This window comes from Novosphingobium sp. BW1 (genome assembly GCF_008107685.1).
Classification (GTDB): domain Bacteria; phylum Pseudomonadota; class Alphaproteobacteria; order Sphingomonadales; family Sphingomonadaceae; genus Novosphingobium.
This window is the reverse complement of sequence record NZ_VIRF01000069.1, coordinates 1-57671: the sequence shown is the minus strand read 5'-3', so window position 1 is coordinate 57671 and position 57671 is coordinate 1. Positions and strand designations below refer to the sequence as shown.

Sequence of the window (57671 nt, the reverse complement as noted above, 5' to 3'; positions counted from 1 at the left end):
AGCCTCCCGCGCCATGGTCCTGCCCATCCCAACCCACGGCCTGAAAAGGATTATCCAAGATGTTCGCACCTGACCGCCGCCAGGCCCTGGCGCTTGCCGCCAGCCTTCCCCTTGCCGCTTCGCTCACGGGGTTTGGCGCCGCGCACGCAAACGAGGGGGGCACGGGATCGGGCGCCAGCTGGGACCTGACCGACCTGTTTCCCGACCTCGAAGCCTGGGACGCGGCGCGCAAGGCCGTGCTGGCCGCCCTGCCGCGCCTTGCCGCCTACAAGGGGACGCTGGGGACGAGTGCGCAGGCGCTGGCGCGCGCGCTGGACGATATCTCAGTGACCAAGCTCAAGGCGATGCGGGTCTACGTCTATTCCTCGCTTCAGGCCGACGAGGACGTGCGCGCGCCCGCCCCGCAGGAGCGCGAGGCACAGGCGCGCGACATGTTCAGCCAGATGGGACAGGCGACGGCCTGGGTGGACCCGGAGGTCCTGGACCTGGGCGAAGAGACGATCGAGCGCTTCATTGCCGAAGACGAAACGCTGAAGCGCCGCTTTGCCTTCCCCTTGCGCGATACGCTGCGCCGCGCCGAGCATATTCTCGACGATCAGGGCGAGGCGATTCTCGCCTCAGCCTCGGCGGCGCTCGCAGGGCCGGGCAGCGTGCGCGACCAGCTTGTCGCCTCGGACATTCCCTGGCCCACGGTCACGCTGTCGGACGGGCGCGAGGTGCGCCTTGATTCGCAGGGTTATTCGCATAACCGCGACGCGCCGAACCGGGCCGACCGCAAGCGCGTTTTCGACAGCTATTGGAGCGCATTCAAGGGCTACGAAGGCTCGCTTGGCGCCGCGCTTGCGGCCAAGCTCAGGGGCGATGTGTTTGAGGCCGAGAACCGGGGGTACGAGAGCTGCCTTGCCATGGCGCTTGCCGCCAACCGCATTCCCGAAGGGGTCTACCGCAGCCTCGTGTCGGAGGTGAACGCGGGGCTGCCGCAGCTTCACCGCTACTTCCAGCTGCGCCGCCGGATGCTCAATCTGCCCGACATCCACTACTACGACATCTATCCCCCGCTGGTGCAGATGGACCGGACCTTCACGCTGGGCGACATGCGCACTATTGCGCTGGAAGCCCTGAAGCCGCTGGGCCGTGATTACGTGCAGGTAATGGGCGAGGCGACCGCGAAGAAGTGGATGGATCCCTTCCCCCGGCCGGGCAAGCGCGCAGGCGCCTACATGAACGGGGCGGTCTATGACGTGCACCCCTATCTCCTCCTCAACCTGTCCGAGAACTTCGACGGAGTCTCGACCTTCGTACACGAGTGGGGTCACGCGATGCACACGCTGATCGCGGCCAAAGCCCAGTCTTACGAAACCGCACGCTATCCTACCTTCCTCGCCGAAATCGCCTCGACCGCGAACGAGGTTTTCCTGACAGAGTACATGCTGGAACGGGCGCAGACGAAGGAAGAGAAGCTCTATTTCCTGGGCATGCGTCTGGAAGGCCTGCGTGGCACGTTCTACCGCCAGACCATGTTCGCCGAGTTCGAACTCAAGATCCACGAGAGGACCGAGGCCGGCGAGGGGCTTTCGGGCGCGAGCATCAGCCGCGTCTATGGCGAGATCCTGAGGCGCTACCACGGGCCCGATTTCACCATTGATGCGCTCTACGAGATGGAATGGGCGATGATCGGCCACTTCTACCGCTTCTTCTACGTCTACCAGTACGCGACCTCGATCACGGCCGGGACCTGGTTCGCGCGCTCGGTGCTCGACGGTGGCAAGGCCGAGCGGGAGAATTTCCTCGGCGTGCTGCGCGCCGGGGGCTCGGACTATCCAACCGATATCCTGAAGCGCGCCGGGCTCGATATGGCTTCGCCCCCGCCCTACCGCGATCTCGTTGCCGGGTTCGGGCGCACTCTTGATGAAATCGAGGCACTTCTGGACGCCTGAGCGTATGGGGCGGGCGGCTGGTGGCGGGCGCGTGCAATCGCGCTGGCCGCAGGCTTCCGGCTCGGGTAACATAACGTCCATGACCCACCGCACGCTTATTTCCGCCGATGAACTCAAGGCCTTGCTCGATGCTGAGGCCGATATCCTGATCCTCGACTGCGCGTTCGACCTCGCCCATCCGAAGAACGGTCCGGCGGTGTTCGAGACCGGCCACGTGCCCGGCGCGCGCCACGCGCATCTGGAGCATGACCTCTCGGGAACGCCGTCCGGCAGCAACGGGCGCCATCCCTTGCCCACGCGCGAGGCGTTTGCGGCGTGGCTGCGCGGGCAGGGGCTCTCCAACGGCCAGCAGGTCGTGACCTATGGCGGCATGGGCAATGCCGGTGCGGCACGGGCCTGGTGGATGCTGCGCTGGATGGGGCACGCCGAAGTCGCGGTTCTCGACGGCGGGCGCGACGCCTGGATCGCGGCGGGCCACGAACTGGAAACGGGCAAGGCCGCCGAAGTGCGGGCCGAGGGCGATTTCACAGCGGGCGTACCGCTGGTGGCCGGTACCGTCGATGCGGACGATGTCCTTGCCAACATCGACACGCACGATGCCCAGATCCTCGACGCGCGCGACCCGGCGCGCTTTCGCGGCGAGCCCAGCCCCAACGATGTGGTATCCGGCCATATTCCGGGCGCGAAGAACCGCTTCTTCCAGAACAACCTCAACGACGACGGGACCTTCCGCGCGGCGTCCGAACTCAAGGCCGACTTCGAGGCGCTCCTGGGCGATGCCCCGGCGATCCTGCAGTGCGGTTCCGGCGTGACCGCGTGCCAGAATGCGCTCGCCATGGAGATCGCGGGAATTCCGGGCGCCTTCGTCTACATCGGCTCGTGGAGCGAGTGGACCAGCGATCCGGCGCGTCCCATCGCGACCGGCGCGTAAGATAGACCTAGTCCCAGACAGGGCGACATCACCTCTCTCGTCTGCCATGGCGCAAGCAAAGTGATGTCGACAGTTCGAGGAGTGCGAGGGCGATGGTCCTCGAATTCTTCTTTTCTTTGTCTCTATGTCCCGAACCACACCGGCTCATCACCCGGCTGCCAGGGCGTGTACTTGGTCATCACCGAGGTGAAGAGTTCGGACGCCAGGTGCCCATCGAGCCAGGCGCGCAGGGCGGGAAAGTCCTGCGCGTCGAACCAGGCGCGGTCGGTCGCGGCGAACTGGCGGATGAAGGGCATGATCGCCATGTCGGCCAGGCCGCGGCGGTCGCCGCACAGCTGGCCGTTCTGCGCAATGTGCGTGTCCAGATCGCGCAGGCTTTCCAGCGCGCTCTGCCGGTGGGTTTCCGGATCGCTGCCATGGCGCTCGGGGTACTTGTAGCGGTCGAGGTCGTGCTTGAAGGGGCCGTCGTTGCGCGCGATGAGCTGGGCATCGCCGCGCTGCAGCCAGCCTTCGGGGTCGCTGCGTTCGAGTGCCCAGTGCATCACCTCGAGACTTTCCTCGACCACTTTGCCATCGGGGAGGACCAGCACGGGCACGGTGCCCTTGGGTGAGGCCTTCAGCATCGCGTCGGGCTTGTTCGCCAGCTTCACCTCGCGCAGTTCGCAAGCGATGCCCGCCACGCGCAGCGCCAGCCTTGCGCGCATGGCATAGGGGCAGCGGCGAAAGCTGTAGAGGACAGGCGGCACGGGGCTGGTCATGCCGGGTCGGGAATGTCGGCGGGCGTATCGGCGGAGGTATCTGCTGGGTGGGCGCGGGCCTGCGCGGCGGCGCCTACATGCTCCTCCCCGCGCGCACGGGCGAGGAGTTGCTGGCGCTGGCGTTCGCGGTAGCGTTCGCGCTGCTCGTCGGTGCGTTCATCGTGGCAGTGCGGGCAGGCGACGCCTTCCTCGAACAGCGGCGAGGCACGGTCCTCGGCGCTCAGCGGCAGGCGGCAGGCGTGGCACAGCGTGTAGTCGCCCTGTAGCAGCCCGTGGCCGACCGAGACGCGGTTGTCGAAGACGAAGCATTCGCCTTCCCACAGGCTGTTCTCGGGCGCGACGGTCTCCAGGTATTTCAGGATGCCGCCCTTGAGGTGGTAGACCTCGTCGACGCCCTCCTGCTTGAGGAACGCGGTGGACTTTTCGCAGCGGATGCCGCCGGTGCAGAACATGGCGACCTTCGGCGGGGCCTTGCCTTCGCCCAGAAGCTTTTCGCGCTGTTCGCGAAACCAGACCGGAAATTCGCGGAAGGAGGCGGTTTCAGGATCGATCGCGCCCTTGAAGGTGCCAATCGCCACTTCGTAATCGTTGCGCGTGTCGATCAGGATTGTGCCGGGATCGGAAATAAGATCATTCCAATCCTCGGGCGCCACGTAGGTGCCGACGGTGGCGAGGGGATCGGTGCCCGGCTCGCCCATGGTCACGATCTCGTTCTTGAGGCGTACCTTCATGCGCAGGAACGGCATCTCGCGCGCGCCCGAGAACTTGACGTCGAGATCCGCGCAGCCGGGCAGCGCGCGGATATGCGCAATGACACGCTCGATCCCGGAGTGCGTGCCCGCGATGGTGCCGTTGATGCCTTCGTGTGCGAGAAGCAACGTGCCCCGGATGCCCTCCTCCTCGCACAGCGCGGCGAGTGGCGCGCGCAGGGTGGCATGGTCGTCAAAGGGCGCGAACTGGTAGAGCGCGGCGACGCAGATCGGCGCATTGTGCGCGGCGGTGGACAGCTCGGGCCGGGAAGGATCGGAAGGGCTCATCATGCGCGGCCCCATAGCGCAAAGCGGGCCCTGCGCGAAGAGGGCGCCCTGTCACGAATGGCAGATGCACGAAGTCCGGCGACCGCATGCGGTCGCCGGACCCTGTGTTCTGACGCGCGAAGGCAGCTGGTGTTAGGCCAGTGCGGCCTTCAGGTCGTCGATAAGGTCGGTGCGCTCCCAGGGAAACAGCTCGCCCTCGGGCTTGCGACCGAAGTGACCATAAGCCGCCGAGGTCGCGTAGATCGGCTTGTTGAGGCCGAGGCCAACGCGGATGCCGCGCGGGGTAAGGCCACCCAGCTTGTCGCCCGAAACCTTGGTGAGTGCCGCTTCCAGCGCCTCTTCGGAGACAGTGCCGGTGCCGTGCAGATCAACGTAGAGCGAGAGCGGTTTGGAGACGCCGATCGCGTAGGAAACCTGGATCGTGCAGCGCTTGGCGAGGCCCGCGGCCACGACGTTCTTGGCGAGGTAGCGGGTGACGTATGCAGCCGAGCGGTCGACCTTGGTCGGGTCCTTGCCCGAGAAGGCGCCGCCGCCGTGCGGGGCTGCCCCGCCGTAGGTGTCGACGATGATCTTGCGGCCGGTGAGGCCTGCGTCGCCGTCCGGACCGCCGATCTCGAACGTGCCGGTCGGGTTGATGTGGTAGACGGTTTCGTCCGAGATCAGGCCGTCGGGCAGGACGTCGGAAATGACCTTCTTCACGTAGGCCTTGAGCTCGGCTTCCTTTTCGCCCTCGTCATAACCCGGCTTGTGCTGGGTCGAGAGGACGACTGCGGTCGCGGCGACGGGCTTACCATCCTTGTAACGCAGCGTGACCTGGCTCTTGGCGTCCGGTTCAAGGAAGGGCGCGGCGCCCGAGTGGCGGTCGGCCGAGAGCTGTTGCAGGATCTTGTGGCTGTAGTCGAGCGTGGCGGGCATGAGATCGTCGGTCTCGTCGCAGGCGAAGCCGAACATGATGCCCTGGTCGCCCGCGCCTTCGTCCTTGTTGCCGCTCGAATCGACACCCTGCGCGATGTGCGCGGACTGGGCGTGGAGGTAATTCTCGAAGTCGAAGGTCTCCCAGTGGAAACCGTCCTGCTCGTACCCGATCTTCTTGACGGTCTCGCGCACGACCTTCTCGATTTCTTCGAGAGCGCCATCGGCCCAGGCGCCGTTCTCATAGACGCCCTTGCAGCGGATCTCGCCAGCGAGGACGACCTTCTGGGTCGTGGTCATGGTCTCGCAGGCGACGCGCGCCTCGGGATCCTTGGACAGGAAAAGGTCGACGATTGCGTCCGAAATCTGGTCCGAAACCTTGTCGGGATGGCCTTCCGAGACGCTCTCGGATGTGAAGACATAGTCGCTACGCATAGAGTCACCTGGGATATAAAGAAATCTTTAAGTGCGGTTCCTGCTCTACCTGCGACGGCTGCGAAGTGCAACCATGGAAAGGGAAAGAAGCGAAAGAATGCCTGCTAATGCGAGCGGAATGGCGTTGCCCAGGCGGGCAAAAAGCGTGGGTTCGTGGGCGGGCGGGATGAAGCCGTCGAGCCGTCCGGCGGTGTGGCGCGGCACGAATTTGCGCACGATGCCGTCCGCGTCGATCACCGCGCTGATGCCGGTGGTGGTCGCGCGCAGGATCGGCAGGCCCTCCTCGAGAGCACGCAGGCGTGCCTGTGCCAGATGCTGGGGCGGGCCCCAGGCGCCGAACCAGCCGTCATTGGACGGGTTGAAGATGTAGTCGGGCCGGTGCGCGGGGTCGACCACGGCGCCCGAGAATACGATCTCGTAGCAGATTTGGACGCCGGCGCGCCCGTACCGGCCCAGGTCGATAGTGCGCGCGCCGGGGCCCGGCCAGAAATCGAGCGTGCCGGGTACAAGGCGCGAGAGGCCGATCGGCTCGAGCAGGCTGCGCAAGGGGAGGTATTCGCCAAAGGGCACCAGGTGCGCTTTGGAATAGCTGGCGAGGATATCGCCGCCCCCGTCGAGCACGGTGACCGAATTGCGCGCGGCAAGGTTGTCATCGCCCTTCATCACCAGGTCGACGGCGCCGGTCATCAGCCGGCTGTAGGGGCCAATGATGCGCCCGATACGCTCGCGCGAGAGCTTCGGGTCTCCGGCATAGGTGAACATGCGGTAGACGTAGGGGGGGTAGCCGTCGCGAATGTAGTCGCCCAGGCCCGACTCGGGCCAGAATACCATGCGGCGACGGCCTGGAACCTGCGGCAGAGAGAGCCGGGCCAGCTTGATGAAGCTGGCCTCGAACTGGCGCGGGTCGTCGATGAATTCCTGCCGGATATCGGGCTGGACGAGGGTGTAGCGCACTGTGCCTTCGGCTTGGTGGGCCCAGCGATCGGGGAGGCTGAGCAGGATGGCGAGCGCCCCGAGGATCGCGCAGGGGGGGAGGGCGCAGGCAATGCGTCCCGGTTTCCCGCGCGGGGCTGCGAGCCGCACGAAGAACCCGGGTAGGGCGGCCAGGACGCACAGCAGGCCGGACAAGCCGTAGCTACCGATCCAGGGCGAGAGCAGCGCCAGTCCGCGGTTTTCGAACGATCCCAGCAGCGCAATGCCGAGCGGGTTCCAGGCAAAGCCGGTGAAGAGCCAGCCGCGCAGCCATTCCGAGATGATCCAGGTCGCAGCGAAGGCGAGCGCCAGCGGGAAGTATGGCAGCGAAGGGCACACCCCGTGGGCGGGCAAGGGAGCTGGAATGCGGCGCTGGACGAGCAGGCGTGCGGTCAGGCTGGCGAGAGCTGGGAACAGGGCGAGGTAGGTCGCGAGAATGACCACCGCCATGCCGCCGAGCCAGGCCGGCATATTGGCCTGGTAGGTGAAAGCCGTGGCGATCCAGTTGTTGCCAAGAGCGAAGTGCCCAAGGCCGAAGAACCAGCCCAGCGCGAAGGCTTCGCGGGGCCTGGGGCTGCGGGCCACCAGTTCCAGCAGTACCGCGATGCCCAATAGCGTCAGGGGCCAGAGCGCGAGCGGCTGGAAGCCGCAGGCGGCTGTGGCACCCGCGGCAAGTGCCGGAATGCGGGGGGAGCGCCAAAGCGCATGAAGGCGTCGTGGAAGGGACGCGTCGTGCCGAGGGGAAGCCATCGGCGAGGGGTTTTAGTGGGGCGCGCCCGGGACGCAAGCAAACTCGCGCGGCAAGGAGCGCGGGCAGGCACGGATTTTGCTGAAAAGGGGTTCGGCCGGGCACGGGGCCCGGCCGGGAAAGGATCAGGCCTCGGCTTCGGCAGCGCTGGAGGCCGCGTCATCGTTCGAGACAGTCTTGCGGGTAGTGCGGCGGCGGGTGCGGGGCTTGGCCTCGCCCGCGTCGTCACCGGCCACTTCGCCAGTGCTTTCCACGTCGGGCGCGCTCTTGGCGGCCGACTTGCGGGTGCGGGTGGTCTTGGGCTTGTCGCCAGCCGGAGCGGCCTTCTTGGCGCGGGTGCGCTTGGCGGGCTTGTCCTCCGCAGGTGCCTCGTTGTCCGCGTCGCTCTCCTCGCCACTTACGGGGATGGAGGGCGGAAGGACGCTCGAATCGAAGCCGGTGTCCGCGCTCGCCTCGTTGCTTTCCTCGTCCTTGCCACGGCGCGGCTTGCGGGTCTTGGTGCCCGAGCGGTTGTCGCGCACGAAGGGGTTGTCGGCGGGTTCGTAGAACGAGCGGGGCCGCTCCTCGCCGTCGTCGGATGCGTCCGATCCGTCCGTGCTGGGGCGGGTGTCGTTCGAGGAGGCGTCGCTACGGCGCGGGGTGTCGCGCGGGCGCTCACGGCCACTGTCGCGGCCATTGTCGCCATAGCTGTCCGAAGAGTCGCTGTCGTCCTGGCCGCGATCATCACGACGCGGCTGGCGGGCCTCTTCCTGTCGCTGCTTCTGGTCCGCGATCACCCGGAAGTAGTGGTCCGCGAACTGATGGTAGTACTCTTCCTGGACGCGATCGCCGTTGAGCATCGCGTCGTGGGCCAGCTTCTTGTACTTCTCGAGCAGCTGGGGCGCATTGCCGCGCGCCCGGCTGTCGATGCGGTTCATTTGCTGGCCGTTCTGCTGGCGATTGTTACCGCGGCCACGCCTGCGGTTATTACCACGATTGTTATTCAAGGATAATTTTCCTCAAAACCCCTGGCATCCACTCGATCACGAGCAGGATTGCCGAATGTCGCATGACACGGCGGGCCCCCCGGCTGCCGAGACTTATACATTTGCTTCAATGCTGTCCGATGAGAGGGACACTACCCGCAAATGCTGGGAGTGAACCGGGTTATGGGGAAAAATCATCCATCAACCGGTTCGCAGCAATCCATAGGCACTCCAAAGAGCGATTCCAAGTTAAATCTTGCCCGTATCAGTGGACAATGTGCGAAAATGCGATGACGCGCGGCCGATCTGCCAGATCTCGATAGAGTCGTGTCGAAAGATTTACCGCCTTCCCCAGGGCCATTACGGCCTCGGCCTGGGTGTAGCCGATCTCGACGAGCGCAAGGCCGCCCGGGGTAAGCAGGTCGGGCAACTGGGGCACGAGTATACGGTAGTCATCGAGCCCGTCTGGGCCGGAGAAGAGCGCTCCCGCGGGCTCGAAGGCATGAACCGAGGTGTCGAGTTCGGCGTCGTCCTCCACGTAGGGCGGGTTGGCAAGGATAAGATCGAAACGGCCCAGGTCTGTGCGCCAGTTATCCCGCGTCCAGTCGATCCGGCGAAACGCCGCGCGCTCTCCAGCGGCTTCGGGGTGGCGCGCGGCGTTTGCAGCCCCCACGGCCAGCGCATCGCCGGAACGATCGATGCCAAGGCCCTCGGCTTTGCGAAACAGCGAAAGCGTGGCGATGAGAAGCGCGCCCGATCCGGTGCCAAGGTCCAGAATGCGCTGCGGGGGATGGTCCCCGAGCGCCGTGCGTGCGGCCTCGATCACCGTCTCGCTGTCGCCGCGCGGGATCAGGACGGCCGGGGAGACGGCGAGCTCCAACCCGTAAAAATCGGTCGATCCCACAATGTAAGCGACTGGCTCATGGGCCTCCCGGCGTGCAACGAGTTGGGCGAAGCTTTGAGGCTCGGGATCGCGCATGTGGTGCAGGAGCAACTGCGAGCGCGTGGCCTTCAAGGCATGCGCCATGAGCACTTCGGCGTCGAGCCGGGCAGTGTCGCTGGTGGCGGCCAGGCGTTCGGTTGCCGCGCGCAGCGCGGCCGCGACATCAGCCATCCATCGCGGCGAGGCGCTTGGCTTCGTCCTCGGCGATGAGTGCGTTGATAAGCTCGCCAAGTCCTGTGCCCTCCAGCACTTCGGGCAGGCGGTGGAGCGTCAGGTTGATGCGGTGATCGGTCACGCGCCCCTGCGGGAAGTTGTAGGTGCGGATGCGTTCCGAACGGTCGCCCGAGCCGACCATGGCCTTGCGCGCCTCGGCCTCGGCCCCTTGCGCCTCGTCGCGCATCTTCTCGTAGAGACGCGCGCGCAGGACCTGCATGGCCTTGGCCTTGTTCTTGTGCTGCGAGCGCTCGTCCTGGCAGGTGACGACGATGTCGGTCGGAAGGTGGGTGATGCGCACGGCCGAATCGGTGGTGTTGACGTGCTGCCCGCCCGCCCCGCTTGCCCGGTAGATGTCGATCTTGAGGTCCTTGTCCTCGATCTGGACGTCGACCTCGGTGGGTTCGGGAAGGACCGCGACGGTGGCCGCCGACGTGTGGATGCGCCCACCCGATTCGGTGACGGGCACGCGCTGCACGCGGTGTACCCCGCTCTCGAACTTGAGCTTGGCAAAGACGCCCGTGCCCGTGACATTGGCGACGACTTCCTTGAAGCCGCCGACATCGCTGGCGTTCGCGCTCACCATTTCGACCCGCCAGCCCTGTTCGGCGGCGTACTTCTCGTACATGCGGTAGAGGTCGGCGGCGAAGAGCGCGGCCTCGTCGCCGCCCGTGCCCGCGCGGATTTCCAGCATCGCGGGGCGTTGGTCAGCCGAATCGCGCGGCAGCATGGCAATGGCGAGCTGGCGCTCACGCTCGGGCAGTTCGCCCTTGAGACGCGCCACTTCCTCGGCGGCCAGCGCGCGCATCTCGGGGTCGCTCTCTTCCATGGACTGGATATCGGCGAGCTCGCCGCGCATGGCCGCGACTTCGGCCGCGACGCGCGCGACCGGCTCGAGTTCGGCGTAGTCGCGGCTGGCCGCAACGAAGGCGTCGCCCTCCAGCGTGCCCGAAGCCAGGCGCGCTTCGAGCTCGCCGAAGCGATGCGCGATCTGGCGCAGGCGGTCGTCGGACAGGATCATGCGTCGCGGCTCACGGATGGATCTGCTGGAGAACCTGCTCGACCGCAAGCGATTCCGCGCTCGGCTCGGAGGTTTTGACGTTCGCGGTAGGCACGCCGTCCTTCACGATGAAGGAGACGATCACCTGGGCGCCCGCCTTCACGGCCTTGTCGTAGCGCTTGCGCGCCGAGCCGTTGGCGATCATCTCGGCATCGATACCCTGGAAGCGCAGCGCAGTAATCGCCTTCTGCGCGAAGGACAGGGCGGAGTCGTCTTCGACCGCGAGCACGCAGGTGAGCTGGCCGTGCGGCACGAGGCCGGCATCCGCGACCAGCATGGCGAGGCGCTCGATGCCCGCGGCCCAGCCCACAGCCGGCGTGGCAGGACCGCCCAGCGCTTCGAGCAGGCCGTCGTAGCGTCCACCGCCCAGTACGGTCCCCTGCGCGCCAAGGCGATCGGTGACGAACTCAAAGGCGGTGTGGCGGTAGTAGTCGAGCCCGCGCACCAGCGAAGGCGTGCGCACATAGCGCACCGAGGCCGCGTCGAGCCCCTGCTTGACCGCGCCGAAGAAGTCCTGCGCGGCGCTTGACAGGAAATCGTCGATCTTGGGCGCATCGGCGGTGAAGGGCTTGTCACGTGGGTCCTTGGAATCAAGAATGCGCAGCGGGTTGCGCTCGAGGCGTTCCTGCGAATCTTCGGACAGTTCGGCGAAGTGGTCGCGGAAGTATTCGATCAGCGCGGCGCGCCAGGCTTCCCGGCTTTCGCCGTCGCCCAGCGTGTTGAGCTGCAGCGTGATTTCGTCCGCGATCCTCAGTTCCTTGAGAAGTTGGTCGGCCATGACGAGGAGTTCAACGTCGAATGTGGGCTCGGCCGCGCCGATCATCTCGGCGTCGATCTGGTGGAACTGGCGGTAGCGGCCCTTCTGCGGGCGCTCATAGCGGAAGATGGGGCCGTGCGTCGCGATCTTGAGCGGGGCAAACTGCTTCCATCCATTGGTGAGGTAGGCCCGCGCCAGGCCAGCGGTAAACTCGGGGCGCAGGGTCAGCGATTCGCCGCCACGGTCGTCGAACGAGTACATTTCCTTGGAGACGACGTCCGTCGTCTCGCCCAGCGAGCGGGCGAACACCGGGGTCTTCTCGAAGACCGGCATTTCCACGCGGTGGAAGCGGTACAGGCGGCGCATGCGCTCGAAGGTTGCAACGACGTGGGCGAACGCTTCGGCGTCGGCGCCAAAGATGTCCTGGGTTCCGCGAATGGCCTGTGGTGTCTTGCTCATCGCGCGCGCTTAGCCCGAATGCGGAAAAGGATAAAGTGCGCGATTGAAACGCGCCATTTACAAGGTTGCCAATCGGCGCGCGGCGCGGGTAGGTGTACGCGTAATGAAGTATCATACCGCGCTCGTTTCGCTCTCCGCTCTCCTTTTCGCCTCTTCGGCCCTCAACGCCCAGGACGCGGCCCGCTCCACCCCGATGGCTCCGGACCTTCCGCCCGCGATGCCCGCGGCGCAGGATGTCGACTATGCTGGCACCGTCTCGCTCGACATCGACGCGACCGATGTGGCGCGCGGCGTCTATTCGGTCACGCAGGTCTTCCCGGTCGCGGCCGGAACGAAGAACCTGATCCTGATGCAGCCGGGCTGGCTGCCGGGCAACCACTCCGAGACCGGCCCCTACTCGCTGCTGGCGAACTTCCACTTCTACGCCGATGGCAAGGAAATTCCCTGGGTGCGCGACACGGTGGCGGTGAACGCCTTCCACCTCGCCCTGCCCGAAGGCACCAAGGCGGTGACCGCCAGCTTCGTGCACACCTCGCCCGTGCGTGGGAACGAGGGGCGCATCACCATGACGCGCGAGATGCTGAACCTGCAGTGGGAGAAGATGAGTCTCTACCCGGCAGGCTATTACACCCGCCGCATTCCCTACAAGGCGACCGTCAAGGTACCCGCGGGCTGGGATGTCTTCACCGCGCTCGACGGCAAGGTGCGCAGCGGTGATACGTTGACTTGGGACGTGACCGACTACCAGCGCCTCGTCGATTCGCCGATCTTTGCCGGCAAGTACGCGCAGAGCTGGAACCTGGGTCACGACGTCACCATGAACGCGGTGGCCGACAAGCCCGAACTGCTGGGCATTGCACCCGAGCACATGGAATACTACCGCCACCTCGTCGATGAGGCGCTGGCGACGTTCGGTGCGCGCCACTTCGATACCTACGATTTCCTCCTCGCGCTGACCGACCGCATGGGCGGCATCGGGCTTGAGCACCACCGTTCGAGCGAGAACCAGTACGAGCCCAAGGCATTCATCGACTGGGATGCGATGGACTGGGATCACAACGTGATCGCGCACGAGTTCGTGCACAGCTGGAACGGCAAGTACCGCCGCCCGGCCGATCTGTGGACGCCCGACTATCAGCAGCCCATGCAGAACACGCTGATGTGGGTCTACGAAGGCCAGACCCAGTTCTGGGGTTACATCCTGGCCGCGCGTTCGGGCGTGCAGTCCAAGCAGACCGTGATCGATCAGTTCGCGGTGGCCGCGGCCAAGTACCTTGAAGGAACTCCGGGCCGCAGCTGGCGCTCGGTCGAGGACACCACCAACGCGCCGCAGCTGGCGCGCCGCCGTCCCCTCCCGTTCGTCTCGCTCACCCGCAGCGAGGATTACTACGTCGAAGGTGCGCTGACCTGGCTGGAAGCCGACCAGATCATCCGCAGCGGCACCAAGGGCAAGAAGGGCCTCGACGACTTCGCCAAGGCCTTCTTCGGCATGCGCAATGGCGACTGGGGTGAACTGACTTACGACTTCGACGAAGTGGTCGAGACGCTGAACGGGGTCTACGCCTACGACTGGGCCGACTTCCTGAAGACGCGCCTCTACAAGACCAACCAGCCTGCACCGATGCGTGGCATCGAGATGGCCGGTTACAAGCTGGTCTGGAAGGAAGAGCCCAACTCCTACGAGAAGGGCCGTGCCGGTTACTCCAACTCGCTCAACCTGACCTATTCGCTGGGCGTCGGGCTGAGCGCCGACGGCACGGTCGGCAGCTCCTTGTGGGATTCGCCTGCTTTCGATGCCGGGCTCGTCAACGGAAGCCAGATTGTCGCCGTGAACGGTGAGGCCTACAGCGCCGACACCATCAAGAAGGCCATCACCGCAGCCAAGACCGGCAATGCGGGGGCCGATAAGCCGATCGAACTGCTGGTCAAGCGCGGCGATCACTACGAGACGGTGGCGATCGACTACCACGAGGGCCTGCGCTTCCCCTGGCTGGAAAGCACCACGCCGGGCAAGGAAAACGGCTTCGACCGTCTGCTTGACGCCCGCACGCGCTGAAGCGTGATGCTGGAGCCTAGACCAAGGTCGGGTTCCAAGAGATATAAGTCAATTGTTAAGAGCGGGGGCCTTCCAGGCTCCCGCTCTATCCATTCGTGTGGATACAAGGTTGTTGCGGCCTTCCCGGTGCGCCGCTAAGCCGCGTTCCACTGAGATTACTATCGATACTTTGTTAAGTGTCTAAGAAGAAGGACGACCATGCGCATCGACATGATTCCCGTTGGGGACAATCCGCCGGAAAGTCTCAACGTCGTCATTGAGGTTCCCGTCGGCGGTGAACCCGTGAAGTACGAGTTCGACAAGGAGTCGGGTGCTCTTTATGTCGACCGCATCCTGCACACGCCGATGCGCTACCCGGCGAACTACGGTTTTGTGCCGCACACGCTGTCGCCTGACGGCGATCCGCTTGACGCACTGGTCATCGCGCGCTCGCCCTTCATCCCGGGCTGCGTCGTGCGCGCGCGTCCGATCGCGGTGCTCAACCTTGAGGACGAGCATGGTGGCGACGAAAAGCTGCTGTGCGTACCGGTAGATTCAACTTTCCCTTACTATATCGACGTAAAGGAAAAGGCAGATCTTCCCGAGATCCTGCTGGCCCAGATCGAGCACTTCTTTACGCACTACAAGGACCTCGAAAAGGAAAAGTGGGTGCGCGTGGGCACCTGGGGCGGCGCAGCCGATGCGCGTCAGATCGTGCTCGAAGCGATTGAACGCTATGAAGAGTCGAAGGCGAAGGCCTGATTCGCTCTTTTACGAGGTCCACTCCCCCATGTGGAACGAGGGTCGGCGGCGCAAGTCGTCGACCCTTTGCATTTGGGGGAGAGGCGCGGAGAGGTGGCGGTAGGCGGCCGCGTACCGATCAGGCGGTGACGGTGAACACTTCCTCGTCGGTTTCGCGCGGCGGGGCCGGGTCGAAGTCGGGCAGGGGCTCAAACATCTCTTCGGTCACCAAGAGGTTGGAAAGCCCGTCAAGTTTGAAGTGCCCGAGGCGCCGCTCTTCCTCGCTGCGCCAGTTCTTGTTCGGGTTGAACGCGCTGAGAAACAGCTCGTCGTGGCGGCTGAACAGGCGGTGCGGGGCAAGCAGCATCTCGGTGCCGTTGTACTCGGCGCGGATGTGGCGCCTGAGGGCAATGGCCTCGATCAGCTTGCGTTCGTTCGTGGCGTCGGTCTGGGGTGCGGTCGGCATGGGGCGCCATAATGGGCAGGTATGGCCAGCGATACAAGCGGGAAAGGTGCTGCGAAGGCTGCAAGCGTGATGCCGTTTGCGGTATCCGTCGTGCGCGGTGTGCAGGTGATCGCCCGGGTTTGTGCAGGTGCGTAGTAAATGTATGCGGCCGCAAGTTATGCGATGTATTTACCGCAAATATAATCCGATTATAGAAGTAAATTCCTTCTAAAGCATGTGCTTAACGACTCCTTAGAGATTATTCCCGATACCGTGCCGCGACGCAGCGAGGAATCGGTGCGGGATGCACATGTCCAGGGATGTTTTCCCCGAGCGTGGCCGGACCTGGTCCGGCGGGCGGAGCCGCGGCGCGGTGGGCTGCCTGGTGATCTCCCGCATGTCCTTTACGTCATGTTTGAACCCGACATCGCTTTTGGACGGGACACCACATGGCAGGTGATCGCGAGCCGCCCCCGGCTCTCGCCTGCCCGTGCTGGACGGAGCCGGAAGCGGGAGAAGAATTGCCGTCCAGTCATGACCGAGATCCAAGACCATACCGAGCGCCGCTTGCAGATTCAGGTCTACCAGGAGTGGGCGCGCGTGGCCAAGGCCAAGCCGTTTCCCTCCATGGAGGACATGGAGGAGGTTGCGCTCGAGGGGTTCCACGAGGACAGCGTGGTCCTGCAGATGACCGAGGATGCGAGGGACCCCATCATCGCCTTCGTCGGGAGCAACCTGCGCCGGGATTGCGGGCAGGGCACGCGTATCGAGCGCCTGCCCGACGTGCCGGGACTGACGCTGCTTTCGCGCTTTACCGATACCTACCTGCAGTGCGTCGCGAACCGGGCGCCCGTCGGCTTCGAGGCCTCGTTCATCAATTGCCTGGAGGAGAACGTGCACTACCGGGGCATCCTGCTGCCGATCTCAAGCGATGGGCAGAACGTCGATACCGTCTGGGGCGTGACCAGCAGCAAGAGCGAGCCCCTGGCCGACTTCGCCGCCATGGCCGAGGAACTCGAACTCGTCGACGAAGTGCCCGCCGCGACGCCTTCGAATGACTACGCCGCTGCCCAGACGGCGGAGGCCAAGGCAACGGACGTGCCGAGTGCGGAGGCGCAGCGTCTGGCACAAGAGCTGACCGCGTGCCGCGACATCGACGGTCTGGTCGGCCTTGCTCTGGTCGATATCGCCGATGGCGCTGTTAGCGCGCAGCTGGCCTGCGTCGGTGATTTCGATCTGGCTGGCGTCGCCGCCAGCGGTGCCAAACTCATCCGCCTCAAGCGCGAGGTCATCGCCCAGTGCGGCCTGGCCGAGCGACTCGAGGAAGCGATCGTCACGACTCGGCGCCAGTTCTGGTTGCTGAAAGCTCTGGAAGGCGTGGAGGACCTGCTGGTGCTTACCGCGCTCGACAGGGATCGCGGCAACCTCGCCAACGCGCGGCGGCAACTGGGCGAGGCGCTCATGACAGGCTGATTCCGGGCTCCGCCTGACCTGCTGGCCGCGCGCACTAGCATAATGTTTTTAAGACTTTTCAGAAGGGTAGCTGGCGGCACGGGCTCCATGAGAGGGTCTCGCGTCCCGCCCTTCGTCACACGTGTTTCCCAGCCCACATCTCAATCCAGAAAGGGATATCCTATGTCACTTGAAGCCAAGCTCAACGAATGCCTCGAAATCGATGGCGCAAAGGCCGTTGCGCTGGTCGATCTCGCCACCGGTATGGCGGTCGCGACCGCGGGCGATTCGAACGGTCTCGATCTCAACGTCGCGGCGGCGGGCAACACCAACGTGATGAAGGCCAAGGTGGCCACCATGAAGGATCTGGGCCTCGACGACGAAGTCGAGGACGTGCTCATTTCGCTCTCGAGCCAGTACCACATGATCCGCCCGCTCACTGACGATTCGGGCAAGGGCCTGTTCCTCTACCTTGTGCTTGACAAGGCCAAGGCGAACCTGGGCATGGCCCGCTTCAAGGTTTCGCGCATCGAGGCCGACCTCAAAGTCTGAGCCTCCGCGCACGGCTGCGGAGCCCATGGTCCCGCTCTGCAAACCCCGGTCCACGGCAAGGTGGGCCGGGGTTTCGCATGTCTAGGGACATTGGAGTCCGCCTCTTGATCTTCGGATGATGAAAAAGCGGTAGATTTTACAGCACTTTAAGTTGTATTTAGTCATTCCGGCGATAGCGTCCCGAAAATTGATCGCCGTGCGTTGGCGCGCGGCGTCATGATGATGGGGAAGGTGGCGGTCCTTCGGGGCTGTGCGGTGGTATGGGGCGCAAGTCCGAATGACGAGTGAAGACCAGGACCTTGAGGAGCGCAGGCTCCAGATGCAGGTCTACCATGAGTGGGCTCGGCTTGCCCGGTCACGTCCCTATCCCGATTTTCAGGACATGGAGGATGGCGCTCTTGAGCCGTTCCGCGCAGACAGTGCGATCGTGCAGGTTTACGAGGACGGCGCGGCCCCCCAGCTGACCTTCGTGGGTGCGAACCTGCGCAGGGATTGCGGGGAAGGGGCCCGGCTGGAGCGCCGCGATGATGTCCCGGCTGGAACCCTGCTGGCGCATCTCACCGAAAACTGCGCGCAATGCGTTTCCAATCGCTCGCCGATCTGGTTCGAGGCCGAGTTCGACAACCGCCTTGGCGAAAAGGTGAAGGCGCGCGGCATCCTGCTGCCAGTATCGAGCGACGGGGGAACCGTGGACATGGTCTGGTGCGCGGCAAGCTGCAGCGTCGAGGCGCGCGAGGAGCCTGTCGCGCCCTTGCCGATCCCACAGGCGCTCGCGCAAGGGCAGGTTGCCCTCGAGGGCGAGACGCTCGCCGCGCTGCAGGATGACCTGGCCTTTCGCGCACTGGTCGTCGAACTGGGCAAGCGGCTGGTCGAGGCGGCCGGCCTGGAGGGGCTGGTCGGCCTGGCGCTGGTGGCGAGCGCAGGGGGCGAGGTGGTCTCGCAGCTGCGCCGTGGGCCCGGCTTCGACCTGCCGCGGGCCGCGCAGTTCATGGCCGGGCTGGCGCGGGCTGAAACGCAGGCGCTGGCCTCAGGGCCACATGCAGAGCGTGTCGAGCAGGTCGCGGTGACTACGGCCCGCCATGTCGGGTTCGCCCGTCCTCTGGGCGAGGTGCCGGGCCTCATGGTGCTCGTCGCGCTCGACCGGGGGATGCTGAACCTCGCCAACGCGCGCATCGCCATGGCCCGGCTTGCCCGCGATCTGGACGGTGCGGGCGTCCGATAGAAAAAGCCCCGGTAGAACCGCGAAGGTCCTGCCGGGGCCGTTCTTCATTCGCCGTGGGCGAAATCGTCAGGCGGGCTTCACGCCCATGCACAGGTACTTCAACTCCATGTAGTCATCGAGCCCGTAGTGCGAGCCTTCGCGGCCCAGACCCGACTGCTTGACGCCGCCAAAGGGGGCGACTTCGGTGGAGATGAGGCCGGTGTTGATGCCCACCATGCCCGCTTCGAGCGCTTCGGCGACGCGCCACACGCGGCTCATGTCCGAGGCGTAGAAGTAGCTTGCGAGACCGAACTCGGTGTCGTTGGCCATGGCGATCGCCTCGGCTTCCTCGGTGAAACGGATGACACCGGCAAGCGGCCCGAAAGTCTCTTCGCGCGCCAGCAGCATGTCGGGCTTTACGTTGGCGACCACGGTCGGGTTGAAGTAGCTGCCGCCGCGTTCGTTACGCGAACCACCTGCAAGGACGGTCGCGCCGCCGTCGACGGCGTCCTTGAGGTGTTCCTCGACCTTGGCGACGGCCTTTTCATCGACCAGCGGGCCCACTTCGGTGCCCTCGTCGAGGCCGTAGCCCACCTTCATCGCCTTCACGCGCGCGGCCAGTTTCTCGACGAATTCGTCGTAGACGCCGTCCTGCACGTAGAAGCGGTTGGTGCACACGCAGGTCTGGCCGCCGTTGCGGAACTTGGAAATCATCGCGCCTTCGATCGCGGCATCGACATCGGCGTCGTCGAAGACGAGGAAGGGTGCATTGCCGCCCAGCTCCATCGAGCACTTCTTGACCGTGTCGGCCGATTCCTTGAGGAGCTGGCGGCCGATCTCGGTCGAGCCGGTGAAGGTGATCTTGGCGACCTTGGGGCTGCCGGTGAGGGTCGAGCCGATCTGCCCGGCGCTGCCCGTCACCACGTTGACGACGCCTGCGGGAATGCCAGCCTTCTCACATAGCGCGGCGATGGCGAGCGCGGAATACGGGGTCGCCGAGGCGGGCTTGATGACCATGGTGCAGCCCGCCGCGAGCGCGGGGCCCAGCTTGCGGGTGATCATGGCGTTGGGGAAGTTCCAGGGCGTGATCGCGCCGACAACGCCGACCGGCTGCTTGATGACGACGATGCGGCGGTCGCTGGCGTGGCCGGGGATGGTGTCGCCATAAGCGCGCTTGGCCTCTTCACCGAACCATTCGATGAAGCTGGCGCCATAGGCGATCTCGCCCTTGCCTTCGGCGAGCGGCTTGCCCTGTTCACGGCTGAGCAGTTCGCCCAGGTCATCCTGCGCGTCCATCATCAGTTCGTAGAGCTTGCGCAGGATCTTCGAGCGCTCGCCTGCGGTCTTGGCGCGCCAGGCCGGAAGCGCGGCTTCGGCGGCATCGATGGCGCGCAAGGTCTCGTCCGAACACATCTTGGGGACCGTGCCCATGACTTCGCCGGTGCCCGGATTGGTCACCTCAAGCGTAGCGCCGGAGTCCGCATCGCACCACTTTCCATCGATATAGCACTGCTGTTTCAGGAAATCGGAATAAGCCATGTCGTGCGGGTCCTCTTGATCGTAATCGTCGTTTCAGGGCCTTGCGGCCCGTCCCGGCCTTGCGCGGGTGTCACGAGGGACAAGCGCGTGCGGCCTGCGTTTGTTTCACAGGTCCCGCCATGCGGGGGGCGGCGGGTCCTGCCTTGCGCAACCTTGCAGATGTTCGCTGCGCGGTAACGCGGCGTTGGCCCAGGGCGCCTTTACGCTTTTACATCATCCCATTCGGGATGGCGGGCGAAGGCCGCCACGACGTAGCTGCACACCGGCTGGATCCGGAAATGGTTTTCGCGCGCGTCGGCAACCATCGCCTCGACGAGGCGCCCGGCAATCCCGCGCCCGCCAATTTCGGGCGGGACCAGCGTGTGCTCGGCGTAGTGGATGCCGTCGCGCGCGGTCCAGGTCAGCTGGCCCAGCGCTTCGCTGTCGGCGGGGTGGGCGCGGTATTCGCCGCCCTCGTTCGTTTCGTGGCGGGTGATGGTAAGGCCGACCATGGGGTCTCCTGATTGCGCGGCGTGGGACGGGCGGGCTTGACGCCCGCAAGGCTTGCTGGTGAGGCATATGGTCATGCAGTTCCTCTCCGACAATGCCGCCGCTGTTCATCCCGCCGTCTGGAAAGCCATGCAGGCCGCCGACACAGCCGATGCGCCCTATGACGGCGACGCGCTCAGCCGCGCGCTCGACACCGCCTTTTCCGAACTCTTCGGGCGTGAATGCGCGGCGCTCTGGGTCGCGACCGGCACGGCGGCCAACTGCCTGGCGCTGTCCACCATGGTCCAGCCCCACGGCGCGGTGCTGTGCCACCGCGAGGCGCACATCGAGATGGACGAGGGCGGGGCGCCGGGCTTCTTCCTCCACGGCGCCAAGCTGATGACGTTGGAGGGCGAGCACGCCAAGATCGCGCCCGAGGCGCTGGAGGCCGCCGTCTCCGGCACCCGCGATGGGGTTCACCAGGTCCACCCGCACGCGGTCTCGATCACGCAGGCCAGCGAATACGGCTGCGTCTACCGCCCGGACGAGGTCGCCGCATTGGCGTCCTTTGCCCGTGGTCATGACCTTGGCCTGCATATGGACGGCGCGCGCTTTGCCAATGCGGCGGCCTTCCTCGATATCGCGCCTGGAGATATTGTCGCGGGTGTCGATGCCTTGAGCTTCGGCTTCATCAAGAACGGGGCGATGGGCGCCGAAGCCGTGGTGCTGTTCGACCCCGAGGCAGCCGAGGTCCTGCGTTTCCGCCGAAAGCGGGCCGGGCAGTTGCAGTCCAAGGGCCGGTTCCTTGCCGCGCAGATTCTCGCCATGCTGGAGGATGACCTGTGGCTCGCCAACGCGCGCAGCGCCAATGCGGCGGCTGCCGAACTGGCAACGGCGGCGGGGCAGCGCCTGCTCCACCCGGTCGAGGCGAACGAAGTCTTCCTCGCCTGCACGCAGGCGGAGCGCAGCGCGCTTCGCCAGCAGGGCTTCGGCTTTTACGACTGGGGCACCGAGGCCGCGCGCCTTGTCACGGCCTGGGATGCGAAGGCCGAGGACGTCGCCGCGCTTGCACGGGCCATCGCCGCGCTTTAGGCGCCAGGCACGATGGACACGCACCTTTCATGAACGAGGATTCGCTGCTGCGCCCGGCCGTGGCGCTGCCCTTCCTGCTCGTCAGCCTGATCTGGGGATCGACCTGGTGGGTGATCACCGGGCAGATCGATGCGGCCCCGGCGGGCTGGTCGGTCGCCTGGCGTTTTCTCCTGGCAACGCCGGCGATGTTCCTCGTGGCGGCCGCCATGAAGCGCCCTTTGCGCATCGGGCGCGCCGGGCACGTGCTGGCCATGCTGGTGGGCATCACCCAGTTCTGCGGCAACTACAACTTCGTCTACAGCGCCGAGATGTACCTGACGTCGGGGATCGTCGCGGTGATGATCGCGCTGATGCTTGTGCCCAATGCGCTTCTGGCGCGTGTCCTTCTGGGGCAGCCCATCACGACCCGGTTCCTGGTCGGCAGCGGGATCGCGATTGCCGGGATCGGCCTCCTGCTTCTCCATGAGGCGCGCGAGGCGCCGCTGGCGGGCTCGGTCTGGCTGGGCGTCGTGCTGGCGCTCGCGGCCATGCTCTGCGCCTCGATCTCCAACGTGATCCAGGCCAACGAGACGGGCCGCAAGCTGCCGATGGTGAGCCTGCTTGCCTGGGCCATGCTCTATGGCACGCTGGCCGATATCGTGGTGGCCTGGCTGCGCGACGGGCCGCCGGTGATCCCCACTGCGCCGCGCTACTGGCTGGGGACGGCCTACCTGGCCATCTTCGGCTCGGTCGTGACTTTCCCGCTCTATTACACGCTGATCCGCAAGCTGGGAGCCGGGCGCGCGGCTTATAACGGGGTGGCGGTCGTCGTCATCGCGATGCTGCTCTCGACCGTGTTCGAGGGTTACCGCTGGTCGCTGCTGGCGGGCTCCGGCGCGGCGCTGGCCACGCTCGGGCTCATCGTGGCGCTGAGCGCGCGCAAGCCCGCCACGTAAGTCGCATAGCGCGGGCGCCAGCCCAGCACGCGCTTGGCCTTGCCGTTCGCCACGCGCCGGTTCTCGGCATAGAAACCGCGTGCCATGGGCGAGAGCCCCGCTTCGTCAAGGGTCTGGAGCGGGGGCAGGGGCAGGTTCAGCAGCGCGCAGGCGTGCTCGACCAGCCAGTTCTGCGGGCAGGGCAGGTCATCGGCGAGGTTGTAGGCACCCGCGGGCTTTTCGATCCCGGCCAGCACGCCCGCCGCGATATCCTCCACGTGGACGCGGCTGAACACCTGGCCGGGGAGGTCGATGCGGTGCGCGCGGCCCTCCTGCATGCGCTCGAGGATCGAGCGGCCCGGACCATAGATGCCGGGCAGGCGATAGACCCGCGCGCCCAGTTTCTGCCATTCGCGGTCCGCTTCGGCGCGTGCGGTGCGCCGTCCGGTGCCAATGGGGCTTGCCTCGTCCACCCAGGCCCCGCCCGCATCGCCGTAGACTCCGGTCGAGGAAAGGTAGGACAGCGCCTTGCCCTTGAGCGCATCGCCGTAGGTCTCCAGCACCGGATCGAGCGGTTCGCCGCGTGCTTCCTTGCCCGGCGGAACCGAGGACAGCACATGGTCTGCATCGGCAAGAGCGGTGCGCACCGAGCCTTCATCGTCGAAGGAGAGCGTGCCCGAACGGCCGGTGGAAATGACTTCCCAGCCTCTGGCTTCCAGGGCGCGGGCGATGACAGAGGCGGTGTAGCCAAGGCCGAAGATGAAGAAACGAGGCATGGGGGAAGGCCTAGCAGCCTTGTGCCCATTCGACAAAGTGTGCGCCTTGCGCGCAAAACGTATCTCCCCTGTCTGGCAATCGCGCCGGGAAGGGCTAGATAAGGCGCATGGACATCGCCAGCAGACCCGCCGAGCCCGAACAGAACCCCCAGACTGCCGACGCTGCGCCCGCGCCGCAGGCCCCGCCGGTGATCCGGCGCGAGGACTACCTGCCCCCGGCCTGGCTGGTTCCCGAGATCGCGCTCGATTTCGATCTGGGCCTCGATGCGACGAAGGTCACGTCCACGCTGTCGGTAAAGCGCAACCCCGAAGGCAACGGGGCTTCGACGCTGCGCCTCAACGGAGACCAGATCTCGCCGGTCTCGATCCGTGTCGATGGCGAGACAGCCAGCGACTGGCGCATGGACGGGCCCGATCTCCTCGTCGAGCTTTCGGGCGATGCGCACGAGGTCACCATCGAGACCGCGCTTGTGCCCTCCGGCAACAGCCAGCTCATGGGGCTCTACGCGTCCAACGGGATGCTGTGCACGCAGTGCGAGGCCGAGGGCTTTCGCCGCATCACCTTCTTTCCCGACCGGCCCGATGTCCTCTCGACCTATTCGGTGCGCATGTCGGGCGACAAGGCGACCTTCCCGATCCTGCTCGCCAACGGCAACTGCACTGCCGAGGGCGACGGCGAAAACGGCACGCACTGGGCTGAGTGGCACGATCCCTGGCCCAAGCCCAGCTACCTCTTCGCACTCGTCGCGGGCGAACTGATCGCCAATCACGGCACCTTTACCACGAAGAGCGGCCGCAAGGTCGTTCTCAACGTCTGGGTGCGCCCTGGGGATGAAGGCCGCACGCAGCACGCGCTCGATTCTCTGATTGCCACAATGAAGTGGGACGAGGAGACCTTCGGTCGCGAGTACGACCTTGATCTCTTCAACATCGTCGCCGTATCCGATTTCAACATGGGGGCGATGGAGAACAAGGGGCTCAACGTCTTCAACACGCGCTATGTGCTGGCCGACCCCGACACGGCGACCGATGGCGACTACGACGCTATCGAGGGGGTTATCGGGCACGAGTACTTCCACAACTGGTCGGGGAATCGCGTGACCTGCCGCGACTGGTTCCAGCTTTCCTTGAAGGAAGGCTTCACGGTACTGCGCGACCAGCTCTTCAGCGCCGACATGGGCTCGGAGCCGGTCAAGCGCATTGAGGACGTGCGGATCCTGCGCATTGCTCAGTTCCCGGAGGATTCCGGTCCGCTCGCGCATCCGATTCGTCCAGATTCCTATCAGGAAATCAGTAATTTCTACACGGCGACGGTCTATAACAAGGGCGCCGAGGTCATCCGCATGATGCGGACCATGGCCGGAGAAGAGCGCTTCCGAAAGGGCACCGATCTCTACTTCGACCGGCACGACGGCACCGCAGCGACCTGCGAGGATTTCGTCAAGGCAATCGAGGATGGCGCGGGGCTCGACCTTACGCAATTCCGCCTGTGGTACTCGCAGGCCGGAACGCCGCAGGTCGCGGCAAGCCTTGCGCAGGAGGACGGCAAGGCGGTCCTTACCCTCCACCAGACCGTGCCGACCACGCCCGGCCAGCCCGAGAAGCAGGCCATGCCGATCCCGCTGCGGGTCGCCCTGTTCGACCGCGCGACGGGCACCCACTCGGGCGAGAGCCTGATCGTGCTCGACAAGGCCAAAGGGCGCTTCGAATTCGCCAATGCGCCTGCCGATCCGGTGCTCTCGATCAACCGCGGCTTCTCGGCCCCGGTTGCCATCGAGATGGCGCGGCCCGATTCCGACCTCGTCTTCCTCGCCGCCTGCGACGATGATCCCTTCGCCCGCTACGAGGCAATGCAGAGCCTTGTCGTCCAGCACCTTGTCGCGGCGGTCGGCGGCGGCCTCGATGACGGCCAGCGCAGGGCCGGACGCACCGCCATTGGCGAAGCGTTCCGCGCCATCGTGACCGACGCCGAACTCGATGATCTGATGCGAGGCGAACTGATGCTGCTCCCGGCGGAGAGTTATCTGGCCGAGCAGCTCCTCGTCTCCGATCCGGGCGCGATCCACGCCGAGCGCGAAGGACTCAAGGCCTGGCTCGGCGCGACCTTTGCAGGCGAACTCAAGGCCTTGCACGATCGCGTCTCGGCGGTGCCCTACAGCCGCGAGGCTGAGGCCCGCGGCGCGCGTAAGGTCAAGACGCAGGCGCTTGTCTACATCGCGGCGGGCGACAGTGCCGAAGGCGCATCGCGCGGCATCGCCCAGTACCGCGCGGCATCGTGCATGACCGACCGTCAGGGCGCGCTCATGGTGCTGGCAAGCCTCGATTGCGCCGAACGCGAAGAGGCCCTGGCCGACTTCCTCGCGCGCTACGAGGGCAATGCGCTCGTCATCGACAAGTGGTTCTCGCTTCAGGCCGGTTCGCTCCACCCGCGCGTGCTGGAACATGTGCGCACCTTGGCCAAGCACCCCGAATTTCGCATGTCGAACCCAAACCGCGTGCGCTCGGTCTTCATGGCTGCGGCCATGAACCCGGTTGCGTTCCACGACCCGAGCGGCGAGGGCTACCGCATGATCGGCGACATCATCCGCCGCCTCGACCCGATCAATCCACAGACCGCGGCGCGCTTCGTGCCCTCGCTCGGCCGCTGGCGCCGGGTGGAGCCAGCGCGCGCCAAGCTCATGCGCGCCGAGCTGGAGCGCATCGCGCAGGAGCCCGATCTGTCGCGCGATGTACGCGAGCAGGTGAGCAAGAGCCTTGGCTGACCTGGAGACGGCGGGCGTCGATGTCGCCCGTGCCCAAGCGCTCGAGGGGATCGCGCACGGTTTCCTTGGCCGCCGCGGCGGCGTCAGCGAAGGCGAAGTGGCCGGGCTCAACGTGGGCTACGGCTCGGGCGATGACCGCGACAAGATTGATGCGAATCGAGCGCTTGTCGTAGACGCCGTGCTCCCCGGAGCGCAGCTGACGACCGTCTACCAGGTCCATTCGCCCGACTGTGTGCCAGTTTCCGATCCCATCTGGAGCGATACCGTGCGGCCCCGCGCGGACGCGATGGCGACGAACCGTCCAGGCGTGCTCCTGGGCATCCTCACGGCCGATTGCGCGCCCGTGCTTCTGGCCGATCGCGAGGCAGGGGTCGTGGGCGCTGCGCACGCGGGTTGGAAGGGCGCCTTTGCCGGTGTGACCGACAGCACGGTTGCGGCGATGGAAGCGCTGGGGGCCGACCGGAGCCGTATCGTCGCGGCCGTGGGCCCGTGCATCGCGCGCCGCAGTTACGAGGTCGATGAGGCCTTTTTCCGCCGTTTCGTGGAAGCCGACGCGGTGAACGAGGGCTTCTTTGCCGCCGGGCGCGAAGGTCATCACCAGTTTGATCTGGAAGCCTATGTCGCCGCGCGCCTGGCCGCTTCGGGAGTGGGCCGAATCGAGACCCTAGGGCTCGACACCTATGCGGCGCCCGAGCGGTATTTCTCGTTCCGGCGGGCGGCCCATCAGGACGCGGCAAATTACGGACGCCAGATATCCGTAATTGGCTTGACCTAGGTCAAGACAGCCCCCGAACAGAGCCACTACAACGGCGCCTGGGGTGCTTTCTTGCGGCTTGCTTGACCAAAAACACGGTTGGCAGGGCTGGTTTTCGTGTATATCAGCCGTGCCAAGTCGGTAGTGAGGACGAGATATATCTTGTTCCGGTACCGTACGTTGGGGGGATCCAAGCGAACCGTAGGTAAGCAACCTGGCCCCTTGTCGGTTCCGGCGCACGTCGGTTTTGGCGGGGGGTTGTCTAAAGCAAGGCAAGGGCAAACATGGCAGAAGAAGATGGCGTGCGGAGGCGCGATTTCATCAATGTCGCGGCGGTAAGCGCGGCAGGAGTCGCCGGAATAGGGGTAGTCATTCCGCTGGTAAGCCAGATGTCGGCCTCGGCCGATGTCCTCGCGGCTTCCACCACCGAGGTCGATATCTCTTCTGTTCAGACGGGGCAGGCGATCAAGGCGATCTTCCGCAAGCAGCCGGTCTTCATCCGTAATCTCACCCAGCGCGAGATCGACGCGGCGAATGCGGTCGATGCCGCCAGCCTGCGCGATCCGCAGACGCTGGAAGAGCGTACCAAGGAAGGCAAGACCAACTGGCTGATCACCATGGGCGTTTGCACGCACCTGGGATGCGTGCCGCTGGGCGCCGGCGAGGGTGAGCCGCGCGGTGAGTTCGGCGGGTATTTCTGCCCCTGCCACGGTTCGCACTACGACACCGCCGCCCGTATCCGTAAGGGCCCCGCGCCCCTGAACCTGCAGGTTCCGGACTACGAATTCACGTCCGACACTGTCGTGACCATCGGTTAAGCCCAAGAGAGAGGATCAAGAACATGAGCTTTCCCTGGGCCAAGGAATACACTCCCAGCCATCCCTTTATGAAGTGGATGGACGAGCGCCTGCCGGTGCCGCGCCTTGTCTACAACGCCGTCGGCGGCGGCTACGAGGTTCCGCGTAATCTCAATTATTTCTGGAACTTCGGTTTCCTCGCGGGGCTGTGCCTCGTGCTGCAGATCGTCACGGGCATCGTCATGGCGATGCACTACGCGGCAAATACTGAGGTTGCCTTCGACACTATCGAGCACACTGTGCGCGACGTGAACTGGGGCTGGCTGATGCGTTACGCGCACGCCAATGGCGCCTCGGCCTTCTTCGTCGTTATCTACGTTCACATCTTCCGCGGGTTCTATTTCGGCTCCTACAAGGCGCCGCGCGAGATGGTGTGGCTGCTGGGCGTCGTGATCTTCCTTCTCATGATGGCGACCGCCTTCATGGGCTACGTGCTTCCCTGGGGCCAGATGAGCTTCTGGGGCGCCAAGGTGATCACCGGTCTGTTCAGCGCGATCCCGCTGGTCGGCGAACCGCTCCAGCAGTGGCTGCTCGGCGGCTTTGCGCCCGACAACGCCGCGCTCAACCGCTTCTTCTCACTGCACTACTTGCTGCCCTTCGTGATCGTGGGCGTGGTCATCCTGCATATCTGGGCGCTGCACATCCCGGGCTCGTCGAACCCGACCGGCGTGGAAGTGAAGAGCGAGAGCGACACCGTTCCGTTCTACCCCTACTACGTCGCCAAGGACGGCTGGGCGATCGGCGTCTTCGCGATCCTCTACTGCGCCATGGTGTTCTTCGCGCCGAACTACTTGGGCCACCCGGACAACTACATTCCGGCCAACCCGATGTCGACGCCCGCGCACATCGTGCCCGAATGGTACTTCTGGCCGTTCTACGCGATCCTGCGCGCCTTCACCCAGGACTTCTTCTTTATCCCGGCCAAGCTGATGGGTGTGCTGGCGATGTTCGGAGCCATCCTGGTGTGGTTCTTCCTGCCCTGGCTGGACAAGTCGCCGATCCGTTCGTCGTCCTATCGTCCGCTGTACAAGAAGTTCTTCTGGTTCGGTCTGATCCCGACCATGGCGGTGCTGTTCTACTGCGGCGGTGCCGCAGCCGAAGAGCCCTATGTCATGATCAGCCAGATTGCCGCGCTATATTATTTCGCGCACTTCCTGATCATCCTGCCGATCGTCTCGGCTATCGAGAAGCCCAAGCCGCTGCCCTTCTCCATCACCGAGGCTGTCCTCGGGAAGGACGAAGACGCGAAGCTTGAGCCTTCGGCCTGATCAACAGCAAGACAGAAAGAGACGAAAGACATGGCACGCATTCTCTCGATCCTCGTCGGGCTGTTCTTCACGGTAGCCCTGGCCTGGTCCCTCGGGCTCGGGTTCTATACCTGGGCCACCGAGCCGGCTCAGCCGACCGCCGAGCACGAATTCCACGAGCATCCCAAGCACGTGAGCTTTGCCAGCGATGGGCCCTTCGGCACGTTCGACAAACAGCAGCTGCAGCGTGGCTTCCAGGTCTACCAGCAGGTCTGCGCGGCCTGCCATGCCCTGAAGCACGTGGCTTTCCGTGACCTCGAAAAGATCGGCTACAACGAGCCGGAAGTGAAGGCCATCGCGGCTCAGTTCCAGATCCCCAAGTACGACGAGATGACTGGCATGGTGGAAACCGTCGAGGGCACGCCCACCGACTACTTCCCGCCCGTCATGTACGCCGGTCAGGGCTCGCCGCCCGATCTTTCGCTGATCACCAAGGCGCGACACGACGGCGGACCCTATGTCTACTCGCTGCTGACCGGGTACCAGGACCAGCCAGCCGAGCTGCTCAAGCACTTCCCGGAGGCCAAGACCCCGGACGGGCTGTACTACAACCCGTACTTCCCCAACCTCAACCTGGCGATGCCCGCACCGCTGATGGAGGACATGGTTACCTATTCGGACGGTACGCCGGCCACGGTCGACCAGATGGCGAAGGACGTCTCGGCCTTCCTGATCTGGACCGCCGAGCCGACCATGGACAAGCGCAAGCAGACCGGTTGGCCGATCCTGGGCTTCCTGCTCTTCGCGACGATCCTGGGTTACATGTCCTACCGCAACATCTGGGCGAACAAGAAGCACTGAGCTTTGGCGTCCCGGTAGATGCAAAGACCCTCTCCATCCTCGCGGTGGAGGGGGTCTTTCGCTATGGAGGCACCGCTGTGTTCCTCAACGAGTTCCCGGAGTAGCCCCACGTGACGCCTGAAGACCTGAAGCCACTTGTCCGCACGATCCCGGATTTTCCCAAGCCCGGTATCCTGTTTCGCGACGTCACCACGCTGATGGGCCATGGGGACGGCTTTGCCGCGGCGGTCGGAATGATGGCGGACAAGGTGCGGGCCTGTGAGGGGCAGGCGATTGCCGGGATCGAGGCGCGCGGCTTCATTTTCGGCGCGGCTATCGCTGCGAAACTGGCCATGCCCTTCATCCCCGTGCGCAAACCCGGCAAGCTGCCCGTTCCGGTCCTCGCCATCGACTATGCGCTGGAATATGGCACCGACACGCTGGAGGTCGATCCGGGCGCGGTGATGGATGGCAGCCGGATTGTCCTGATCGATGATCTCCTGGCAACCGGCGGCACGGCCCTGGCTGCATGCGAACTGCTACGCCGGGCAAGCGGAGTTGTCGCCGAGGCGCTGTTCCTCGTCGACCTTCCCGATCTTGGCGGCGCCGAGCGTCTGCGCAACGCCGGTGTCGCGGTCGAGGCGCTGCTCGATTATCCTGGACACTAAGGTCCTGGCACTGGGGTAGGGGGGCAGCCGTCAGGCTGCATCGGTCGATTTTCTGCGTTTGCCGCCACTCTCTTCATCGCTGCCATCGTCAAGGAGCGCGCGCACTTTCTTTGAGGTCGCGACGGTGCCCATTTCGGCCAGAGCGAAGCAGTTGGCCTCGATGTAGTCGAGGTCGTAGAGATAGTTGACCATGATGCCGCGCGATTGCCTGACCCCGTTGGGGGAGAGGTCCGCATTCGCATGGATCGCCTCAAGGCGGGCGCCGTTGCCCAGGTGAAAACGCGCGACCGGATCGCTGGGCTGGTTGCCCCGCCCTTTGGCCAGGACGAGATAGCGCGCGGCCTCGGCGCGCAAGGTATCGTCCGTCAGGGCCGGTGCTTTGCCGGGGTCTTCCCCGTCCAGCCACCGGGCAAGTCCGGGGACGGGTGACAGCGTCGCGAAGGTTTCGATATGGGGAAGTTCCTCGCGCAGCTGTCCGACCACGCGCTTGATGAGGTGGTTGCCGAAGGGAATGCCTTTGAGACCCTTCTGGCAATTGCTGATCGAATAGAAGATCGCGCAGTTCGCCTCGGCGACGGGCACGCTCTCGCGCTCTTCGGCAATGACTTCGTGGATGGCGCCGGGCACTTCGCGGGTCAGGGCGACCTCGACGAAGATCAGTGGGTCGAGCGGCATCTGCGGGTGGAAAAAGGCGTAGCAGCGCCGGTCGACTGGCTCGACCCGGCGTTGTAGGTCGTCCCAGCCGCGAATGGCGTGGACCGCCTCATAGCGGATGATGCGTTCGAGGAGGACCGCAGGCGAATCCCAGCCGATCCGGCGCAGTTCGAGGAAGCCTGCGTTGAACCAGGCGGTGAAGGCACCTTCGAGTTCGCGGTCGAAGGCAAGAAGGCCCGCCGAGCGGTCGTCGCGCGCGACCGAAAGCAGGTCCTCGCGCAGCCAAAGCAGTTTTTGCGTGCCGTCGGGGGCGGTGTTGAGAAGGTTGATGAGGCGGCGGCAGGGCGACTTGCTGGCCGCGTGAAGAGCAAGGCCCGAGGCCTCGTCGCGCTTGGCCTGCCACTGCGCGATGGCCTTGTCGATGGCGTGGGCATTGAGGGGATAGCGTTCGTGAATCGTTTCCAGAAAGCGGCGGCGCTGGGCTTGCGAGCGGCTTTCGTAAAGGCGGAAGAACGCGGCGGCGAGCGAGGGGCCCGAGGCGCGTCCTCGCACCGAGAGAATCGCATCGGCAAGGTCGAGGAGATTTTCGCCGGGCGCGCTTGGCTGTCCGATCCCGATGCTGCGAAGCAGTTTGCCGAGACCGGCTCCGAGCAACAGGTCGAGCGGCTTGCGCAGCCGGGCTGAGGCTGCATTGACTGCCGAAGCCGCTGGCGCTTGTGGGGGTGGGGCTGTGCGGTCGGGATGTGTCGTGGCCACGGCGATTCGCTCCTCCTCGTCTGGGACGCTGGCAGTCTACCAGTCGCGATAAGGGGCGGGAACCGGCGCGCGCTGAGCCGAGATCCGCAACGGGGCTGGGTGCGAGCGCCGGGCATGCGAAAAGATATGTTGACTAGACGCGCGCTGTCGTGGCAAGCGGCTCGCCTTGGCAGCGCCCGACGCGCTGTCAGGCCGGTGTCGCGGGTATAGCATAGTGGTAATGCTCTAGCCTTCCAAGCTAGCTAGAGGGGTTCGATTCCCCTTACCCGCTCCACGCCTTTTCTTCTCAGATTGATGTTCGCTTATGCCGTTTCAGGCTGCCTTGGCAGGTGGTTGTGGCATCGCACCGGCGTAAGCCGCCGATGCGGTGCGCGCCGTCGCGCCTAGCGCGAGGCAAGCGGGGTGACGTCGCCTGCCGGGGAGCCGAGCGGGGGCAGGGGTTGAGGAATGAGCGGGCGGACCGGGTCCTGGGCGATCTGCCGCTGGAGGAGGGCGACGGCGCTTTCAAGCTGCGCATCACGGCCCTCGAATGCGGCGTGCGGGCCGTTCTCTACCTCGATGTCGGGAGCGATGCCGTGCCCTTCCACGATCCAGCTGCCATCGGCGGCGTACTGAGCGTTCTCGGCGATGCGCACCGCGCCCTGGTCGGAGAGGCGGTTGCGGTCGGAGAGCCAGATGCCTGCGCCTGCCGTGCGCGTGCCCACCAGCGGCGCGATGCCCAGCGACTTGATCGCGGCGGCAAAGGTTTCGCCGTCAGAGTAGGTGCGCTCGTCGATCAGCACCGCGACGTGGCCGCGGTAGGCGTTCTGCATGTTGGTGGTGTGAACCCCGGTGCCGTCGGGTCTGGCCCAAAAGGCCCAAGGACGGCGCATCAGCATGCCGATGATGAGGCTGTCGATATTGCCGCCGCTGTTGCCGCGCACGTCGATGATGAGGCCGTCCTTGCCCAATTGGGCGAAGTAGTCGCGCGCGAAGCTGGCGATGTCGTCCGGGCCCATGGCGCGCAGGTGCAGATAGCCGACTTTGCCGGCTGACAATTCCTGCGTGGCATGCCGGCGTCCTTCGACGAAATCGCGGTAGCTGGCCATCACTTCGCCGTCCTGCGTCATCGGTTCGACAATGGCGCTCATCGAGGCGCCCGCGCGGGTGAGATCGAGGCGGACTTCCTGCCCGGCCTTGCCCGCAAGTTCGCGACGCAACGCGGCGAGCGAGGCGATGGGGCGTCCATCTACGCGGCGGATCACATCGCCCGCACGAACGTCGACACCCGGGCGCCGTAGCGGCGGGCGCAGCGCGACAAGGTCCGCCTCGGTGCGCCAGATCTCCTCGATGCGCAGCCCGTCCGCGACCGGCGCGTAGCTGGCGCCGAGGAAGGCCATGGCGCTGTTTTCCGTGTCGCTCGGCAGGTCGCCCGGGCGCACCTGGCTATGGAGGATGCCGAGCTGCGAGGCCATGAGGCCAAGTAGGGTGTTGAGTTCCGCGCGGTGGCCGATGCGCTCTAGGAACGGCTCGATACGGGTGCGAACTTCGTTCCAATCAACGCCGCGCAAGGCCGGATCGTAGGCGAAATCGCGGTGCATGCGCCAGGCATCGACGAACATCTGGCGCCACTCGGACACCGGGTCGATGGCGAGGCGCCAGTCGTCGAGCCGCACGGTGTCGGGCGCGACATCCTCGGGCATCTCGGCCTTGGCGGGAACGAGCGCGATCTCGAGTTTCTCACGCGATCCGCGCGCGACGAGCAGCGTCTTGCCATCGGCGGAGAGGTCGGCGCCCAGCGCCCCTTCGGCGAAGGTTTCGACCTTGGGATCGCGCTTGTCGATGGCAATGGAAACGAGGTCCTCGCCCTTCTGGGTATAGAGAAAGTCCTTCGAGGCGAGCAGAAGGCCGGACATGCCGGGCGCGGTCGGCAGCTTGTAGAGCCGTTCGGCAAGGCCATCCAGCACGATGCGGGCGGGCTTTGGAGCTGCGGTGTCCTTGTCCTCTTTCGGCGCCTTCGCGGTGTCCTTGGAACGTTGGGAGGGCGCAGGCTCGGCCTCGTCAGCGCTGCGAGTGAGTTCGTTGTCCTCGCGGAAGCGGAAGGGAGCGGACGGATCGAGCTGGAGTGCGTGGATCTCTCCCCGATCAGGGAAGGCAACGCCCATGTTGCGATCGCCCCACGGACTGCCCGGGGTTGGCGCGAAGTTGCGGTCGGACAGGAAGTAGAGCCAGGCGCCGTCGTGCGCGAAGGCCGGTGCATAGTCGTTGTACTTGCTGGACGTCGCCTGCACGCGCTGGCCAGTGGCAAGGTCCTGGACGAACAGATCGGTGGTGTTGGCGTTGTTCGCGCGCGACACTTCGGCATAGGCGATGTGCGTGGAGCCGGGCGCAAAGGCGAGCTGGTGGAATGGCTGGTCATCGCCGGTGCCGTTGGCGGCGAGCAGGGTGACCTTGCCGCTGGCGATGTCGACCTTTTGCAGGCGTGCCTGCTTGTCCCACAGTACAAGGGTCTTTCCATCCGGTGCGATGGCAAAGGACCAGATGTACGCGTCGTAGCCTTGGGTAATCGCCACAGGCTCGCCCGAACCATCGGCGGACATGGCGTAGATATCGCCCTGTTCGCCCTGGTCAAGGATCATGAACACGCGCTCGCCCTTGGGGCCGGCAACGGCCTGGCGCGCGCGCGGTGAGGGGAACAGCAAACTCGACCCGGCGCTGGGCTCCGGGAGCGGCCAGAGCAACCCGGCCTCGGGCGGTGACCGCAACGCTTTCACCCGAGGGGGAAATGTGCGCGCCCTCGATCTGCGACACCGGGTTGGCGATCGAACGCAGACGGGTCTGCGCGCGGTCGGTCACGATGTCGATGGCGAGGGTATGGAAGCTCTTGCTCGTGCGCGAGAAGACATGGATGTCCGCGCCGTTCTGGAGGTAGATGGCATCGCCGTCGAGGCTTGCCTGGAGCACGGGGAAGGGCAGTTCGGACGAGAGCTGGGCTGCCCCTGAACCATCCTCGTTGACTGACCAGACGGCATCGCCCCCGCTCTTGTCGGAAATGAAGTAGACCTTGCCGCCGTTAGCCATGGGGAAGCGGATTGGTGCGCCGAAATCGGGGAGGAGCTGGACCGCTTCGTCGTTTGTAGTGCCGGGCCAGCGCCAGAGTTGCGCCATGCCGCCGCCACGGTAGAGCACGGCGTGGTCGCGCGCGCGGGCGGTAAGGCCGCGGCGGCTGAAGAAGAGGGTGGTGCCATTTTTTCCGTAGGTCGCATCGTTGGCGCGCCACAGCGGGATTGGGGTGGCCTCGCCGCCAGTAGGGGCGATGGTATAGAGGATCTCGCCCTGGCCGCCGCCGGTCAGGCGCGAGGAATAGATGACGCGGCCATCGGGCGTCCAGCCAACCGTGCGCAGCTGGCCCCCCTCGAAGGTCAGACGGCGCGGGGTACCGCCAGCGACGGGCATGACATAGACGTCCTGATCGCTGTCGTAGCTGGCGGTAAAGGCCACCATTGTCCCGTCGGGCGAGATGTGGGCGTCGGTCTCCTCGGCGGGATGGTTGGTGAGGCGGATGGCGCTCCCCCCTTCGCGCCCGGTGCGCCACAGATCGCCTTCGCTGGCAAAGACCAGTACGTCGCCGCGCGCGCTGGGATACTGGTAAAAACCTTCCTCTGCATGTCCGGCAGTGGCCGCGATCGCGGCGCTCAGCGCAAGCAGGCTGGTGGCGAAAAAGCGCATGGTCTTCATGGGTCGGGGGCCCCTTCTGGCAATTCGCGGCAGACCATGCCGGTCGGCTGAGCCTTAGGCAATGATCGGCAAGGCCTGAGGCCACAGTCCTGTCGAGCGGTATGGGTGGTCTGTCGATCCGTGCAAAAAAGTTGGCCTTGCCCTGTCAGATTTGGGAGCGGCCAGCGTCTCCCTTTCGAAGGCGGCCTGTGCCGCGCGATTGACCGGGGGGTCAGACGTGATTTCTGCCACGAAAGTGCGTGCAGGAACGCTCTGCGTTCTTGCTGCCTGTAGTCTTGCCGCGCTGCCGCAGCTGGCGCCGACGACCTCGGCGGCTACGCCCTCCGCGAGGAGCGCCGAGCTTGCCCGGCGGCTGGCCGGCCCCGATGGGCACGTGATGGTCGTTGCGCATCGGGGCTGCTGGAAGGCCACCTCGGAAAACAGCCTGGATGCGATCATGCAGTGCCGCGCGATAGGCATCGACATGGTCGAGCTCGACGTGCGCACCAGCCGGGACGGGGTGCCGGTGTTGATGCACGACGCGGATGTTGCGCGCACCACGGACGGCAGGGGCAGGGTCGAGGATCTGACGCTGGCAGACCTGCGCGCGCTGCACTTGCGTGAAGGCATGGGCGGGACGAGTGCCCTCACCGAGCGGCGCATTCCCACGCTTGCCGAGGCGCTTGCGGCCACTGGCGGCGAGATCCTCGTCAACCTCGATGCCAAGGCGGTCGACCCGTTCGTTCTCCTGCGTATCGTTGACGAGGCGAGCATGCGCGGCCACGTCCTGTTCAAGGCTGAAGCTTCGGCCTCCGAGATCACGGCGCGCGCGCCTTTCGTCCGGGATGTCCACTTCCAGCCGATCCTGCGGGAGCCGCGCATGGCGGATGATCCCGTTGCAGCGCTTGCGTCCTACGACGCGCTTGCGCCTGTCAGTTTCGAGATCGATGTCAAGACGCAGGGGTTCCTGCCGCGCCTGACCGATACGCTGCGCGCAAGCTGTGCGCGCTACTGGGTCAACAGCCTGGCGGGGCGCATTTACGATGACCGCGCCGCTCTGGAGGACCCGGACGCCGTGTGGGGGCGCCTTGTCGCCTACGGTGTCGACGCAATCCAGACCGATCATCCCGGCATCCTCAAGGACTACCTTTCGCGAAGCGGCCTGCGCAGCTTCGCCTGCACGCCGAGCTAAGGCGCGCCCACTCCCTTTACCGCTGAATTTTCGAACCTGCTTTTTGCTTCACAGGACAGTTGTATCCATGAAACGCATCCATGTTCTTGGCCTGACCGCCGCTCTTCCCGCGCTTGCCACAATGCTGGCCGTGGCTCCGCTCCATGCCCAGACGGCCAATGCCAGCCCCACGGCGCAGGCCGGTGAGGAGGAGCCCGAGACCGCACGCCATCACCGCGCCAAGGAAGACACCGTCGAAGAGGCGATCCTCGTCACCGGCTACCGCTCGTCCAACGTCGCGGCCATCGAGGCCAAGCGCGATGCGGTCGGAATCCGCGATTCCATCGCACAGGATCAGGCCGGCCTTCTGCCCGATCTCACGATCGCACAGGTCGCCCAGCGCATTGTCGGTGTGGCCCTCGTGCCCGACTTTGCCACCTCGAACGACCGTTCGCCTGATCTTGCCGAAAGCGTCATGATCCGCGGTATCGGGTCAAGCTACAACATCGTCACCATCGACGGCATGCCGCTCGCGACGACCTCTTCGAGCAGCCGCGGTGCGCGCATCGAGCTGCTGCCGCCCTCGTTCGTCAGCCGTATCGATGCGGCCAAGACTATTACCGCGAACCTCGATCCTCATGCGCTGAGCGGCCAGCTCGACCTCATCACGGCGAGCGCCTTCGATACCGGAAAGACCACTGTCGTCGCGCGCGCCTCGGTCGGCGACAACAGCACCGCGGGCCAGTTCGCGCACAAGGACCAGGGCCAGAATTTCCGCGGCGACCTCACCTATTCGAGTGTGTTCGGCGCCAACCGCGATTTCGGCGTCGTCCTCTCGGGCTCCTACGCGCGCTACAATTCGAGCAACTATGACTACAAACCAGGCGCAGTCGATTCCAGCTACCTGCTCTATGACGACAATGGCGCGGAAATTAGCGACTACAACGACCTGTCGACCGCCAACGGCTGGTCGGCCGCCGCGCGCAACCAGATCTTCGCCTATACCGACAGCGTCGAGCGCGCTTCGGGCGTGATGAAGCTCGAATATGATCCGGGCACAGCGACCTATGCCTCGCTCTATACGGGCTACTTCTACCAGAAGGAAGACGAGGTCCGGAACGAGTACCTCGCCCAATCGCGCGACAGCGCGGGTCTGGTCGCGCAGGATGCGACCTCGGGAACCTGGGCGATGGGGCGCACCGCGCTGGGCTACTCGCACCAGCCCCAGAAGCGCGAGACCTTCGTCGTATCGGGCCTTGTCGAGCAAGACCTGGGCGGCGGTTTCGAGGCCAGCCTCAAGGCCACCCATTCGCGCGCGCGCCTCAACACGATCCGCGACCGCTCCAAGTTCCAGGGCGACTACAACGAAGAGGGCGCCTTCGCCTACGATCTGTCGAGCGCCAACCCGCAGCTGACCCTGCTTAACCCGGACTACGTCAACGATCCGGCGACCTACAACGAAAGCTACATCCAGCACATTACCCAGCGCGCCGCGCAGGACCTGACCTTCGTTGGTCTTGATGTGGGCCAGAACTTTGCCGCAGACGACTATGGCCTGGGCTTCAATCTTGGCGCCAGCTTCCAGACGACCGACCAGAGCTACGACCAGGATCGCTTCGCGGGCAACCTCTACGATGAAAACGGTGATCGCATCACGCTGGTCGGCTATGATCGTCCCGATCGCCTGACCACCACCGATCCGCGCATCGACTTCCTTCTCATCAACGACGAAGCGGTGCGCGCGGCCTGGGAGGCGGCGGGTTACACTGACGTCCAGGACGACAGCGACACCAACATCTCCTCGGACTACGACCTGAATGAGAAGGTCTACGCGGCCTACGCGCAGGCGCGCTACCGCACCGAGAACTTCAATGTCCTTGCCGGTCTGCGCCTCGATGCGACCGAGAACGACATCGACCTGTGGGTGCGCGATGCCAATCTGGTGGGCGGCGTCCAGGATGCGGACAGCTATAGCGAGGGGCATCGCCGGGCGACCTACCAGTACCTCCTGCCCTCGGTCATCGCCAGCTACCGTTTCGATAACGACGTGGTGCTGCGCGCGGGCTACTCCAAGACCATCGGGCGCCCGAACTTCAACTACTATGCGATCTCGGAATCGATCGGCCTTCCCGACGAGGTCGAGGGCGACAACATCATCTCGGTGACGCGCGGCAACGCCGACCTCAAGCCGCGCACCTCCAGCAACTTCGACCTTTCGCTCGAATGGTACCCGACCCGGGGCTCCATGCTGTCGGTTGCGGCCTTCTACAAGGACATCAAGAACCTCATCTTCACCCAGAACATCTCGGTTGACGGCTTCGAGTACCAGGGTGACCTCTATACCGCGCGCATCACCACCCCGATGAATGCGGAGAGTGCATCGCTGAAGGGCGTCGAGATCTCGGCCCGCCAGGACTTCCGCGACATCGCGCCGGGCTTCCTGGGCAACTTCGTGCTCAACGCCAATGCGACCTACATCAAGGGCAAGCAGACGGTGATCCAGGCCGACGAGACGACCCGCCACGTCAATGGCCTGGAAGGCCAGCCCGAATTCCTCGCCAACGCCTCGCTTTCTTATGAGGACAGCGTGTTCGGGGCCTCGCTCGCCTACAGCTACGTGGGGGACTACCTGAAGTCGATCAACGAGGACTCGCACCTCTTCGACATCCACTCCAGGCACCGCAGCGAGCTCTCTGCGCAGATCCGCCTCAAGGTCCTTGAGGGTGTGACCGTGATCGCCGAGGGGCAGAACCTGACCAAGACCGACATCGAGTACTTCCGCAAGATGCCCGATGGCCAGCTGCTTGCCGAGCGCGCGCAGAAAGGCCGTACTCTCTGGCTCGGCGTCAACGCGCGCTTCTGATCGCGCACGACCCTCGCCTCAGGAACCTGACAGCAGGGCTCCAGCGGGACATGCGTTGCGCTGGAGCCCTCGCCTTAGGCTTCTCATCCATCTAGACTGCCCCGGTCGGGGCAGGGGAACTTCGATCATGAAATTACTCCATCGCGCAGGCCTGGTGGTCGCACTGGCGCTGGCAGCGCCAGCTGCGTGGGCGGCCGAGCCCTTCTGTGGGACAAACCATCATATCGCGCGCCTTCAGGTCGAGCGCGCGGATCCGAACGGGCGCATTCTTATCGCCGCGCACCGGGGCGGGCATCTGGTCGCGCCCGAGAACTCACGCGCGGCGATCGCCGAGGCTATTGCCGAGAAAGCCGACATCATCGAGATCGACGTGCGCGTGACTGCCGATGGCGTGCCTTACGTGATGCACGACAGCACGCTGGATCGTACCACGAATGGCGCCGGTTCCAACGTGGATGTTACCTATGCGCAGCTGCGTGCGCTGCGCCTGAAAGGCAGCGCCGAGAGCCCGCCCACCTTGCAGGAACTGCTCGTGAAATCCTGCGGCAAGGCGCTGGTCGATCTTGACATGAAGACCGACGAGGTCGCTCCGGTGCTGGCCGTGGTCGAGGGGCTGGGGATGGCGGACCAGGTGATTTTGTTCGATTCCGAAAGCGAAACCCTGCGGGCCGGACGTCGCTTCGTGCCGGAGGTGTCTGTCATGACGCGCCTGCGTGCAGACGGCCCGACGCTGGAGGAGATCAACCGGGGGCTGGCTCCGGTTGCCATCGTGCACGGCGATCCCAGGTCGCTCACCCGTGAGGCAAGCGCGGCGATTGCGGCGCTCCCTGCCCGCATCTGGGCCAACGCGCTGGGTGATACGGATGCCGTGCTGGGACAGGGCGACGAGGCAGCCATCTGCCAGCGGCTCTTGGCGCTTCGCGCCAAGGGCGTGTCGGTGATCCAGACCGACTATCCCGCCGCGCTTCGCAAGGGGGTGCGCCAGTGCGGCATCGCGAGGCGCTGAGGTTGCAGCCTACCCTCCAAGCCCCCAATGCAGGCTGAGGCGCACGCTGCGCGGCACTGCGTAGCTGTCCTTGAGCCAGCCATGTGCGGGCCCCGTCAGGCTGGTCAGCCGGGCTTGTGTGAGGTTGGAGATGTCGAACACCACGCTCCAGCGCGGCGCAAAGTGGTAGCGGGCCTGGAGATCGACCTGGCGGCGCGGCGCCCAGTAGACGTCCTGCGAGGGCGCGTCGGGCGCTATGGCGCGAAGCGCGCGCGCCGTGGTATTGAGCGCGGCGCGCAGCTCCAGGCCGTCCTTGGCATAGAACAGGCTGACATTGGCGATCTGTGAGGGTTGGCCGACCAGCCGCTCGACCACACGCTGCGAGCCGGTCGTTTGCAGGACCGACATGGCCCCGTCGAGCCGGGTCCAGTTGGCGGTGAAGCCAAAGCGGGCAAGGTGGCGCGAGAGCGCGCCGAGCGAGCCTACGCTCGCGCTCAGCTCCACTCCCGATATGTGCGCCGCGCTGGCGTTCACAGGACGGATCACCTGGGCTGAGGCGTAGTGCACGCCCTCCCAGGTGTACCCTTGGGTCATGGCATCGAAGATCTCGTCGCGGATGCGCTTGTGGAAGAGGGCGGCCGAGACGAGACCGTCGAGCCGGGAGGGCAGCGTCCACTCCGTGCTCACATCGAAATTATCCGAGGTGCGCGGAGAAAGCTCCGGATTTCCGAGCCGGACGGTGACGTCCGGGCTTTGCGGGTTTCCGGCCAGGCTTGAGCCGCCGAAGTCAATGGAGGCGCGTGGGGCGTAGCTCTCGTAGCTGGGACGCCCGAGCGTGCGGCTGTACCCGGCGCGCAGGCGCAGGGACGGCGTGGTATCGAAATTGGCCAGAAAGGCCGGGAGCAGCCGGGTGTAGCCCGAAGCGGCGGTCATCGCGTTCCAGGTGTCTCCCGCTTCGATGTAGCCTTGCGTCGAGAGCGAGGTCCGGTCGAGGTGGAGCCCTCCCACCAGCTCCCAGGGGCCGCGCACCAGGCGCGCCATGGCGTAGGCTGAAAGCGTCGTCTCGTCATGGTCGAAGCGGTCGCGCAGCGCATCGCCGATGTCCGAGGTGCGCGCGATATCGTTCCGGTTGGCATAAAACAGCGCCCAGGCCCTGTCGGAATCAATCGCGATCAGCGGCAGCTCCGCGCGGTTGAAGGGGAGGGGGGCGGCGCGCACCTCTCCCGCCTCTGCCAGGGTCAGGTTCTGGTTGTCGGTGTTCCACGCGGTGTTGGCATAGCGGTAGCGATAGCGCGCGCGCTGCACGCCACCTCCTGCGGCAAGGCCAAGTCCGCTCCCGCCGGGCGCCATGTTGCGCCGCCAGTCAAGCCGCGCGGTGTCAAGGTCGGAGACCGCGCTGCGTGCCCGTTCGCGCCAATAGGCGGCAGGATAGAGCGAGAGGTCCGTGTAGCTGTCGCGGGGCACCGTGAAACTGTGGTGGAGCGTGCTCGTATCGTAGATGACCGGGAAGGCCCCCGATCCGGTGACTTCCCCGTTCGCGTCGCGGCCGGAGGTGAATTTCACCATGGTGTAGGCCTCGCCCATGGTGGCCCGGGTGCGCGCGGCGCGAAGAGAGAGGCGGTCCTGGTCCGATGGCGACCAGGTGGCGTCGAACAGCGCAAGCCGGGTGGTGGTGCGGGTCACGCCGTCGCGGTAGCCCACCTGCACCGCGCCGCGCGTGAAGTGGCCCGAGGTGTCGCTTCGCCGCGTGATCGCGCCGCGCGGCTCAACCACGACCTCGTTGCGGATGAAGCCATCGCGGAAGGTGAAGCTGCCCAGGAACGTGGAGATCGCAAGATCGGGCAGATCGGCCTCGAAGCGGGCCGAGAGACCATGGCGGCGGCGGTCCGAGCTGTTGATCCAGTACTTGTCCTGAACCGGCACCGGACGCCCCTGTGCACGCGGGTCAGCTTCGTCCACGCGCGTGTCATCCGCGGCGTAGAAGGCGAGGAAGCCGCTGTCGCTGGTGCCATGCATGTCGCTGTTGTTCTGGAGGCGGCGGGCGTTGGCCGAGAGCACGAGGCCGAAACGGCGCTCTGGGCCCAAGGTCGTGGCAAAGGTGCCGCTGGCGTGTAGCCCGGGGGTAGACTGGCGCTGGACTTCGCCATGGCGGCTGGGCCGGGTAAGCCCGGCTTCGAGCGAGGCGAAGGGGGCACCGCCGCGTGCAAAGGCGCTGCGCGTGCGGATGTCGATGGCGCCGCCGATGGCGTTGGGATCGCGCTCGGGCGTGTAGGTCTTGAGCACGACAAGCTCGCTCACCAGGGTGGTGGGCAGGATGTCGAGCCGCACGCCCCGGCTGGCGCTGTTTGAGCCCGCTTCGGGAATGCCGGTCGAGGCAATGGCAAGGCCGTTCACGGTGACGTTGTTGTAGGTCTGGGTGAGCCCGCGCACGACCGGGGCTATGGGCACGTCGCGCGGGTGTTCGTTGTCGGCAATGGGGGTCACAGAGATCCCGGGGATCCGGCGCATGGCATCGACCACGCTGGTGTCGGGAAGGCGGCGAACCTCATCGCTGGAAATGGCATCGGCAATGACGCGGGCCTCGCGCTTGGCCGCTCGTGCGCGTCGTTCGGATATGCGAAGACCAATAATGTGGATGGGGTCACCGGTAAGCGGGGGCGGTGCGTAGGCGGGCGCTGCCCTGGACGGGGTATGCGATGCAGGGCCGGCGCGGGCGGAGGCCTTTGCGCGCGCGCGGATGAGGACGGCTCCCGTCCGGCGCTGGGCGATGAGGCCCGTGCCCGCAAGGATGCGTTGGAGCGCGTCTGTCTCCGTCATCTCTCCGTGCGCGCCATGGCTGCGGCGGCCTTCCAGCGTTTCGGGCGAACTTAGGACCTGGATGCCGCTCTGCCCCGACCAAGCGTTGAGCGCGTCGCCCAGCGCGCCTGCCGGAATGGCAAAGTCGCGCGTGCGGCCATCCGCCGGGGAGGCCACAAGCGCCACCATTGCAGCAAGGCTGGCAGCGGTTGCGAGGCGCATCGCTAGCCTCCTACCCGGCAGCCGAAGGGGGCCGTGCTAGATGCGGTCGAGCACCAGGGCATGGCCGGTGTCCTTCACCGAGAAACCGTGGAGGAGGCCCAGGTTCTCCAGCACCGCGACCGGCTCGGCAAGGTGCAGGCGGCCTGCGACGCGCGTGCGCAGAAGAGCCGGATCCTCGACCAGGATCTGCCGGTCGGTCCAGCGCTCCAGCTGGGGGACGAGTTCGTCGAGCGGCATGTCGCGGACCCGCAACCAGCCGTTGCGCCAGCTTTCGGCCTCCTCGCCCTGGATGCGCGCGAGCGGGGCGATCACACCATGGGCGAGGCGCGTGCCGTGACCGGCGGGAACCCTGACAGGGACGATGCCCGGTGCATTGGCGGCAAAGCGCACGAGACCGCGCTCGACCTGCAAGTCCACGGCCTCGCCGTTGAGGGCAACGTCGAAGCGCGTGCCCAGCACGGTCACGGTGCTGTCCTGTGCGCTCACGGTAAAGGGGCGGGCCGGGTCGTGCGTTATGTCGAACAGCGCCTCGCCCGTCTCGAGACGGACCTCGCGCCGGTTGGCCCCAATGCGGGCGAAAAGGCGGCTGTTGCCATTGAGATGGACCTGCGATCCATCGGCCAGCGTGATCGCGCGCACTTCGCCGGGGCCGGTGCTCCAGCTGTTCTCGGGCGTGAGCTGAAAGCGCAGCTGCGGCAGGCCAAGGGCAAGCGCGCCAACGAGCAGTACGCCGCCCGCAGCCAGGCCAAGGGCGCGGCGCCGCGATGCACGCGGAACTGTTCCCGCGTTGTCGTTGCCTGCGGGCCGCGGGGCGGTTTCGGCATGAAGGCGCAGGCCCTCGGTGACCGCCTCGTCCATGCAGGTCACCCAGAGCGCCTCGAAGCGCGCACGTCGGCCTGGCGCGCCTCTAAGCCACGCCTCGAAGGCGGTGCTATCGACCGCATGGCTGAGATGGCGGGCCACCCAGAGCGCGGCGGCTTCATCCTCGCCGCCAGGTAGAGTGTCGTCGGGTGGCGTCATGCAGGCTCGTCCTGGCTGGCCATGGCGCGGTGGAGCGAAAGCACCGCGCGCGCGACGTGGGCATCGACCGCGCTCGGGCTGATGTCGAGCTGGGCGGCGACGTCCTTGGCGGAAAGCCCGTGGAGGCGGCGCAGGATGAAGACCTCGCGGCGTTGGCGGGGCATGGCGGCAATGATGACAGACACCGTGTTCATCCGTTCGCGTTGCAGCATGGCGTGCTCCTGGGAGGGTTGCTCGCTGGGAATCTCGATCTCGCTGGCGGGCACGTCCTCAGCGCGGCGCAGGCCCAGGCGCGCGTGGTCGACGATGAGGTTGCGCGCGATTTGGCGCAGCATGGCGCCCACGTTGCGCACGGTATCGGGGGCGTAATTGGCCAGGCGCACGAAGCTGTCCTGCACCACGTCCTCGCTCGCGGTATGATCGCCCAGCCGCTTATAGGCAAAGCCGTAGATGTCGGTGCGCAGTTTGCGGTACGCCGTTTCGTCGAAGTGCATCGTGACAGCCCCGTATCCCCTTGGGGACGCCGCCTATGGCCTTCGCGTGACAGCTTGAGGACGATGGGGACGTCTTGCCGGTGCGCGGCTCAGAAGGGGGCGGCGTGGGCTCCGGCAAGGAGGTCGCCCACGAGCCTTGGCACCTCTTTGCTTTCTGGCCCCTCGAGGACATGGAGGATGTCCGCGGCGCCGGTCGGAACCGGGTTGACCTCGACAGTGACGGCGCCGTTTGCTCGGGCAAGGCCGCTTTCGGCGGAAATTCCTGCGCCGGTCAGAATGACGAGATCTGTCATGGCGTGTGTGGTCCTGTGGTCCTGTGGTCCTGTGGTTCTGTACCATCCTAGCGATGCCGGGACGGGCGCAAAGGCCGTCCTGCAAAGAAAGACCGGGAAAATCAGGCGCGAAGGTGGGCTCTCCCGCGCAGGGCGCGCGCAGACGGCAGGAGTGGCGCGTCCATCCGGGGCAATCCGGCACAAAATCCCGGTTGGTTCGCGATAGGGCCTGTGCTGTAACCGGGCAATAGGGGACGCAAGGGTCTTGAGGCCCTCTGGAGGACACAATGGCAATCCGTTTTACCATCAATGGCGACGAGACGACGCTCGATGTCGATCCGGCCAAGCCGCTCTTGTGGACGCTGCGTGAGGATATCGGCCTGCCCGGCACCAAGTTCGGCTGCGGGGCGGGCCTGTGTGGAGCCTGCACCGTCCACGTCGATGGGGTGGCCACGCGTTCGTGCATCACGCCTGTAGGGCTCATCGAAGGCCAGAGCGTGACCACTATCGAGGCAGCGGGGGCCGATCCTGTGGGGCATCATGTGGTCGCGGCCTGGTGCGCGCTCGACGTGCCCCAGTGTGGCTATTGCCAGGCCGGGCAGATCATGAATGCGACTGCCTTGCTGCACGAAGTGCCCGAGCCCAGTGACGCCGATATCGACGCGGCCATGGCGGGCAACCTGTGCCGCTGTGCAAGCTATACCCGCATCCGCGCCGCCATCAAGGATGCGGCGCAAAAGGCGAAGAAGGCATGACCATGGCACGAACTTCTCTCAGCCGCCGGGGTTTCATCGCCGCCAGCCTGCTTGCCGGAGGTGGCGTCGCGTTCGAGTTCGCGCTGCCGCTGGGTCGTGCCTCTGCGCAAGGCATGGATGCCACGCCGATCACCGCTTTCGTGCGCATCCTGCCGGACAACCGCGTCGTAATCGGGGGTAAGAACGCCGAGATCGGGCAAGGCGCCAAGACCATGCTGCCCATGCTCATCGCCGAGGAGCTCGACGTTGCCTGGGACAACGTGACGGTCGAGCAGACTGACGCCGATGCCACGATTTACGGTGCCCAGTCGGCAGGCGGGAGCCGCACCACGGGGCGCGAGTGGTTGCCCATGCGCCAGGCAGGTGCGGCCGCGCGCGCGATGCTGCTGGCGGCGGCTGCGCAGGAGTGGGGTGTGCCTGTCTCCACACTGACGAGCACGCAAGGTCGGGTGCTCCACGAAGCGAGCGGACGCGCGGCGCCTTATGCGACTTTTGCCGCAGGTGCCGCGAGCCAGACAGCGCCCGATCCTGTAAGACTGACCTTGAAGGACCCATCCGCCTTCCGGATCGTGGGGACGCGGGTCATGGGGGTCGATACGCCTGCGATCACGCAGGGCAAGCCGCTGTTCGGGATCGACGTGGACCGGCCGGGTATGCTCCACGCCGTGCTGGAAACCTGTCCGGCGGTAGGAGGACGTTTCGTTTCCGCCAACCTCGACGAAATTCGCGCGATGCCCGGCATTGAACATGTCTTCGTAATCGAAGGGGACGGGCAGGCGGAATCGCTGCTCGACGGCGTCGCGATCCTCTCGAAAAGCTGGTGGAGCGCCGACCAGGCACGCCTTGCACTCCAGGTCGAATGGGACACCCGCGCGGTGGAGGGTTACTCCACGCAAGGTTATGCCAAGTGCGCGGGCGAAGCGCTGGACCGCGGACCTGAGAAGACCGTGCTGGACAAAGGCGATGTTGCCACTGCGCTGGAAGGCGCCCGCCAGCGGGTCACCGCGCGCTATGCCGTGCCGATCCTGGCGCACGGCACGCTCGAGCCGCAGAACACGACCGCGCTTTTCACCGGCGATGCCATCGAGATCTGGTCGCCCACACAGAACCCGGAAAGCGGACGCGCGCTTGTCGCCGCAGCCCTGGGGCTGGAAAAGGAGGCGATCCGCATCCACTTCACCCGTATCGGCGGAGGCTTCGGGCGGCGCCTTATGGGCGACTACATGGTCCAGGCCGCCGCCATCGCGGCCAAGGTTCCGGGCGTTCCTGTCAAGCTCCTCTACAGCCGTCAGGACGAGTTTCGCCGCGACTTCTTTCGAGCCGGCGCCTGGCATGAACTGGAGGCGGGGATCGACGCGGCGGGACGGCTGACGGCCTTTCGCGACCACTACGTTACCTTCGGGGTGGACGCAGAGCCCTCGCGCGGGGCCGAGGTTGCCGCGGGGATCGTTCCGGCCAACCTCCTGGCCCACGCGCGGATAGAGCAGAGCCTGATCGCCACCAACCTGCCCACCGGCTGGCTGCGCGCGCCACGCTCGAACAGCCTGGGATTCGTGCTGCTCTCTTTCCTCGACGAGGTCGCGCAGGCGGGCGGACGGGATCTCCCGGCGCTTCTTCTGGAATTGCTCGGCGAAGAGGCCCGCACGATCCCGGGCAGTGGCCCGCGCGAAGCCGATTTCCAGACCGGCCGCGCGCGGGGCGTGATCGAGAAGGTTCTCGCCATGGCCGACTGGGCCGGTCGCGATGGCCTCGAAAGCGGGCGCGGCAAGGGCTTTGGCTTCTATTTCAGCCACGCAGGGTATTTCGCGGTAGTGGTCGAGGCGCAAGTGACCGGAGGTGAGGTGCAGGTGCCGCGCGTCTGGGCGGCAGGCGATGTCGGTAGCCAGATCGTCAATCCGCTGAATGCCGAGCAGCAGGTGCGCGGCGCGGTGATCGAGGGGCTGGGCCAGGCGCTCGCAGGCCAGGAGATCACCCAGGCCGACGGCGCGGTCGAGCAGGCGAACTTTGACACGCACCCCTTCATGCGCATGGACGCGGTGCCCGAGATCGAGGTGGCCTTCGTGCCCAGCGACAACGGCCCCACCGGCCTTGGCGAACCTGCGCTGCCGCCAGTGGTGGGGGCGCTCGTCAACGCGGTGTTCGCGGCGACGGGGAGGCGTATCCGAAAGCTCCCCTTGCGCGAAGAGGATCTCGTCTGAGCGGGACTTGGCTGCGCGGCAGATAGTACCGATTGGGGCGGGGTCGCGCGCTTCGGATCACCTCGTGTCGTCCACGCCCTTGCGTGAAACACGCGTGGTAAGGGCTAAAAAGGTGAGGGTTTCTGCGGGATTTTCGGTATCGTCGCTCGTGCGCGTGTGTGAAGCAGATTCGCCTGTGCGTCCGGCCAAAAACGACAGAAGACGCGGCAGCCCCCTCGGCAATCGGGAGCAAAGACACCTCCGTCCCACTACAACGGAAGGCCGAGCCGCAAGGGACACAATATGATCGCCAATTCACTGCTGGAAAACGACAAGGCGCACTGGATCCACCCGGTGGCCTCGTGGCGCGACCACGAGGCGCGCGGGGCCACGATCCTGCGTTCGGGCAAGGGCACCTATCTCACCGACATCGACGGGCACGAGCTGCTTGATGGATTCGCCGGGCTGTGGTGCGTCAACGTGGGTTATGGCCAGGACAGCATCGTCGCGGCCGCGACCGAGCAGATGTCGCGCCTGCCCTATGCCACCGGCTACTTCCACTTCGGTTCCGAGCCTGCGATCGAGCTTGCCACCAAGCTCGCCCAGCGCGCGCCGGGGGATCTCGACCACGTGTTCTTCTCGCTCGGTGGGTCGGACGCGGTCGACAGTGTCGTGCGCTTCATCCGCTACTATTACAACGTCACGGGCCGCCCGCAGAAGAAGCACATGATCGCGCTGGAACGCGGCTACCATGGCTCCAGCAGCACCGGCTCGGGCCTGACCGGCCTGCCCGCCTTCCACGCTGGCTTCGATGTGCCCACACCCGTCCAGCACCATATCTCGTGCCCTTATCCCTACCGCTTCGAGGGCGAGGATGCCGCGCTGATCGCGTCGTCTGTCGCCGAACTGAAGGCGAAGGTGGAGGAACTGGGCGCGGAGAACGTCGCGGCCTTCTTCTGTGAGCCGGTCGTGGGCTCGGGCGGTGTGATCGTCCCGCCCAAGGGCTGGCTCAGCGCCATGCAGGCCGCCTGCCGCGAACTGGATATCCTGTTCTGCATCGACGAGGTCATCACCGGCTTCGGGCGCACCGGCCCGCTCTTCGCCTGTGAGCACGAGGGGCTGACCCCCGACTTCATGACCACCGCGAAGGGGTTGACCTCGGGCTATGCGCCGATGGGCGCGCTCTTCATGTCGGACCGCATCTACCGCACGATTGCCGATGCGACCCCTCCGGGCGTCTCGATCGGCCACGGCATGACCTATTCGGGCCATCCGGTGAGCGCGGCAATCGCTTTGGAGGTTCTGCGCCTTTACGAAGAGGGCGGCCTGCTCGCCAACGGCGTCACCTCGGGCGCGCATCTGGCCAAGGGCCTGGAAGCGCTGCGCGATCATCCGCTGGTCGGGGACGTGCGCTCGCAGGGGCTGCTGGCCGGTGTCGAACTTGTCACCGACAAGGTGGCCAAAACGCGTCCAACTGCTGAGATGAAACTGCCCCAGCACCTTGCCGATATCGGCTATCGCAACGGCGTGGTGTTCCGGGCCTTCGGGGATGGCATCGTCGGCTTCGCTCCGCCGCTGTGCATCACCACCGACGAAGTCGGCCTCATGCTGGAGCGTTTCCGCAAGAGCCTCGACGAACTGCTTACTATCAAGGAGATCCGCGATGCGGTTGGGTGATTACAAGGCCTTGTCGTTTGACTGCTACGGCACGCTCATCGACTGGGAATCGGGCATGATCGAGGGCCTGCGCGAACTGACCGCGCGGGTCGGCACGGACATGAGCCGAGACGAGATCCTGCAGGCCCACGCCCGCCACGAATCCCGGCAGCAGGCGCAGACGCCGGGCAAGCCTTACCGGGACCTCCTGCCCATCGTCTATAAGCGCCTGGCCGAGCAGTGGGGCGTTCCGTTCTCGCAGGCCGAGTGCGAGGAATATGGGAGATCGGTGCGCAACTGGCCAGCGTTCGTCGACAGTCCGGGGGCACTGCAGTACCTCAAGAAATACTATAAGCTCATCATCCTCTCGAACGTCGACAACAAGACCTTCCAGTATTCGAACGAGAAGCTGCAGGTCGAATTCGACGCGATCTATTCGGCCGAGGACGTGGGCGCCTACAAGCCTTCGGATCGCAATTTCGAGTACATGAACGGCCACATCGGCGATCTGGGCCTGGAGCCCGGTGAAATCCTGCACACGGCCGAGAGCCTGTTCCACGACCACGTTCCCGCGCGCAAGTTTGGCCTTGCCAACTGCTGGATATATCGCCGCCACGCGCAAGCGGGTTTCGGTGCGACCATGACCCCCTCGCACGAGCCAACCTACGACTTCCGGTTCAACTCGATGGCCGATCTTGTGAAGGCGCATCAGGAAGAGCTACGCAACGGGGATTAAATAACGGAAAAGAAAAAGGCCGCACCATGATCAATGCACCGAAACTCGACCGGATCGACATCAATATCCTGGCCGAACTGCAACGAAGCGGCCGCATCACCAACGCGGAGCTGGCGGACAAGGTAGGCCTGTCCGCCAGCCCCTGTCTCACCCGCGTCAAGCGGCTGGAATCGGCAGGGCTGATCGCGGGCTACAGCGCGATCATCAACCTCGCCAAGATCGGCACCAGCCAGATCGTCTTCACTTCGGTGACGCTGGGCGACCACCGCCGCGCCGACTTCCAGAAGTTCGAGACGCGCATCGCGCAGTACGAGGAACTGGTCGAATGCCACCTCGTCAGTGGCGGCTTCGACTATCTCCTGAAGTTCGTGGTGCGCGGCATCGCCGAATATCAGGAGATGATGGAGGAATTGCTCGAAAGCGGCATCGGCGTTTCCAAGTACTTCTCCTATATCGTGATCAAGACCGCGGTGGCGCGCGGACAGGCCCCGGTCAAGTTGCACGCCCCGGGCCTCTCGCGCTGAGCGGCAGCTCCCCGGCACGAAAAAGCCCGGCCAAGATAGGTTCCTGGCCGGGCTTTTTCGTGCCGTGTCGGGCCACTCCTGCCATGCGCAGGAGTGGCCGATCTTTCATCAGGCGATAGCTTCGGCGATGGCGGTGCCGCAACCCACGGTGTCAGCCGCGCCGCCCAAGTCCTTCGTGCGCGTTTCAGGCTTCGACAGCGCGCTCTCGATGGCCGCGACGATGGCGGCGGCGGCCTCGGTTTCGCCCAGGTGTTCCAGCATCATTGCGCCGCACCATATCTGCCCCACCGGGTTGGCGATGCCCTGGCCGGCGATGTCGGGGGCCGAACCGTGGACCGGTTCGAAAAGCGAGGGTTTGGAGCGGTCCGGGTTGATGTTGCCGCACGGCGCGATGCCGATCGTGCCGGTGCAAGCCGGGCCCAGGTCCGAGAGGATGTCTCCGAAGAGGTTGGAGGCGACGACCACGTCGAAACGGTCCGGGTTCATTACGAATTGCGCGGCGAGGATGTCGATGTGGTATCTGTCGGTGCGGATCTCGGGGTATTTGCCTGCCATGTCCTCCACCCGCTTGTCCCACCACGGCATGGTGATGGCGATGCCATTGGATTTGGTCGCGGAGGTGACATGGCGTTCCGGGCGGGTCATGGCGAGGTCGAAGGCGTACCTCAGGATTCGCTCGGTGCCGAAACGGGTCATGATTGTGTCCTGCACCACGATCTCGCGCTCGGTGTCGGGGAAGGAGACGCCGCCGATGGCTGAATATTCGCCTTCGGTATTCTCGCGCACGATCATCATGTCGATGTCGCCGGGCTCGCGGCCAGCGAGCGGGCAGGGCACACCGGGCATCAGGCGTACCGGGCGCAGGTTCACGAACTGGTCGTATTCGCGGCGGAACTGGATGAGCGAGCCCCACAACGAAATGTGGTCGGGCACGGTGTCGGGCGAGCCGACCGCGCCGAAGTAGATCGCATCGACATCGCCGATCTGCGCTTTCCAGTCCTCGGGCATCATTTTGCCGTGCTCGGCGTAGTATTCGCAGCAGGCAAAGTCGTGCCATTCCAGTTCCAGCGTGAAACCGAAAGTCCTGGCCGCAGCTTCCAGCGCGCGTACGCCCTCTGGCATGACTTCCTTGCCGATCCCGTCCCCGGGAATTACGGCAATGCGATAGGTACGTTCACTCATTCGCTTCAGGCTCCCTTGATCCCGGCCCAATGGAAGGTCTTGGCTTCCAGGAATTCCTCCAGGCCCTCGCTCGCGCCTTCGCGCCCAAGACCCGATTGCTTCATGCCCCCAAAGGGCGCGACTTCCATCGCCATGGCGCCGGTGTTGAGGCCAACCATGCCGAATACCAGCGCCTCGCTGACCCGCCAGGCGCGGTCCATGTCGCGGGTGTAGAAGTACGCGGCAAGGCCATAGGGGGTATCGTTCGCCGCGCGGATCGCCTCGGCCTCGTCGCTGAAGCGGATGACGGGGGCAAGCGGCCCGAAGGTCTCTTCATGGCACACGCGCATGTCCTCGGTGACGCCCGCCAGCACAATGGGGGCGGCAAACCCTTCGGGTGCGGCGCACTGCGCGGCGATCTGGGCCCCTTTCGCGAGCGCGTCGTTGACGTGGGCCTCGACCTTGTCCTTTGCGGCCTGGTTGATGAGAGGGCCGATCTCGACGCCGTCCTCGGTGCCTGGGCCCACCTTCAGCGCACGCACGGCTGCACCCAGCTTCTCCACGAAGCGGTTGTGGATGCCCGCCTGCACGTAAAACCTGTTGGTGCACACGCAGGTCTGCCCGGCGTTGCGGAACTTGCTGGCTATCGCACCCTCGACGGCAAGATCGACATCGGCGTCATCGAAGACAATGAAGGGCGCATTGCCGCCCAGTTCCAGCCCCATCTTCTTCACCGTGGCCCCGCACTGCTCCATCAGCAGCGCGCCCACGCGCGTCGAGCCGGTGAAGGTGAGCATGCGCACGACGGGGCTTGAGGTCAGCTCTGCCCCGATCTCGGCGGGAAGGCCGGTGACGACGCTGAGAACACCCTTGGGGAGCCCCGCCTCTTCGGCGAGGGCGGCCAGCGCCAGCGCGGTAAAGGGGGTGAGTTCGGAGGGCTTCACGATCATCGCGCAGCCCGCAACCAGCGCCGGTGCCGCCTTGCGGGTAATCATGGCAGCGGGGAAGTTCCAGGGCGTGATCGCGGCGGTGACGCCGATGGGTTCCTTGCGCACAAGGATGCGGCGGTCGGCAAAGGGCGAGCCGACCTCGTGGCCGTGGATGCGCAGGCCCTCGGCGGCAAACCACTTCACGAAGCTTGCTGCATAGGCGATCTCGCCCGCCGCTTCGGGAAGCGGTTTACCCTGCTCGACGGTTATGATGCGGGCAAGGTCGACCTGGTTGGCCAGGATGAGGCGGTGCCATTCCTCGATGACGGCGCTGCGCTGCTGGGGAGTCTGGTGGCGCCACTGCGCCTGCGCGGCCTCGGCCGCCGCAATCGCGCGGCGGGTCTCGGCCGTGCCGCAGGCGGGAACCGTGCCCACACACGCGCCGCTCGCCGGGTCGGTAACGTCAAGCATGGCGCGGCCATCGGCAGCGACCCACTCGCCCGCAATAAAGGCCTGCTGGCGAAAAAGCGCGGGGTTGGCGAGGCTCTCGCCCGGATGGGCGGTGCGCGTATCGAGGGTGTCGGTCATCTGTGGCCCTGCAATTGGAGTCGACGTCGTGCCCTCGTTCTAGGCGGGGCACGCGAGCGGGTGGTGCTTGGATGCGAATGCCGGGCGGCACATGCCACCGAATTGCGTGAAAGGCGCGGTAGAATGTCGCACGGGCCCCGCAGACAAGGGGCGCCGCCGCCTTTGTCCAGCCGCTAGACTGCCCAAGAAACAGCCATCTGGAACCCTTATGGTGCCCCAAGCAAAACCTGCCGCCGAATACGCCAACTTCGCTGCGCTCGACATCCGGGTGGGGACCATCACGCAGGTTCTTTCCTTCCCCCGCTCGCCCGTGGAGGACGGGTCGGTGTTGTTCTGAGTTAAAACAAGGTCGTTTTCCGAGGGGGGCGCTTTCGGAATTATTCCTTTCCTAAACCCTACTTGTGCGTCCGCGCCTTGTGGTTAGCGAGCGAGAACAGCGCATCGGTGGCGTTGTCGCCCGGCTGGTCGAGCTTACGTAGAAAATCTCGCGGCGCGGGGTAACGATGCGGTCGCCCAGCCGTTCGGGGAACATGCGGGGCAGCCAGTGGCCGCACGCGAAGAGCGCGGCACCGCAGGCCAGTGGCTCACCATCGACTGTGAGCGGTGCGGAGCCTCCTGCCGGGGCGGGCTTGGCGTGGCCGATCTTCATCGTGCCGCCCTTGTGCATGAAGGCTTCGGGCACGGCGATCATCGCCTCGCGCGCTTTCACGACGCCGCCGGTGGGCGCGTAGAACACGGTCTCGTGCTCGGAGAAGTCGACCTGCGGCCAGCGGGCCAAGGCCCGCGCCGGTGACGTGCAGGCCGCGTCGGCTGAGAACGGGGGAAGGGGTCTCGTTCATGCGGATCGCTCCTTTGGCGCAGGGGCATGGGAAAGAAGTGGGGGGAGGCAAAAAAGCGGGCCCGAAGCGCGTGGCTTCGGACCCGGTCAAGGTAGGGTGTTTTCGAAATGAAGATCGTTCCTGAGGCCGCCCCGGCGAAGGGCAGGAGGCGGCCTCGGGGCCGATCGGGTAGGGCCTTTCGGCCCCTATACGTGCGATCAGAAGTCGAAGTTCAGACGCGCGTAATAGAAGCCGCCCTGCCAGCTCATAGGCCCGTCGACGTAGGTGCGCCCGTTGGTGTCGTCGATGCGGTTCACCGGCGGGTAGCCGTCGAAGAGGTTGCGGGCGCCGAGCGTCAGGCTGTAGCCATCGCCCAGGGGGGCGGTCAGTTCGGCATCGAAAAGAACCTCGGTGCCGTAGTCCTGGATGGCATTGCCCGCGCGCGTGGTCTGGCGCGACCAGGGGCCGAACAGGTTGGCGCGCACCATGGCCTGGATGGGTCCGAAGTCATGGAACACCGTGGCGTTGGCGCGCCAGTCGGGGTTGTTGTTCTCGAAGTTGTAGACGGTCACGTTGTTGAACGAGACTTGCGCGATGTTGACCCGGTCGATCTTGTACGAGTTCGTGTTGAACGCGGCGGTGATCGTGGTGGGCTCATCGCCCAGGAAATAGCCGCGGTAGGAGGCGACCACGTCGATGCCCTCGACCGTCGTGTCGATCGCGTTCTGGAAGAACTGGATCTGGTCGATGGCGCCCGCGCCCTCGATGCCCGCCTCGATCATGGCCGCGCGGATGTCGTCCGTCACGGTGATGCGCGAGGTGGCGTAGAGCTGGTCCTCGATCTTGATGCGGTAGGCATCGACCGTCAGCGTGAAGCCGTCGAAGGGATTGAGGGTGAGGCCCAGTGAATAGTTCTTCGAGGTCTCGGGCCCCAGGTCCTCTCCGCCCAGGTACTGCGCGACCGGGTGTGAGGCGGGGTAGAGGCCGATGTTCATCGGCACACCGCCCACGGTGTTGATCGCGGACTGGGTCATGTTGAGCTGGCCGGCTGTCGGTGCGCGGAAGCCCGTGCCGAGCGACCCGCGCACGGCGGCCCAGTCGGTGACATTGTAGCGCGTGGCGACCTTCCAGACGAACTTGTCGCCGAAGCTCTGGTAGTCTTCGTAGCGGCCCGCGAAGTCGATGAACCATTCGTCGGTCACGTCCGCGCTGAGTTCGGCGTAGGCCGACTTGCTCTCGGTCGTGAAGTCGCTGGCGACATCGGGCGAGAGGCCGGTGATGCCGTTCGAGCCGGGCTGCATGATGGTGTAGACCGGGTCGGAAGGATCGGTGCAGGAAATGCCCATGCCCATCGGCGCGCCCGCGTTGAGCGAGCGGTCGGCGAAGTCCGCCTGGTTTGAGCAGAAGTTGAACGGGTCGGCCATGCCCCAGGGGCCACCGGTATAGGAGCCGGGGCTGCCCGCGCCGATCTTGAAGCCTTCGCGGCGGAATTCCCCGCCGAAGTTGAAGACGAGGGGACCAGCGAGGCCGACACCCACGGTGTAGACGAAGTCGGCGTTGAGCGCGAACTCGTCCGAGGTGTAGGTGCTGGCGTCGAAATCGGTCGGCGAATCCGGGCCCATCGAGGGGTTCACTGTGTCCGCGATCGAGTATTCGATTTTGTCCCAGCCGTAACGTGCGGCGATGTCGGCGGAGAACGTCTGGTCGCCGCCGAGGTCCCGTTCGGTGCGCCAGCCGCCTGCGATGCTCCAGTCGGTCACCTTGCCCGAGAAGTTGGGCTGGTAGCCGAGCGGGAAGCGGTCGGCGAAACGCCAGGTCGAGCCGTCCTCGAGGCGCACAGGGTTGTCCATGACCACGTGGCCGCCGCCGGGCACGCGGAAGGTCGCCATGGCGGTGCCCTTGGAACGGGAGAAATTGCCGAAGGCGTAAAGCTCGGTGTCGTCGCTGAGGTCGATCCCTGAGTTGACGACGATGCGGCCTGCGCGTTCCTTGGGCTGACCGCGCACTTCCATGGGTTTGGAGAGGTCGATACCGGCCGCGTCCACCGCCTCACGGTAGGCCGGATCGTTCTCATAGGCGTCGAAGGGGTTCCACGAGGTGGAATCGAAGGTCCGCGCGCGGTTGGTGTAGTCGTTGTCGGTGTACTGGCCCGAGATGTTGATGAAGCCGTTGTCGGTCAGCGGCAGGCCGATGTTGCCTGCTATCTGGACGCTTTCGCCGTCACCTTCGTAGTACTGGCCGACCTGGGCGACGAGCGAGCCGCCGTGGTTGGCGTCCTTGAGCTCGTAGTTGATGACGCCCGCGATGGCGTCCGAGCCGTACTGTGCGGCAGCGCCGTCGCGCAGGACTTCGATGGACTTGAGCGCAATGCCCGGGATCACCGCGGAGTCTGCAGCGTGGCTGCCGTAGCCGCTCACGCCCACGCTGGCCGATTTGTGGCGGCGGCGGCCGTTGACGAGCAGCAGCGTCTTGTCGGCGGGCAGGCCGCGCAGGCTGGGCGCGCGGATGAAGGTGTCCGACGTGGTGTTGGCCGCACGGTTGACGGTGTAGGACGGAATGAGCGTCTGCAGGATGTCGAGCGTGTCGGTCTGCGAGGCGCGCTCGATGGTTTCTTCGCTGAAGACGTCAACCGGCACGGCGGAATCGGTGACCGAGCGCGGCTGGCTGCGAAGACCACTGACGATGATGGCGTTGGCCGCGCTTTCATCGGCGGAAACGACGCTGTCCTGTGCAAGTGCAGGCGACGATGCGAGCGCCACAGCGAGCGTGGAGGTGGCAACAAGCCCCCGGTACTTGGTGATCCTAGTGGATTGATCGGAACAGATGATTCCGTTTTCGGGATTCCCTTGAACGGGGGGACATGCGAAGATGGCGCATGCGAACGGGCATCCAGATTGAGGTTACAGGACCGGACACCAAGCGGCTCGA

At 65.5% G+C, this 57671-nt stretch carries 47 protein-coding genes and 1 tRNA gene; 25 read left to right on the top strand and 23 right to left on the bottom strand.

Annotated features, from left to right (window positions below):
- The first annotated feature begins 59 nt into the window (after positions 1–59).
- Both FMM79_RS10385 and FMM79_RS10380 read left to right on the top strand, forming a co-directional pair.
- Positions 60–1937, top strand: coding sequence for a M3 family oligoendopeptidase (locus FMM79_RS10385; RefSeq protein WP_148627434.1), 1878 nt, complete (start codon positions 60–62; stop codon positions 1935–1937).
- Positions 1938–2016: 79 nt separating this feature from the next.
- The gene (locus FMM79_RS10380; protein WP_148627433.1) at positions 2017–2868 is read left to right on the top strand and encodes a sulfurtransferase; all 852 of its coding nucleotides are present in this window, start codon (positions 2017–2019) and stop codon (positions 2866–2868) included.
- Positions 2869–2990: 122 nt separating this feature from the next.
- Here FMM79_RS10380 and FMM79_RS10375 read toward each other — a convergent pair whose 3' ends face one another.
- The 8 genes from FMM79_RS10375 to hisS form a co-directional block, all read right to left on the bottom strand.
- Complete coding sequence (locus FMM79_RS10375; RefSeq protein ID WP_148627432.1) at positions 2991–3626, bottom strand: glutathione S-transferase; 636 nt, start codon at positions 3624–3626, stop codon at positions 2991–2993.
- The gene (locus tag FMM79_RS10370; RefSeq protein ID WP_371710900.1) at positions 3623–4666 is read right to left on the bottom strand and encodes a rhodanese-related sulfurtransferase; all 1044 of its coding nucleotides are present in this window, start codon (positions 4664–4666) and stop codon (positions 3623–3625) included. The genes FMM79_RS10375 and FMM79_RS10370 overlap by 4 nt, the downstream gene beginning before the upstream one ends.
- Before the next feature lie 129 nt (positions 4667–4795).
- Positions 4796–6010 carry a methionine adenosyltransferase gene (metK, locus tag FMM79_RS10365; RefSeq protein WP_148627430.1) on the bottom strand — a complete coding sequence of 405 codons (1215 nt, stop codon included), beginning with the start codon at positions 6008–6010 and terminating at the stop codon, positions 4796–4798.
- Positions 6011–6055: 45 nt separating this feature from the next.
- Positions 6056–7732: an apolipoprotein N-acyltransferase gene (lnt, locus tag FMM79_RS10360; protein WP_148627429.1), complete on the bottom strand. Its 1677-nt coding sequence runs from the start codon at positions 7730–7732 to the stop codon at positions 6056–6058.
- 123 nt (positions 7733–7855) lie between these two features.
- Positions 7856–8716, bottom strand: coding sequence for a DUF4167 domain-containing protein (locus FMM79_RS10355; protein ID WP_148627428.1), 861 nt, complete (start codon positions 8714–8716; stop codon positions 7856–7858).
- 244 nt (positions 8717–8960) lie between these two features.
- Entirely contained in the window at positions 8961–9809 is an 849-nt protein-coding gene (gene prmC, locus FMM79_RS10350) for a peptide chain release factor N(5)-glutamine methyltransferase (protein WP_148627427.1), read from the bottom strand.
- On the bottom strand, positions 9802–10872 hold the full coding sequence (gene prfA, locus FMM79_RS10345; RefSeq protein WP_148627426.1) for a peptide chain release factor 1: 1071 nt from the start codon (positions 10870–10872) through the stop codon (positions 9802–9804). The genes prmC and prfA overlap by 8 nt, the downstream gene beginning before the upstream one ends.
- A 10-nt stretch (positions 10873–10882) precedes the next feature.
- Positions 10883–12127 carry a histidine--tRNA ligase gene (gene hisS, locus FMM79_RS10340; protein ID WP_148627425.1) on the bottom strand — a complete coding sequence of 415 codons (1245 nt, stop codon included), beginning with the start codon at positions 12125–12127 and terminating at the stop codon, positions 10883–10885.
- A 43-nt stretch (positions 12128–12170) separates the two neighbouring features.
- Here hisS and FMM79_RS10335 point away from each other — a divergent pair, with 43 nt between their 5' ends.
- Both FMM79_RS10335 and ppa read left to right on the top strand, forming a co-directional pair.
- A complete protein-coding gene (locus FMM79_RS10335) occupies positions 12171–14183 on the top strand; it encodes a M61 family metallopeptidase (RefSeq protein ID WP_371710899.1) in 2013 nt (670 codons plus the stop codon).
- A gap of 198 nt (positions 14184–14381) precedes the next feature.
- On the top strand, positions 14382–14924 hold the full coding sequence (ppa, locus tag FMM79_RS10330; RefSeq protein ID WP_148627423.1) for an inorganic diphosphatase: 543 nt from the start codon (positions 14382–14384) through the stop codon (positions 14922–14924).
- Between the two features lie 118 nt (positions 14925–15042).
- On the opposite strand, the gene FMM79_RS10325 is transcribed toward ppa, so the two are convergent.
- On the bottom strand, positions 15043–15369 hold the full coding sequence (locus FMM79_RS10325; protein WP_148627422.1) for a WYL domain-containing protein: 327 nt from the start codon (positions 15367–15369) through the stop codon (positions 15043–15045).
- A gap of 513 nt (positions 15370–15882) precedes the next feature.
- Between FMM79_RS10325 and FMM79_RS10320 the strand changes: the two genes are divergently transcribed.
- The 3 genes from FMM79_RS10320 (at position 15883) to FMM79_RS10310 (ending at position 18574) form a co-directional block, all read left to right on the top strand.
- Entirely contained in the window at positions 15883–16821 is a 939-nt protein-coding gene (locus FMM79_RS10320; protein WP_148627421.1) for a hypothetical protein, read from the top strand.
- Positions 16822–16983: 162 nt separating this feature from the next.
- Positions 16984–17352 carry a hypothetical protein gene (locus FMM79_RS10315; protein WP_148627420.1) on the top strand — a complete coding sequence of 123 codons (369 nt, stop codon included), beginning with the start codon at positions 16984–16986 and terminating at the stop codon, positions 17350–17352.
- Between the two features lie 277 nt (positions 17353–17629).
- Positions 17630–18574 carry a hypothetical protein gene (locus tag FMM79_RS10310; RefSeq protein WP_148627419.1) on the top strand — a complete coding sequence of 315 codons (945 nt, stop codon included), beginning with the start codon at positions 17630–17632 and terminating at the stop codon, positions 18572–18574.
- Between the two features lie 66 nt (positions 18575–18640).
- Here the strand turns inward: FMM79_RS10310 and FMM79_RS10305 are convergent, their stop codons facing one another.
- Together FMM79_RS10305 and FMM79_RS10300 are read right to left on the bottom strand one after the other, a co-directional pair.
- The gene (locus FMM79_RS10305; RefSeq protein ID WP_148627418.1) at positions 18641–20092 is read right to left on the bottom strand and encodes an NAD-dependent succinate-semialdehyde dehydrogenase; all 1452 of its coding nucleotides are present in this window, start codon (positions 20090–20092) and stop codon (positions 18641–18643) included.
- Positions 20093–20292: 200 nt separating this feature from the next.
- Positions 20293–20583, bottom strand: a complete 291-nt coding sequence (locus FMM79_RS10300) for a GNAT family N-acetyltransferase (RefSeq protein ID WP_148627417.1) — start codon at positions 20581–20583, stop codon at positions 20293–20295.
- Between the two features lie 73 nt (positions 20584–20656).
- Between FMM79_RS10300 and FMM79_RS10295 the strand changes: the two genes are divergently transcribed.
- Together FMM79_RS10295 and FMM79_RS10290 are read left to right on the top strand one after the other, a co-directional pair.
- A complete protein-coding gene (locus FMM79_RS10295; RefSeq protein WP_148627478.1) occupies positions 20657–21652 on the top strand; it encodes a low specificity L-threonine aldolase in 996 nt (331 codons plus the stop codon).
- A 29-nt stretch (positions 21653–21681) separates the two neighbouring features.
- Positions 21682–22587 carry a DMT family transporter gene (locus tag FMM79_RS10290; protein ID WP_148627416.1) on the top strand — a complete coding sequence of 302 codons (906 nt, stop codon included), beginning with the start codon at positions 21682–21684 and terminating at the stop codon, positions 22585–22587.
- Here the strand turns inward: FMM79_RS10290 and FMM79_RS10285 are convergent.
- Entirely contained in the window at positions 22497–23342 is an 846-nt protein-coding gene (locus FMM79_RS10285; RefSeq protein ID WP_148627415.1) for an SDR family NAD(P)-dependent oxidoreductase, read from the bottom strand. The two genes, FMM79_RS10290 and FMM79_RS10285, sit on opposite strands and share 91 nt — an antisense overlap.
- Before the next feature lie 107 nt (positions 23343–23449).
- On the opposite strand from FMM79_RS10285, the gene pepN reads away from it, so the two are divergent.
- The 6 genes from pepN (at position 23450) to FMM79_RS10255 (ending at position 30470) form a co-directional block, all read left to right on the top strand.
- Positions 23450–26104: an aminopeptidase N gene (gene pepN, locus FMM79_RS10280; protein ID WP_148627414.1), complete on the top strand. Its 2655-nt coding sequence runs from the start codon at positions 23450–23452 to the stop codon at positions 26102–26104.
- Entirely contained in the window at positions 26097–26879 is a 783-nt protein-coding gene (pgeF, locus tag FMM79_RS10275; protein WP_240339106.1) for a peptidoglycan editing factor PgeF, read from the top strand. Before pepN ends, pgeF begins: the two co-directional genes overlap by 8 nt.
- A 263-nt stretch (positions 26880–27142) precedes the next feature.
- On the top strand, positions 27143–27676 hold the full coding sequence (petA, locus tag FMM79_RS10270; RefSeq protein WP_148627413.1) for a ubiquinol-cytochrome c reductase iron-sulfur subunit: 534 nt from the start codon (positions 27143–27145) through the stop codon (positions 27674–27676).
- A gap of 23 nt (positions 27677–27699) precedes the next feature.
- Positions 27700–28983: a cytochrome b/b6 gene (locus FMM79_RS10265; protein ID WP_039389203.1), complete on the top strand. Its 1284-nt coding sequence runs from the start codon at positions 27700–27702 to the stop codon at positions 28981–28983.
- Positions 28984–29013: 30 nt separating this feature from the next.
- Entirely contained in the window at positions 29014–29823 is an 810-nt protein-coding gene (locus FMM79_RS10260; protein WP_148627412.1) for a cytochrome c1, read from the top strand.
- Positions 29824–29933: 110 nt separating this feature from the next.
- On the top strand, positions 29934–30470 hold the full coding sequence (locus FMM79_RS10255; RefSeq protein WP_148627411.1) for an adenine phosphoribosyltransferase: 537 nt from the start codon (positions 29934–29936) through the stop codon (positions 30468–30470).
- A 30-nt stretch (positions 30471–30500) separates the two neighbouring features.
- Here FMM79_RS10255 and FMM79_RS10250 read toward each other — a convergent pair whose 3' ends face one another.
- A complete protein-coding gene (locus FMM79_RS10250; RefSeq protein ID WP_205466599.1) occupies positions 30501–31880 on the bottom strand; it encodes a malonyl-CoA decarboxylase domain-containing protein in 1380 nt (459 codons plus the stop codon).
- A 200-nt stretch (positions 31881–32080) separates the two neighbouring features.
- Between FMM79_RS10250 and FMM79_RS10245 the strand changes: the two genes are divergently transcribed.
- Positions 32081–32154 (top strand) — tRNA-Gly (locus tag FMM79_RS10245).
- Between the two features lie 109 nt (positions 32155–32263).
- Here FMM79_RS10245 and FMM79_RS10240 read toward each other — a convergent pair.
- Positions 32264–34498 (bottom strand): S41 family peptidase, encoded by a 2235-nt coding sequence (locus tag FMM79_RS10240; RefSeq protein ID WP_148627410.1) that lies wholly within the window; start codon positions 34496–34498, stop codon positions 32264–32266.
- Positions 34488–35597, bottom strand: a complete 1110-nt coding sequence (locus FMM79_RS10235) for a PD40 domain-containing protein (protein ID WP_148627409.1) — start codon at positions 35595–35597, stop codon at positions 34488–34490. Before FMM79_RS10235 ends, FMM79_RS10240 begins: the two co-directional genes overlap by 11 nt.
- 217 nt (positions 35598–35814) lie before the next feature.
- On the opposite strand from FMM79_RS10235, the gene FMM79_RS10230 reads away from it, so the two are divergent.
- From FMM79_RS10230 to FMM79_RS10220, 3 genes are all read left to right on the top strand, one after another.
- Positions 35815–36768, top strand: coding sequence for a glycerophosphodiester phosphodiesterase family protein (locus FMM79_RS10230; RefSeq protein ID WP_148627408.1), 954 nt, complete (start codon positions 35815–35817; stop codon positions 36766–36768).
- A 67-nt stretch (positions 36769–36835) separates the two neighbouring features.
- Entirely contained in the window at positions 36836–39610 is a 2775-nt protein-coding gene (locus FMM79_RS10225) for a TonB-dependent receptor (protein ID WP_162528479.1), read from the top strand.
- A 127-nt stretch (positions 39611–39737) separates the two neighbouring features.
- Positions 39738–40616 (top strand): glycerophosphodiester phosphodiesterase family protein, encoded by an 879-nt coding sequence (locus FMM79_RS10220; protein ID WP_162528478.1) that lies wholly within the window; start codon positions 39738–39740, stop codon positions 40614–40616.
- 9 nt (positions 40617–40625) lie between these two features.
- On the opposite strand, the gene FMM79_RS10215 is transcribed toward FMM79_RS10220, so the two are convergent.
- The 4 genes from FMM79_RS10215 to FMM79_RS10200 all read right to left on the bottom strand — a co-directional run bounded on the left by FMM79_RS10215 (position 40626) and on the right by FMM79_RS10200 (position 45420).
- A complete protein-coding gene (locus tag FMM79_RS10215; protein WP_148627405.1) occupies positions 40626–43613 on the bottom strand; it encodes a TonB-dependent receptor in 2988 nt (995 codons plus the stop codon).
- A 36-nt stretch (positions 43614–43649) separates the two neighbouring features.
- Entirely contained in the window at positions 43650–44633 is a 984-nt protein-coding gene (locus tag FMM79_RS10210; protein ID WP_148627404.1) for a FecR family protein, read from the bottom strand.
- Positions 44630–45127, bottom strand: a complete 498-nt coding sequence (locus FMM79_RS10205) for an RNA polymerase sigma factor (RefSeq protein ID WP_148627403.1) — start codon at positions 45125–45127, stop codon at positions 44630–44632. The genes FMM79_RS10210 and FMM79_RS10205 overlap by 4 nt, the downstream gene beginning before the upstream one ends.
- An 89-nt stretch (positions 45128–45216) precedes the next feature.
- On the bottom strand, positions 45217–45420 hold the full coding sequence (locus FMM79_RS10200) for a hypothetical protein (RefSeq protein WP_148627402.1): 204 nt from the start codon (positions 45418–45420) through the stop codon (positions 45217–45219).
- Positions 45421–45686: 266 nt separating this feature from the next.
- Here FMM79_RS10200 and FMM79_RS10195 point away from each other — a divergent pair, with 266 nt between their 5' ends.
- The 5 genes from FMM79_RS10195 (at position 45687) to FMM79_RS10175 (ending at position 51247) form a co-directional block, all read left to right on the top strand.
- The gene (locus FMM79_RS10195; RefSeq protein WP_148627401.1) at positions 45687–46154 is read left to right on the top strand and encodes a (2Fe-2S)-binding protein; all 468 of its coding nucleotides are present in this window, start codon (positions 45687–45689) and stop codon (positions 46152–46154) included.
- Between the two features lie 2 nt (positions 46155–46156).
- A complete protein-coding gene (locus FMM79_RS10190) occupies positions 46157–48352 on the top strand; it encodes a xanthine dehydrogenase family protein molybdopterin-binding subunit (RefSeq protein WP_148627400.1) in 2196 nt (731 codons plus the stop codon).
- 282 nt (positions 48353–48634) lie between these two features.
- Positions 48635–50008: an aminotransferase class III-fold pyridoxal phosphate-dependent enzyme gene (locus FMM79_RS10185; protein ID WP_148627399.1), complete on the top strand. Its 1374-nt coding sequence runs from the start codon at positions 48635–48637 to the stop codon at positions 50006–50008.
- Complete coding sequence (locus FMM79_RS10180; RefSeq protein ID WP_148627398.1) at positions 49995–50723, top strand: haloacid dehalogenase type II; 729 nt, start codon at positions 49995–49997, stop codon at positions 50721–50723. The genes FMM79_RS10185 and FMM79_RS10180 overlap by 14 nt, the downstream gene beginning before the upstream one ends.
- A gap of 26 nt (positions 50724–50749) precedes the next feature.
- Positions 50750–51247, top strand: a complete 498-nt coding sequence (locus FMM79_RS10175) for an Lrp/AsnC family transcriptional regulator (RefSeq protein ID WP_148627397.1) — start codon at positions 50750–50752, stop codon at positions 51245–51247.
- A 108-nt stretch (positions 51248–51355) separates the two neighbouring features.
- Here FMM79_RS10175 and FMM79_RS10170 read toward each other — a convergent pair whose 3' ends face one another.
- Together FMM79_RS10170 and FMM79_RS10165 are read right to left on the bottom strand one after the other, a co-directional pair.
- On the bottom strand, positions 51356–52429 hold the full coding sequence (locus tag FMM79_RS10170) for a tartrate dehydrogenase (protein ID WP_148627396.1): 1074 nt from the start codon (positions 52427–52429) through the stop codon (positions 51356–51358).
- Positions 52430–52434: 5 nt separating this feature from the next.
- On the bottom strand, positions 52435–53925 hold the full coding sequence (locus tag FMM79_RS10165) for an NAD-dependent succinate-semialdehyde dehydrogenase (RefSeq protein ID WP_148627395.1): 1491 nt from the start codon (positions 53923–53925) through the stop codon (positions 52435–52437).
- Between the two features lie 208 nt (positions 53926–54133).
- On the opposite strand from FMM79_RS10165, the gene FMM79_RS22080 reads away from it, so the two are divergent.
- Entirely contained in the window at positions 54134–54262 is a 129-nt protein-coding gene (locus FMM79_RS22080; protein WP_256376794.1) for a hypothetical protein, read from the top strand.
- Positions 54263–54313: 51 nt separating this feature from the next.
- Here the strand turns inward: FMM79_RS22080 and FMM79_RS10160 are convergent, their stop codons facing one another.
- Together FMM79_RS10160 and FMM79_RS10155 are read right to left on the bottom strand one after the other, a co-directional pair.
- Complete coding sequence (locus tag FMM79_RS10160; RefSeq protein WP_148627394.1) at positions 54314–54703, bottom strand: hypothetical protein; 390 nt, start codon at positions 54701–54703, stop codon at positions 54314–54316.
- Positions 54704–54961: 258 nt separating this feature from the next.
- Positions 54962–57502, bottom strand: coding sequence for a TonB-dependent siderophore receptor (locus FMM79_RS10155; RefSeq protein WP_148627393.1), 2541 nt, complete (start codon positions 57500–57502; stop codon positions 54962–54964).
- Positions 57503–57671 lie beyond the last annotated feature (169 nt).

Bases quoted from the DNA above. Each gene is read 5' to 3' on its own strand.
- FMM79_RS10175 (WP_148627397.1), top strand. From the start codon at position 50,750: ATGATCAATGCACCGAAACTCGACCGGATCGACATCAATATCCTGGCC.
- FMM79_RS10185 (WP_148627399.1), top strand. From the start codon at position 48,635: ATGATCGCCAATTCACTGCTGGAAAACGACAAGGCGCACTGGATCCAC.
- FMM79_RS10265 (WP_039389203.1), top strand. From the start codon at position 27,700: ATGAGCTTTCCCTGGGCCAAGGAATACACTCCCAGCCATCCCTTTATG.
- FMM79_RS10170 (WP_148627396.1), bottom strand. From the start codon at position 52,429: ATGAGTGAACGTACCTATCGCATTGCCGTAATTCCCGGGGACGGGATC.
- FMM79_RS10235 (WP_148627409.1), bottom strand. From the start codon at position 35,597: ATGAAGACCATGCGCTTTTTCGCCACCAGCCTGCTTGCGCTGAGCGCC.
- lnt (WP_148627429.1), bottom strand. From the start codon at position 7,732: ATGGCTTCCCCTCGGCACGACGCGTCCCTTCCACGACGCCTTCATGCG.
- FMM79_RS10205 (WP_148627403.1), bottom strand. From the start codon at position 45,127: ATGCACTTCGACGAAACGGCGTACCGCAAACTGCGCACCGACATCTAC.
- FMM79_RS10300 (WP_148627417.1), bottom strand. From the start codon at position 20,583: ATGGTCGGCCTTACCATCACCCGCCACGAAACGAACGAGGGCGGCGAA.
- hisS (WP_148627425.1), bottom strand. From the start codon at position 12,127: ATGAGCAAGACACCACAGGCCATTCGCGGAACCCAGGACATCTTTGGC.
- prfA (WP_148627426.1), bottom strand. From the start codon at position 10,872: ATGATCCTGTCCGACGACCGCCTGCGCCAGATCGCGCATCGCTTCGGC.
- FMM79_RS10210 (WP_148627404.1), bottom strand. From the start codon at position 44,633: ATGACGCCACCCGACGACACTCTACCTGGCGGCGAGGATGAAGCCGCC.
- FMM79_RS10240 (WP_148627410.1), bottom strand. From the start codon at position 34,498: ATGATCCTTGACCAGGGCGAACAGGGCGATATCTACGCCATGTCCGCC.
- FMM79_RS10295 (WP_148627478.1), top strand. From the start codon at position 20,657: ATGCAGTTCCTCTCCGACAATGCCGCCGCTGTTCATCCCGCCGTCTGG.
- FMM79_RS10370 (WP_371710900.1), bottom strand. From the start codon at position 4,666: ATGATGAGCCCTTCCGATCCTTCCCGGCCCGAGCTGTCCACCGCCGCG.
- FMM79_RS10220 (WP_162528478.1), top strand. From the start codon at position 39,738: ATGAAATTACTCCATCGCGCAGGCCTGGTGGTCGCACTGGCGCTGGCA.
- pepN (WP_148627414.1), top strand. From the start codon at position 23,450: ATGGACATCGCCAGCAGACCCGCCGAGCCCGAACAGAACCCCCAGACT.
- FMM79_RS22080 (WP_256376794.1), top strand. From the start codon at position 54,134: ATGGTGCCCCAAGCAAAACCTGCCGCCGAATACGCCAACTTCGCTGCG.
- ppa (WP_148627423.1), top strand. From the start codon at position 14,382: ATGCGCATCGACATGATTCCCGTTGGGGACAATCCGCCGGAAAGTCTC.
- FMM79_RS10200 (WP_148627402.1), bottom strand. From the start codon at position 45,420: ATGACAGATCTCGTCATTCTGACCGGCGCAGGAATTTCCGCCGAAAGC.
- FMM79_RS10190 (WP_148627400.1), top strand. From the start codon at position 46,157: ATGGCACGAACTTCTCTCAGCCGCCGGGGTTTCATCGCCGCCAGCCTG.
- FMM79_RS10385 (WP_148627434.1), top strand. From the start codon at position 60: ATGTTCGCACCTGACCGCCGCCAGGCCCTGGCGCTTGCCGCCAGCCTT.
- FMM79_RS10260 (WP_148627412.1), top strand. From the start codon at position 29,014: ATGGCACGCATTCTCTCGATCCTCGTCGGGCTGTTCTTCACGGTAGCC.
- prmC (WP_148627427.1), bottom strand. From the start codon at position 9,809: ATGGCTGATGTCGCGGCCGCGCTGCGCGCGGCAACCGAACGCCTGGCC.
- FMM79_RS10285 (WP_148627415.1), bottom strand. From the start codon at position 23,342: ATGCCTCGTTTCTTCATCTTCGGCCTTGGCTACACCGCCTCTGTCATC.
- FMM79_RS10165 (WP_148627395.1), bottom strand. From the start codon at position 53,925: ATGACCGACACCCTCGATACGCGCACCGCCCATCCGGGCGAGAGCCTC.
- FMM79_RS10310 (WP_148627419.1), top strand. From the start codon at position 17,630: ATGACGAGTGAAGACCAGGACCTTGAGGAGCGCAGGCTCCAGATGCAG.
- FMM79_RS10225 (WP_162528479.1), top strand. From the start codon at position 36,836: ATGAAACGCATCCATGTTCTTGGCCTGACCGCCGCTCTTCCCGCGCTT.
- FMM79_RS10315 (WP_148627420.1), top strand. From the start codon at position 16,984: ATGTCACTTGAAGCCAAGCTCAACGAATGCCTCGAAATCGATGGCGCA.
- FMM79_RS10305 (WP_148627418.1), bottom strand. From the start codon at position 20,092: ATGGCTTATTCCGATTTCCTGAAACAGCAGTGCTATATCGATGGAAAG.
- FMM79_RS10290 (WP_148627416.1), top strand. From the start codon at position 21,682: ATGAACGAGGATTCGCTGCTGCGCCCGGCCGTGGCGCTGCCCTTCCTG.
- FMM79_RS10375 (WP_148627432.1), bottom strand. From the start codon at position 3,626: ATGACCAGCCCCGTGCCGCCTGTCCTCTACAGCTTTCGCCGCTGCCCC.
- FMM79_RS10215 (WP_148627405.1), bottom strand. From the start codon at position 43,613: ATGCGCCTCGCAACCGCTGCCAGCCTTGCTGCAATGGTGGCGCTTGTG.
- petA (WP_148627413.1), top strand. From the start codon at position 27,143: ATGGCAGAAGAAGATGGCGTGCGGAGGCGCGATTTCATCAATGTCGCG.
- FMM79_RS10195 (WP_148627401.1), top strand. From the start codon at position 45,687: ATGGCAATCCGTTTTACCATCAATGGCGACGAGACGACGCTCGATGTC.
- FMM79_RS10325 (WP_148627422.1), bottom strand. From the start codon at position 15,369: ATGCCGACCGCACCCCAGACCGACGCCACGAACGAACGCAAGCTGATC.
- FMM79_RS10320 (WP_148627421.1), top strand. From the start codon at position 15,883: ATGACCGAGATCCAAGACCATACCGAGCGCCGCTTGCAGATTCAGGTC.
- FMM79_RS10180 (WP_148627398.1), top strand. From the start codon at position 49,995: ATGCGGTTGGGTGATTACAAGGCCTTGTCGTTTGACTGCTACGGCACG.
- FMM79_RS10380 (WP_148627433.1), top strand. From the start codon at position 2,017: ATGACCCACCGCACGCTTATTTCCGCCGATGAACTCAAGGCCTTGCTC.
- metK (WP_148627430.1), bottom strand. From the start codon at position 6,010: ATGCGTAGCGACTATGTCTTCACATCCGAGAGCGTCTCGGAAGGCCAT.